Raw genomic sequence first — 56,255 nt, 5'->3', positions numbered from 1 at the left:
CGACAGGCCCGGCTCGTACTCGTCCGGCAGGCCGGTCTGGTGCAGGCCGATCACGCCCTGGCTCTCCTCGCCGGTGCGCATCAGCAGGATCGAGCTGGTCCGCGTCTCGCTGACGCCCAGTTTGTTGCACGGGAAGATCGGGACGCCGCGCCACGCGGGCAGGCGGTGGCCGCCGACGTCCACGGCGTCCGGGTAGATGCCGGCCCTGGTGCATTCGCGGCCGAACGCGGCGATCGTGCGCGGGTGCGCGAGGAAGAAGGCCGGCTCCTTCCAGACCAGGCTGAGCAGCTCGTCCAGGTCGCCGGGCGTGGGCGGGCCGCTGCGGGTCGGGATCCGCATACTCAGATCGGCGTTGTGCAGCAGGCCGAACTCGCGGTTGTTGATCATCTCGTGCTCCTGGCGTTCGCGCAGGGCCTGGATGGTGAGCCGCAACTGCTGTTCGGTCTGGTCCATCGGGTGGTTGTAGAGGTCCGCGACCCGGCTGTGCACCCGGAGCACGGTCTGCGCGACGCTGAGCTCGTACTCGCGCGGGCTCGTCTCGTAGTCGACGTACGTCCCGGGCAGGTCGGACTCGCCGGCGTGCCCGGCGGCCAGCTCGATCGCGGCCTCGCCGAACTCGTTCTTGGCGGCCTCGGGGCTGTTCCGGAAGTTCTCGATATGCGCGCGGAGGCTGTCGGACTGGCCGATCAGCTCCTCGAAGGCCTGCTGGGACAGGGAGAGCAGCGTGCCCGGGGTGAGCGCCTTGACGGTGAAGTCCCAGGTGTCGTCGGACTCCAGGATCGCCTTGTAGGTGAAGTGGTCGCCGTCGACGAGGGTCTCCAGGACGGTCTCGTCGCCGTACTTGCCGACGCCGATCTTGTTCAGCTTGCCGTGGGCGATCAGGCAGACCTGGTCGGCCGCGTGGCCGCGTTCCACGATCACGTCACCGGGCTGGAACTCGCGCTGCACGAACCGGTCGGCGAGTGCGCTCAGCACCTCGACGTCGTCGTAACTGCGCAACATGCCCAGCTCGCAGAGCTCCTGCGGGATGACCCGGACCTCCGCGCCGGAGGTGGTGAACGTGACCCGGCCGTCCCCGACGGCGTAGCTGAGCCGCCGGTTCACCCGGTAGGCGCCGCCCTTGGCCTCCACCCAGGGCAGCAGCTTGAGCAGCCACCGCGAGGTGATGCCCTGCATCTGCGGCTCGGACTTCGTGGTCGTGGCCAGGTTCCGGGCCGCGGCCGTCCCCAGGCTGAGCTGGGACTGGCCGTTCGCGCTCACATCAGGTTCGGTCAGGGTCATCGAGCACCACCGTTCGAGTCGAAATGCGGGCATGCGTCAGCACCACGCGGACGTGGTCTGCGCAGCTGGGAGCCACACACCGCGCCAAGGCATGACAAAGCCGCGGCACAGCGCGTATTCAGCTGTCGAATGGAAGAAATGCGCCGCAGCGGGTGGCATACGGGCACTTCGCGGTCCCCAGATCCGCAGTCCCCGACCCCGTCGGCTTACTCACTAACAGTAATCAGGTGCTGACCACCAACGTCAAGACGTAACCGTCGGCAACTTCTTACAGACCTTTCCGAACCCCGAGACAATCCCCACCCCACCCCGACGAAATTCCCACCCACCCCGACCGAACCCACTCTGCAGGCGTGGGAGCATTTGGGTGTGTATTTGTACTCCGGGGCGGTTGGGCAGGGTGATGAGGCGCTGGAGTTGGCGGCGGCGCATGCGTTGGTTCGGCGGGTTTCGGAGGGTGGGGCGGGGGAGGCGTTGCGGGTTTATCGGCCGGCGGCGCCGGTGGTGGTGTTCGGACGGCGGGACACGAGGCTGCGGGGGTTCCCGGACGCCGTTCGGGCGGCTCGGGCGGCTGGGTTCGTGCCGTTGATCCGGGCGGTCGGCGGGCGGCCGGTGGCTTATACGCCGGCGGCGCTGGTGGTTGATCACGTGCGGTACGAGGAGCTGGCGCCGGAGAGGATGCAGGCGCGGTTCGAGTATTACGGTGAGTTGTACGCCGGGGTGCTGCGCGGGGCGGGTATCGACGCGCGGGTCGGCGAGGTGCCGGGGGAGTACTGCCCGGGGCCGCACAGCATCAACGCCCGGGGCGCGGTGAAGCTGGTCGGGACGGGGCAGCGGGTGATCCGGAACGGGTGGCTGTTCAGTGCGCTCGTCGTCCTGGGGGACGACGACGTGTTACGGCCGTTGCTCACGGAGATCTACCGGCTGCTGGAGTTGCCCTTCGATCCGGCGACGGTGGGTTCGGTGACGACCGAGGGCGGGACGGCGGACGGCGTCGAGAAGCGGCTGCTCGCGGCGTACGCGCGATCCGCGGTGCTGGAGCCCGCCGTCCTGGACGACGCGACGCTCACGATCGCTCGGGAGCTGGCGCCTGACCACCGCGCATGACCGCGACGTGCAGGGCGAGCGTGAGCGCGAGGACGACGGCGGCCACGGCGAGCAGCGCGTGCGGTGAGCCGCCGGCCGCCAGCGTGATGCCGCCGAGCCCGCCGCCCAGGGCCGCGCCGAGCGAGATCGCGCTCCCGTTCAGCGCCATCACGATCGCCGCCGACTCGGGCGCGAGCGCGCCGAGCCGAGCCTGCTGCGGGACGGCGGCGCCGCCGTTGCCCACACCCGCGGCGAAGAACCAGAGCACCCCGCCGACCGCGGCCAGCGCGAACGGCGCCCATTCGAGCGCGATCCCGCCGAGGATCGAGTTGAGCAGCAGCCCGGCCAGCACGACGGTCAGCACCCGCAGCGGCGTGAAGCGGTCGGTCAGGCGCCCGGTCACGGCGTTCCCGAGCATGCTGGCCAGCCCGTAGCCGAAGAGCAGCAGGATCATCGCCCACTCGGCCGGGAACAGCGGCCCGAAGATCAGCGTCGCGTAGGTGAAGCAGGTGTAGCTGCTGCACAGGATGCCGACCGTGATCAGCAGCCCGGCGAGCAGCCGCGGCTGCTTGAGCGGCCGCAGCCGATCGGCCAGCGTGCCCGCCGGCAGCTGCAGATGCGGAAGCCGGAGCAGAATCCCCACCAACGCGATCGTGCCGACGACCGCGACCAGGAGCATCGGGAGGCGCCAGCTCGACTGCCCGATCACCAGCCCCACCGGGACGCCGAGCGCCGTCGCCGTCATCCACCCGCCGAGGACGAACGACAGCGCCTTCCCCCGATGCCGGATCGGCGTCAAAGCGATCACGTACCCGGTGACGGCCGCGTTCAGCAGGCACCCGCCCAGCGCCGCCACCACCCGGCCGCCGATCGCGGTCGCGTAGTTCGGCGCGAAGCCGACGATCAGATTGCCGACGACGAAGACGGCCAGCGAGACGGCGATCGTCCGGCGCCGCTCCCAGCGGCTGGTCGCCGTCCCGAGCACGGGCGCGGCAACCGCCGCGGTCAGCGCGAACACCGACATCAACTGCCCGGCCGCGGCCTCGCTGACCCGCAGGTCACCCGCGATCGCCGGCAACAACCCCGCCAGCACGTACCCGTCGATCCCGGTCGAGAACAGTGCCACCGCCAGCCAGACGAAGGTCCGGTACGAGACGCCGTCCTGCTCCTCGGTTTGCTTCACAAGCGCCCATCGAACCCCCGCCGGGTCAACTCGGCAAGCGCTGATCCGGCAAGTGAGCAAGAACCCGCGCCGCCGCCGCAACGCTCACTTCCGCGCGTACGCGCTCCGTGAGCACACCTTCACGCAGAAATGCCGCGAACCCATGGGCGGTCGCGGCAATCGTGTGGATCAGCTCGAGCGCCGCCGCCGGATCGTCCCGCAGCCGCTCCGCAGGCTCCCGCAGGACGTCGAGCACCCGCTGACCCGCCTCTTCCAAGCCCGCATGCTCCCGCTTCACCAACCCCGCGCCAAAGGTGACGTCGAACAACGCCTGCCGCTCGACCGCGAACCCGACGTACGCCGAAGCGAACCTCGCCAACTGCTCAGTCGGATCAGCCGCCCCGCTCACCGCCCGCGCGAACCGCTCCCGCTGCTCCTCGTACGACCGCAGAGCCAGCGCCGCCAGCAACGCCTCCTTGTTCGCGAAGTGCCGGAACGGCGCCGCGGCGCTCACACCCGCTCGCCGGCTCGCCTCCGCCAGGCTGAACCCCTGCGGCCCCCGCTCCGCCACCAGCTCCAGCGCGGCCTGCTCGAGAGCGTTCCGCAGATCGCCGTGGTGGTACCCGGCCCGAGGAGTCATGGCGACGATGTTAACAACACTAACTTCACCGTGTACGATCGGTAGATGTGAATACCATTAACATGACTTTCGACCACGTCGGCCTCTCCGTCGCCGACCTCGACAACCAGCGGGATTTCTACGCCCGGGCCCTCGGGCTGACCGAGGTCGAGGAGGAGCTCGACCTGCCCGAAGCGCAGGTGCGGACCGCGATTCTGCGCAGTCCCGGCGGGCTGAAGCTCGAGCTCATCGAGCGCGGCGGCTCGGCCCCGCAGGAGTTCGCCGACCCGTACGACGGCGCCGCCGTCCAGGGCTACTTCCACTGGGCCCTCGCCGTCCCCGACCTGGACGCCGCACACGCCCACCTGCGCGCCGCCGGCGCCACCGAGGTCTCGCCGCCGGCGCCGGCGGCCCGTCCTGGGGCCCGCTTCGCCTATCTCAAGGATCCGGAGGGGAATCTGCTGGAGCTGATCGAGCCGGCTGCGGGCAGCTAGCATGGAAGCGCCCCGGCTCAGACAAGTGGTCGGTTCGTTGCGGTGTGTGGTGGGGGTTGTGCGTGGAATCCCTGAAGTTCGAGAGCCGGGATCTGGAGTCGACCGAGGCGTTCCTGAACCAGGCCTACACAAAGATGCGGATCGGTAGTCCTGGCGAGGAGATCAGGGCGCGGATCGAGCGTGAGGCGGCCGGGTCGATCACGGTCGACCGGCTCGAGATCGGGTTCGAGATGCGCTACGACGCGAACCCGCTGGGCAAGATCTGCCTGTGCGTGGTCGAGGACGGCGCCGTCCGCGATCATGTGACCGACGGCTGGCAGGACGCGTTCGGGCCGGGCGACGTGGTGTCGTTCGCGCCGCCGGATCGTCCGTATGCCGGGCGGATCGACAACTCGCGGTACAGCATCACGATGTTCGATCCGGCGTTGCTGACCCGGGCGGCGAGCGTGGTGGCGCCGGTTCGGTTGCTCGACCATCGGCCGCGGTCGGTGGCGGCCGGTCAGCAGCTGGCGCGGACGATCAGCTACCTGGGCGACGACGTCCTGCCGAACCCGACGTTGCAGACGTCGCGGCTGCTGCTGGCATCGGTCGAGCAGCTGCTCGCGTCGAGCGTGCTGGCGGCCTTCCCCAACACGGCCCTGGACGCCGATGGTCGGCAGGTCGCGCAGTCGCGGACCGTACGGCGAGCCATCGCCTTCCTGGAGTCGAACGTCGACTCCCCGATCGGCGTCGGCGACATCGCCGAGGCCGCCGGCGTGACGGTGCGGGCCGTGCAGAGCGCGTTCCAGCGGCATCTCGGGATCAGCCCGCTCGGCTACCTGCGACAGCTGCGGCTGGCCGAGGCGCGGGCGATGCTGCAGGCCGGTGATCCGGCCGAGCTGACGGTCTCGGCGGTCGCGGCGCACTGGGGTTTCCACCATCTCGGCCGGTTCGCCGCCGCGTACCGGCAGGCGTACGGCGAGACGCCGAGCGAGACGTTGCACAACTGAGGAGAGCCGCGCCATTTCCCCTGTCGGCGGCGCGGCTCCACTCAGGGCCTCGGACCGCCGTGGGGTAGCCGCCGAGTGTCGATGAGCTGCTGGGCGACGTCCCGCAGCTTGGTGTTGGTGTCCTGCGAGTAGCGCCGCAGGACGGCGAACGCCCGGTCGCCGTCGATGTCGAACCGCTCCATCAGGATGCCCATCGCCTGGCCGACCAGCTTGCGGGCGTCGACGGCCTGCGCGAGGTTCGCCTCGTGCCGGGTGGTGGCGATCGCGACCGTCGCGTGCCGGGCGAGGATGTGCGCGACCGCCTCGTCGTCCTCGCCGAAAGCATCCGGCTGCGGGCTGTACAGGCCGAGGACGCCGGTGGTCGTCGCGTGCCGGGCGCCGAACAGCAGCGGTACGTCGAGCACGCTGCGCACCCCGAGCGCGGACACCTTCGCCGTCCACTCCGGCCAGCGACCATCGGTCCGGGTGTCGCGGATCAGCACCGTCTCCCGGTCCTGCAAGGTGCTGATCAGCGGGCCGATCGAGCTCCCGATCTGCAGCTCGAACACGTCGGCGACCACCGGGTCGGTGACCGCGGCGATCTCGGGGCGGGACCCGCTCGACCAGACAGTCAAACCCGCGTACGAGCAGTTCAGCGCCTGCAGCGCGAACCCGACGACGGCCTCGACGGTCTCCTCGAGACCGGTCAGGTTGTGCAACTCGACCGCGAGATGCGCGAAGCGCGACGCCGAGTTGTCGGCCGGCGAGCTGATCACGGACACGTCATACTCCAAAGGTGGGATCGAACTGCCGGACACCCACCCTGCAGGAGTGTCTTGTCTCGAGTATCCCTTGTAGACAAGGGAATCCGAAGTAATCGGCGGAAGTCTGCGGTTCCCGGACAGTGCATTGCGTTCAGCGGCTTCCGGTCGGGTCGGGAAGCTTGCGGGTGCTGACCAGCTCGGCCGCGACGTCGCGGAGTTTTCGGTGTTGCTCCTGTGAGTACCGCCGCAGGAAGCCGATCGACTGCTCCGCGGTCAGGTCGTAGCGTTCCATCAGGATGCCGACTGCCTGCCCGACCGCTTCCTGGGCGTTCTGGGCGACCAGCAGCGTCTGCCGGATCCGGGCCGCGTCGAGTGCGACGGCGACGTGGAAGGCCAGGGCGTGAGCCCGTTCGACGCGCGTCGGGTCGACTTCGTCCGGCGTCCGTCCGGCGACCTCCAAGAGGCCGAGGCACCACTGGTCGCGGCTCATCAGCGGCAGGCTCAGCCAGCTGTGCCAGCCGAGGGCACGCGCGCCCGGCGTCCATCGGGGCCACAACGGCGTGCCGGCGAGATCGGCGCAGAAGACCGCGGCCGAGCCGCGAGCGGCGTCCAGCGCCGGACCTTCCGCGACCGCGAGCTGGCGGTCGATCGCGTCGGCCAGGACGGCGTCGTCCGCGCCGGCGATCCGGAAGCGGCGCTGCTCGTAGAGGACGAGACCGGTCGCCCCGCCGCCGATCAGGCCGGCGGCCTCCGACCAGACGGTCTCGGCGACCTCGGCGAGCGACTCCAGATCGGCGAGGCGGCCGACGAGCTCGGCAAATGCGCGCGCGGACGTGAGGCCGATGGTGGGCAAGGGTGAACGCTCCCGCAAGACTGAACGGTCGCCGCCCATTGCCCGAGCTGACGCAGAGTGTCAGTTTTTCACAAGGCTCCGCCGCGCCGTCACGCGGGGTGGCGGCGCGGCGGGCGCGCGCTCAGAAGCGGGGGAGCTGCTCGTTCGGGTCCTCGTCGGGATCCGCCGGGATCGGCTCCGGATTCGGGTTCAGATCCGGATCCCGCTCCTCCGGCCGGCCCTGGCCCGGGAACGGGCGATCCGGGTCGGTCGGATCGGGCAGCGGCGGGACGGGCGGTATCGGCTGCTGGGTCATGGTTCCTCCTAGGGGTGCCTGCGTCGGAGTTCGGGAAGTACTTCCGTGCGGTAGAGGTTCATCAGGTCGACGGTGTGCGGACCCATGTTCGCGACGTACACCTCGTCGAAGCCGGCCTCGACGTACGGCGTGAACGCCTCGACGTGGTCGTCGGCCTTGGGCCCGGCGGTCACCGACTCGGCGGTGGCCTCCTTGGTTACCAGCTGGCTGGCCTGTTCGAAGTGCCGCGGCGAGGGCAGCACCTGGGCGAGCTCACCGGGCAGCCCGGCGTTCGCCCAGATCCGGTGCGCCTGCTCGACACCCTCCTCGACCGTCGGCGCGTAGCTGACCTTGAACCCGCCCTGCGCCGGTTTGGCACCGCCGCCGTTGTCCCGGAAACGCTGCAGGAGCTTGCGATCCGGGCTGGTGGTGATGTACCCGTCCGCGATCCGGGCCGCGACATCGGTTGCCTCAGGCCCGAATCCGGACATGTAGATCGGCAGCGGGGCTTCCGGGCGGGTGTAGATCCGGGCGGTGTCCACGGTGTAGTGCTTGCCGTGGTGGGAGACGAACCCCTCCTCCGTCCAGAGCCGCCGCATGATCTCCACCGCCTCTTCGAGCATCTCCAGCCGGACGTCGACCGTCGGCCAGACCGATCCGAGGATGTGCTCGTTGAGCGCCTCCCCGCTGCCGATCCCGAGCCGGAACCGCCCGTTCAGCAGGACGGCGCTCGTCGCCGCCGCCTGCGCGATCACCGCCGGGTGGATCCGCACCGTCGGGCACGTGACCGCCGTCGTCACCGGCAACTCACACACCCGCGAGATCGCCCCGATCACCGACCAGACGAACGCGCTCTGCCCCTGCTCGTCGTTCCACGGATGAAAGTGGTCACTGATCCACAACCCGTCGAACCCGGCCTCCTCGGCCATCCGCGCCTGCTCGATCAGCTCCGCCGGCGTGTACTCCTCACTCGACAGGAAGTACCCGATCTTCACGTCGTCCTCCACTCACCATCGGGCCCCCTCCGGTGCCCGCGTTCCCCCGATCCATGCGCATACGACGCCGGGGAGCGGGCACCGGCCGGGTCCGGGCTCGTTGAGAGGAGTGTTGTGCAGCAGATCGAGACGCGGCCGTTGGCGGACGAGGAGCTGATCGACCTTGGCGCGTACTGGCGAGCGGCCAACTACTTGTCGGTTGGGCAGATCTATCTGATGGGTAACCCGTTGTTGCGGGAGCCGTTGCGGGTGGAGGATCTCAAGCCGCGGTTGTTGGGGCATTGGGGGACGACGCCTGGGTTGAACCTGATTTATGCGCACTTGAATCGGGTGATTCGGCGGCGGGAGCGGTCGATGTTGTATGTGACCGGGCCGGGGCATGGCGGGCCGGCGTTGGTGGCGAATACGTGGTTGGAGGGGAGCTGGACGGCGGCGTACCCGACGACGACTCGGGACGCGGCGGGGATGGCGCGGTTGTTCAAGCAGTTCTCGTTCCCGGGTGGGATTCCGAGCCATGTGGCGGCTGATGTGCCGGGGTCGATCAACGAGGGCGGTGAGCTCGGGTATTCGCTGAGTCACGCGTACGGCGCGGCCGCGGACAATCCGGAGCTCGTGGTGGCGTGTGTGGTGGGGGACGGCGAAGCCGAAACGGGGCCGTTGGCAACTTCTTGGCATGCGAACAAGTTCCTGAACCCGGCGCAGGACGGCGCGGTGCTGCCGATCCTGCATCTGAACGGCTACAAGATCGCGAACCCGACGTTGCTCGCGCGGATCGGCGACGAGGAGCTGACCGCGCTCTTCCGCGGGTATGGCTACGAGCCTTACCTGGTTGAAGGTTCGGAGCCGGCCGAGGTGCATCAGGCGCTGGCGGGGGCACTCGACCACTGTCTGGATCGGATCGACGAGATCCAGCGCGAGGCGCGCTCGGTCGCGACGGCGCCGACGCGCCCGGACTGGCCGATGATCGTGTTGCGGACGCCGAAGGGCTGGACCGGTCCGCGGACGGTCGACGGCGACCAGATCGAGGACACCTGGCGGTCGCATCAGGTGCCGCTGTCCGGCGTCCGGACGGACGACGACCACCGCCGGCAGCTGGAGTCGTGGCTGCGCAGCTATCGGCCTGAAGAGCTGTTCGACGCAGCCGGGCGGCCGGTGGAGCGGCTGCTTGCGCAGGTTCCGCGGGATGACCTGCGGATGGGATCGTCACCGCATGCGAACGGCGGGTTGCTGACCCGCGATCTGGTCCTGCCCGCGGCGGCGGACTACGCCGTCCCGGTGAAGTCGCCGGGGGCCGAGGACGGGGAGCCGACGAAGGCGTTCGGGGCGTATCTGCGGGATGCGTTCGAGCTGAACGCGCCATACCGGAACTTGCGATTGTTCGGGCCGGACGAGACGGAGTCGAACCGGTTGAACGCGGTGTACGCCGAGACTGGGAAAGCCTGGCTGGCCGACCGGAAGCCGACCGACGAGCACCTCGCGCCGGACGGTCGGGTGCTGGAGGTGCTCAGCGAGCATCTGTGCCAAGGGTGGCTGGAGGGTTATCTGCTAACTGGGCGGCACGGGGTGTTCTCGTCGTACGAGGCCTTCGTGCACATCGTGGACTCGATGGTGAATCAGCACGCGAAGTGGCTGAAGACGATCAATCGGCTGGACTGGCGGCGTCCGATCCCGTCGTTGAACTACCTGCTCACGTCACATGTCTGGCGACAGGACCACAACGGGTTCTCGCACCAGGATCCCGGTTTCATCGATCATGTGGTGAACAAGAAGGCCGAGGTCGTCCGGGTCTACCTGCCGCCGGACACGAACACGTTGCTGTCCACGATGGATCATTGCCTGCGGACCCGGAACCAGATCAATGTCGTTGTCGCCGGCAAGCAACCGCAGCCGAGCTGGCTGAGCTGGGAAGCGGCCGCGCTGCACTGCGCGCGCGGGATCGGCGTTTGGGACTTCGCCTCGAACGACGACGGCGATCCGGACGTCGTGCTGGCGTGCGCGGGCGACGTCCCGACGATGGAGACGCTGGCCGCGGTCAGCCTGCTCCGCGAACACCTGCCGGAGCTGCGGATCCGGGTTGTCAACGTCGTCGACCTGATGCGGCTGCAGGGTGCGTCCGAGCATCCGCACGGCCTGCCGGACCCCGAGTTCGACGCGCTGTTCACCACCGACAAGCCGATCATCTTCGCCTACCACGGCTACCCCTGGCTGATCCATCGCCTGACCTACCGCCGCAACGGCCACGACAACCTCCACGTCCGCGGCTACATCGAGGAGGGCACGACCACCACCCCGTTCGACATGGTCGTCCAGAACAACCTCGACCGCTACCACTTGGCCATCGACGTCATCGACCGCGTCCCCACCCTCCGAACCCGCGCCATCACCACCCGGCAGTACTTCACCGACCAGCGGACGCGGCATCACGCGTACGTCCGCGAACACGGCGAAGACCTGCCGGAGGTCCGCGACTGGCGCTGGTCAGACGACCTCGGCCAGTGAGGTGGTCAGGTCGTCGAGGACGGCCATCGTGCTCAGGATCGTGCCGAACGCGAGGCCGTCGGCAACCTTCTTGGGCAGCCAGATCAGGTCGCCACGGCGGACGGCGGGGATGGCCTGGAAGACCTTGTTGCGTTTCGCGGCGGCGGCCTCGTCGCTGTAGGACTGGCCGATGATGACATCGGCCTCGTAGTCGGCGAGGCGTTCGCTGCCGATCGAGGCGTAGAAGTCGTTCGGGTGCTCCTTGGCCAGCTTCTCGGCGATCGGGGTGAGCCGGAAGCCGAGCTCGAGCAGGGCCTGCACGCGCGGGTCGACCGCGAAGTACAGGTAGAAGTCGGGCGCGGCCGGCCAGATGTAGCTGAGCGACTTCCCCGCGAACGACGGGTGCTTCGCGCGGGCTTCGGCGTACCGGCGTTCGGCCTGCGCGATCAGCTCGGCGGCGCGCTGCTCGCGACCGAGAATCATGCCCATCCGCCGGGTGTGATCGCGCCACGGCGTCCCGTAGGCGCCGTCCGCCCGCGCCGGCCCGACGGTCGGCGCCACCGCGGCCAGCTTCTCGTAATCCGGCTGCTTGAGCGCGTCGGTCGCGATGATCAGATCCGGCTCGAGCGACAGGATCCGCTCGACCGGCATCCCGTCCGTCAACTCGAACCCCACCGGCTGCGCCGTCCCCGCCAACGGCTGGGCCCAGGCGTTCAGCCCGGTACCGAAGAAGTCCGTGAAGCCCACCGGCACGACACCGAGCGCCAGCGCCACCTCCACATCCGTGTAGCCCAGCACCACCACCCGCCTCGGCTCTGCCGGCACCGACGTCCGCCCGAACGCATGCTCCACGATCCGCCCAGCCGCCGGCTCATCCGCCACCGGCTTCGAACAAGCAGCCAGCCCCAGCGCCAAGCCGCCGGCCAGCACCCCGCGCCGCGGAATCCCGCCGCCCAGTTCCAGCGTCTGCAAGTACGGCATCGCACCCCCTCTGTTAGGTAACCCTAACTTACTGCGCGAGGGGTCAGTCGAGGAGTTCCAAGGCTTCGGTGAGCGAGGTGGTGACCGGGTGGCCGGTTGCTTCGAGGGCGGTGCGGGGCATGGCGCCGGTGGTGACGAGGATGCAGCGGGTGCCGGCGGCGGTGGCGGCGTGGGCGTCGTCCACGACGTCGCCGATCAGGACGACGCCTGCCGGGTCGAGCTGCTGGGCTTCGAGATGAGCTTGGAGACTCTCAGCCTTGGAACCGCCGCCGACGGTGGCGACCAGGCCGTCGACGCGGCGGAAGTGCGGAGTCAGGCCGAAGGCTTCGACGGTGGGCGTGAGGCGGTCGTGGAACCACATGGAGAGCAGCGACTGGGTGCGGCCGGATTCCGCGACCGCGCGGAGGGCGCCGGGTGCATCGGCGGCCAGGCCGCAGGTTGACAACAGAGCGTCGTACCGCTCGTGGTACAGCTTGTCGACGCGCGCCCACTCAGCCTCGTCCAGCGAACGGCCGATGATGCTCTCGTACGAGACCTGCATCGGGCGCGTGTACGCCGCCTGCCACTCCGGCCAGGTCAGCGCAGCGCGACCGAAATCGCTGAACACCTGATTAACGGCAGCCAACACGACCTCGTTGTCGTTCAGCAGCGTCCCGTTCCAGTCCCAAACGACATGAGAGATCTTCACCGCCACAAGCTTAGGTGAGCAGTCCGTCGACCAGGGCCCGCAGCCCGATCGGGTAGGTGTCGCGGGCGGCGTACGTCGGCCAGTCCGCACCGATCGCGGCCAGCGATGGGCTCTGCCCGGCGTCGAACACGAACGCAGGCGACGAGCCGTACGGCGACCGCGCACGGACCAGGATCTCGCCGACCGTGTAATACCAAACGCTGCGGAACAGGACGACGGCCTCTTCGGGCGTACAGCCGTGGTCGATGGCGCCGGCGACGATCGACTCGACCGGCCACAGCGCCGCGTCGTCGAGCAGGCCGACGAAACCGTCGGCGGTGAGCACCTCGGCCGCCCACGGCCAGGCGGCGAACGCGTCGTGCAGGAAGAGCGCGGCCGCGACGATCCGCTCCCGCGGGTCGGCCGGCAACTCGGGCCGTTCGAGGCGACCGGCGTACTCGTTCAGCACGAGCAGCAGCAGGTCCTCCTTGTTCCGGACGTGGTGGTACAGCGTCGTGGTCCCGATCCCGAGCTCGGTCGCCAGCCGGCGGACGGTCAGCTTCTCCCAGCCGTCACGGTCGATCAGCCGCCGCGCGGCACCGAGGATCTCGGTGCGCGAGGTGACCGGCGGAACATGTTCCTAAAGTCCGCCAAGTCAGTCCATCCCGGCCGGACGCTCGCCGCGGTGGCCGTCGTGCAATTCATGGTGTCGCTGGATCTGTCCGTGGTGAACGTCGGTCTCCCGCGGATCGCCGCCGGTCTCGGCTTCAGCGCCGTCAACCTGACCTGGGTGATCCACGCCTACGCCCTCACCTTCGGTGGTCTGCTGCTGCTCGGCGGCAAAGCGGCCGACCGGTACGGACGCCGAACCGTCCTGCTCCTCGGCCTCAGCTTCTTCGGTCTCGCCTCTCTCCTCGGCGGCTTCGCCCAGGATCCGGGCCAACTGATCGCGGCCCGCGCCGCCCAGGGCATCGGCGCCGCGGCCCTCGCCCCGGCCGCACTCGCGCTGCTGACCGCGACTTTCCCGACCGGGAAGGAGCGGATCCGCGCCTTCGGGATCTGGAGCGCGATGAACGCCGCCGGCGGCGCGCTCGGCGTCTTGCTGGGCGGTCTGCTCACCGAGTACCTCGGCTGGCGCTGGGTCATGCTGGTGAGCGTGCCGATGGCTGCCGTGGCGTATCTGCTCGCCACTCACGTCCCCGCTGACCGACCCGCCACGCTGCGGGGCCGGCCGGACGCTCTCGGCGCCGTCCTCGCGACGGCCGGTATGACGACGCTCGTCTTCGGCGTCGTCCGGACCGAACACGTCGGCTGGGCCTCGTCCGCGACGGCGGCCACGCTCGCGATCGCCGTCGTCCTGCTCGGGGCCTTCCTGGCCGTCGAGCGGACGACGACCCGCGAGCCGCTCATCCGCCTGGGCTTGTTCGCGCACCGCTCGGTCAGCGGCGCCAATGCGTTCAACCTGCTGGTCGGCGCGGCAATGGCTTCGTCGTTCTACTTCATGTCGCTCTACCTGCAGCGCGTGCTCGGCCATGGTCCGGCGGCGACGGGCGTCATGTTCCTCCCGTTCGCGCTCGGCGTCGCGGTCGGCGCGTTCCTCGCCATCCGGCTCGGCTACCGCGTCCCGGCGTACCGGCTGATGGCGAGCGGCGCCCTGCTCACCGCGATCGGCTTCGGCTGGTTCGGCCTGATCTCGGTCGACGGCTCGTTCCTGGCCGACGTCCTCGGCCCGTCGATCATCGCGAGTGTCGGCTTCGGGCTGTGTCTCGGCCCGGTCGTCGCGACCGCGACCCACGGCGTCGCTCCCGAGGAAGCCGGTACGGCGTCCGCGCTGCTCAACAGCACCCGCCAACTCGGCGCTGCGCTCGGCCTGGCCGCTCTCGGAACCGTGGCCCATCACGAGTCCGGCGCGAGCAGCAGCCCGGCGGCGCTCAACAGCGGCTACGCGATCGGTCTCCGGTTGTGCGCGGCCCTGCTCTTGGTTGCGGTCGGCATCGTTCTCGTCGTCCTCCGTCGCGTGCCGGCCGGCCGTTGATTGCGAACGGGGTGACGCTGTTCAGGCTGCTGGCGACGGTTTGGATCCTGACGCTTGCGATGCGGGGTGAGCACCTTGGATGGTTTTCGCTGGTGGCGGCTGGATGTCTGATTTTGGACGGCGTGGACGGGCGGATCGCTCGGTATCGCGGCGAGACGAGTCGTTTCGGTGCGATCTTCGACAATGAGAGTGACGCCGCGCTCACGCTTGTCCTTGCTGTGAGCCTGCCGTTGTACGGCGTCACCGGCTGGTGGACGGTCGCGATCGGGGCGCTTCGCTACGGCTATCTGCTTGCGGCGCTCGTGCTGCCTGACCTCCGGCGGCCGCTGCCGTTCTCGCAAGCGCGGCGAGTGATCGGGATGGGGCAGGCGATCCTGCTGGTGGTCGCCCTGTTGGTGGCGTCTGCGGCTCCGCGGCTGGCCGTCGTACTGCCGGTTGTCGGCTTGGTGAGCCTGGTGTGGTCGTTCGGGCGGGATGTTTGCGGTCAATTGACCCGGGGAGGGGGTGAAATCGGGGGCGGGGTGGCGACATAGGACGGGTATGACCTCAGTGGCGGAAGAGATGGGTGGCGGCGCCGTGGTGCACGATCCACCGGCGAGCGGGCAGCTCATGCGGTTCGAAGAGCTGTTCGCGGCACACCATGAGCGGGTGCTCGGGTACCTGCTGCGGCGGGTGGCCAACTCCGGTGATGCGGACGACCTGGTTGCGGAGACGTTCTTGACTGCGTGGCGGCGGCTGGGGGAGGTGCCGGACGACGAGGGCGCGCTGCCGTGGCTGTACGCCGTGGCGCGGCGGGTCCTGGCCAACCATCGGCGGCGCGAGGAGACTCGGATCGCGCTGGTCGACAAGCTGCGGACGGCGCCCGTCCGCGCCGGACACCCGGATCCGGAGGGGGCCGCGCTGACCGCGGCCGCCTGGCAGGAGCTCCCGGAGCGGGACCGCGAAGTACTGGCGCTGATCGCCTGGGAGGGCCTCGACGCCGAGCAGGTCGCGGTCGTCCTCGGCTGCTCGCGGAACGCCGTCCGGATTCGCCTGCATCGTGCGAAACGCCGCTTCGAGAAGTTGCTCCGATCCACTCCGGCCCTGCCTGAAGGAGGTGCGGTATGACGCGTTCGACCGTCGACAAGATCCGTGACCTGAACCCGGTCTCCGACGACGAGGCCCGGGCCGCGGCCCGGGCCAACGGCACCGCTTGGCTCGATGTCCTGGCCGAAGCGCGGCAGACCGGGCAGGAGGTTCCGCATCGGCGGACGAGGCGCCCGGTGGTTCGCCGGCTCGTGCCGATCCTGGCCGTGGCCGCCGTCGTCGGCGCGGTCGGTCTGACCGTGATCGACCGGTCGGGCAGCGATCGGCAGGAGGCGCTCGGCCCGGCGCTCGCGTTCAGCGACGAGGGGCGCTACGTCCAGATCAAGATCGTCGATCTGGAGGCCGACACCGCGCGGTTCACCAAGGAGCTGAAGAAGCACGACCTGAACTTCACGATCAAGCTGCTCGCGTCGACGCCATCGTCGGTCGGCAGGCTGATCTGGGAAGGGGGGACGAGCGGTAAGACCGGCGGTGACTTCAAGATCGGCGTGCAGCCGGAGGGCTGTGCGGTCGGCGGTCCGACGCCCTGTTTCATCGAGATCAAGGTGCCGCGGGACTACACCGGAACCGGTGAGCTGGCGATCGGCCGGCCGATGCGGCCGGGTGAGTCCGCGGAGACCGGCGGCACGATCGAAGAGCCGGGGGAGCCGCTGGCCGGTGTGAAGTTCTACGGGATGCGGGTCGACAAGGTGCGTGAGTTGCTCGCGCAGCGCGGGTTCGTCGTCCGCTCGTACGTCGAGCGGAAGAACGACAACAACGTCCGGCACCAGAGCGTGCCGGACGGCTGGTTCGTCACCAACGGCCAGCTGGTGGTCGACAACCAGGTCACGTTGCGGGTGTCCCCGAAGTTGCGGTGAGCAACTGATTCGGCCTCCGTCACGCGCGCCGTGACGGAGGTCGCACACCCGCCCGTGGACGACAATTGACTAAGGGTAGCCTTACCGAAGAGGATCGAGAGTGTTCCGGTCCGGCACTCTTCAGGAGGAATCGTTCGGTATGCGGCTGTTCGTGCTCGCGCTCAACCCGACCGATTCCGTCACCGAAGGATTCCTCCCGGCAGCTGCCCGGCTCGGCCTCGAGGTGACCCTGCTGACCGACTCGGTCGACGCGCATCTGACGGCGTACCGGCGGCTGCCGAACCCGCCGGAGGTGCGCGCCTGCGACGTCCGGGACTTCCGGGCCGTCATCGGCGAGATCGCCAATCACCACAGGCCGGACGCGATCTTCAGCAACAGTGACCACCTGCAGGCGCAGACCGCGCTCGCCGCGCAGTACTTCGGCCTCCCCGGCAAGGACTGGCAGGCCGCGTTCCGCACCAAGAACAAGGCGGAGGCCCGCCGCATCCTGAACGACTCCGGTCTGGACGCCGTCTGGACGGCGGAGCTCGCGCCGGATCAGGGCCCGGAGACACTCACCGGCGTCCCGTTCCCGGTGGTGGTGAAACCGCGCGAAGGCGTGGCCAGCGAGGACGTCGCGCTCGTCGCGGACCACGCTGAGCTCATCGAGTTCACCCGCGCGGTCCAGCAGCGCCGGCCGGGCGCGGTCCTGCTGCTCGAAGAGTTCCTGGCCGGCGAATTGCACACGCTCGAGACCCTCGGCGACGCGACCTCCCGGCAGGTGCTCGGTGGTTTCCGGACGGCGATCTCACCGCCGCCGGCCTTCATCGAGGAGTCGCTGGAGTTCGTCGGCGCGCACCCGGCCGCGGTGACCGGCCAGGTGCTCGCGCAGCTCGACGCGCTCGGGGTCGGCTTCGGCGCCTGCCACACCGAGTTCGTCGTCCAGGCCGATGGCCGGGCCCGGCTGATCGAGGTCAACTACCGGTCGATCGGCGACCGGCTCGACCTCGCGCTCGTCCAGCTGCTCGGCATTCCGTACTTCGAACAGGTCCTGCGGATCCACCTCGGCGAGCCGCTCCCGGCCGACCTCGGCGCCCGCACCGACCTGACGTCGTACAGCTACTACCTCTGCGCGGACCGCTCCGGCACTCTGACCGCCGCCCCGGAGCCGTTCGACCGGACCGTCGACGGCATCGCGCTCTCCTACCGGACCTTCCGCGACCTGGGCGCGACCCACCCGCTCTACACGACCAACCGGGACTACCTCGGCGTCGTCCAGGCGATCGGGCCGGACCGGGACGCCGTCCACCGGATCGTCGCGGAGTTCGTCCGCGACCACGTCTGGGAGATCACGCCGTGAGTGCGGCGACAACGCTGACCCTACGGGTGCTCTCGACGCTGCTCCGCGAGGACGTGCTCGGCCTGCGCACGCTCGGCGCCGTCGTCGAGCGGGCCGACGGCCGTTGGGTCCAGGTCAGCCTCGGCGGCCGCGCGCTCGCGCTACCGGTTGCCGAGGACAACTTCCAGTGCGAGTACGCCGCACGCCGCCCGGTGCTCGAGGTCGACGGATCCGAGTTCACCCGGCTCGACGACATCCTCGGCGTCCTGCAGGAGCTCGCCGACCCTGAGGACCAGGGCGGTTACGACACCTTCGCCGACGAGTGCCGGCAGACCCTCGCGACGATGCAGCTGCACGACGAGATCCAGGACGACGTCCGCGCCACGCTGGTCGACCGCTACGGCAGCGACCCGACGCAGTGGACCGGACTGCGAGCCTCGCTCGCCTTCGACACGCTCGCCGCCTTCCTCGATCACCCGGTTTACCCGACGGCGCGAGGTCGGCTCGGCCTGACGACGGCTCAGGTCCGCGCCTACACGCCCGAGCTGCACCCGACCTTCCAGCTCCGCTGGGTCGCCGTCCCCGGGGCGGTCGACGTCGCGTGGCCGTCCTGGTGGCCGACGGCGAGCGACGTCGGCCTGCCCGAGCTGACCGGGCGCCACCTGATCCCGGTCCACCCGCTCACCGATGTCACCGACCTGGACTGCGTCCCCGCGCCCCGCCCGTACCTGGACGTCGTCCCGACCTTGTCGACGCGCACGGTCGCCGTCGTCCAGGACCCGCGCCGGCACTTAAAGTTGCCGATGGCAACAGCAACGCTCGGTGCGCGCAACCGGCGGACGATCAAGGCCGGCGTGCTCGTCGACGGCGCCGGCGGTCAGCGGCTGATGGAGGCCGTGATCGCCCGCGAGCCGCGGTTCGCGACCACGATCCTGAACGCCGACGAGCAGACCTACTTCGAGAGTGGTCACGAGCTGCTCGCCGTCCTGCTCCGGCAGTATCCCGAGGGCCTGGACGACGTCCTCACCGTCCCGCTCGCGGCCTTCGCGGCCCCCGCGCCCGACGGTCGGCTCGTCGTCGAACACCTGGCCGACCGCTTCTACGGCGGCGACCTGCTCGGTCTGTACGACGCCTTCGTCACGCTGCTGCTCGACTGGCAGACGACGTTGTTCGGTTACGGGATCGCGATCGAGTCCCACCAGCAGAACACCTCGGTCGTCTTCGGCGGCGCCGGTCTTCGCCTGCTCTACAAGGACAACGACGGACTCCGGATCAACCGGCGCCGGTCCGAGCTCGGAGCGGCCGCCGAGGCCCGCGGTGACTTCACCGACGCGCGGATGTTCGGCGACGACGACCGGGCGCTCACCGATCTGTTCACCACGATCACGGGCCACCTCTGTACGGCGTCCCTCGCCTTCGCGCTCGAGGTGCCGTTGGCGCAGACCCTCGGCGTACTGCGGACGCGACTGACCGAGGCCGTCGATCGGCTTGGCGCAGCGGGCGCGGCCCTGCGCACCGACCTACTCGATGCGGACCGGCTGCCGGTGAAAGCGATGGTCACCGCGGGCACCCTGCTCAGCAAGCAGCGCTCCGGCGCGGCCGATATCAACAAGCACTACACCACCGGACCCAACTACCTGCACCTGGCGGCGACCGGCCGATGAGCGTCGCATCCCTCGTCGCATTGGGCCTGGCGGCCGACGCGGCCGGAGGACGCGCGCCCGGCCGGATGTTCGGTACCGTCGAATTCTTCGGTCAGAGGTTCTCTGAGGGCGGTCGCCGCCGCCTTGGTCACAGTCGTTTCCGCCACGTTGCTCATTTCGTCCCCGTACGACCTCGGAGATACATATGTCAGTAGTGCAGTTCCTTCCCCCGACTGCAACCACACTGCCCAGCGGTAACCACGTCGTGGCCCACACCCTGCTCAACTGCCTCCTGCGGGAGGTGTCCGGTCCGGAGCACCAGAGCGCGGTTGACGGGGGCTGGCTGCTGCTCCAGCTGCCGCGGGCCGGCGTCGTACTGCGCGTCGCGCTGCGGCGGACGGCGCTAATCGGCGCCCACCGATTCACCGGCCCGGTCTACGCGGAGAGCGGCGCCGACTGGGATGAGCTGACCTGGCACGAGCTGGCCGACCATGTCGGCCGAGAGCTCGCGCTGCGCAGCGGCATCGAGAACGACGAGTTCCTGGCCCAGATCGAGTCCAGCCACGAGGGCGTCACCCGGGCGCTCGGGCGGACCCGTGACGCCGGTCCGGACCGGTTCCTGGAGTCAGAGCAAGCCATGCTGTTCGGCCACCGGTTCCACCCGGCTCCGAAGGCCCGGACCGAGGACCGCGACGAATGGACGGCGTACGCACCGGAGGCGCGCGCTGCGTTCCAGCTGCGGCACCTTGCGGTCCGCGACGGGCTGCTCGCTGAGGAGAGCCTCGACCCGGAGGTGACGGCGCTGCTCGACGGCTTGCGCGAGGTCCCGGCCGGCTACCGGTTGCTGCCCGCGCACCCGTGGCAGTACTCGATGCTGCGCGACAACCCGCTGTTCCAGGCCGCGCTGGAGCGCGGTGACGTGCTGGACCTCGGTGTCAGCGGTACGCCGTTCACCCCGACCTCCTCGGTGCGGACGCTCGCTGGCGCGGATGCGTTCCTCAAGTTCAGTCTGAACATCCGGATCACCAACTGCCTGCGGAAGAACGCCGCGTACGAGATGACCGGCGCGGTCGCGCTCACTCGGCTGCTGGCGCCGGTGCTCGACGACCTGTCGGCGCGCTTCCCGGGCACCGTCGTCCTGCGCGAGCCGGCGTACCGGACGCTGGCGTTGCCGGGAGCAGACGGGTCCACCGACCTCGCCGTGTACGAAGGGTTTGGTCTGATCGTCCGCACTGGGCTCAGCGACGTACTGCGGCCCGGTGTGACGCCGTTGATGGCCGCTGCGGTTGCGGACGAGTATCCGACCAGCTCAGCGCACATCTCGACGCTCCTGGCGGACGCCGACGACACCCGGATCCTGGAGTGGTGGACGGCGTACCTGCGGCTGCTCGTTCCGCCCGTGCTGGCGGCGTACCTCGACCACGGCGTCGTGCTGGAGCCGCATCTGCAGAACGTGCTGATCGGCGTCGACGGCGCGGACAACCCGGTTCAGGTGCTGTTCCGCGACCTGGAGGGTACGAAGCTTGTCGACGAGCGGCACGCTGCGACTCTGGCGAGTCTGCCGGCCGATGTCGCCGGGCCGATGACGTACGACGCGCAGCGCGGCTGGGACCGGGTTGTGTACTGCCTGTTCGTCAACCACATCTCCGATCTGCTTGCTGCGGTCGCCGACCTGAGCCCGGAGCTCGAAGTCCGGCTGTGGGCTGAGGTGCGGGCGGTGGTGACGGAGTACGCCGAGCAGCACGGGGAGCCGCCGTTGCTGAGCGCGCTGCTGGCCGGTGTGCCGCTGCCGGCCAAGGCGAACATGCTGACCCGCTGGGGCCGGCTGCCGGACCGAAGTGCCGGCTACGTCCGGTTGCCGTCACCGATTGCCGAGTCTGTGCTGGCTGCGGCCGCGGTCCAGCAGTGACGGTCGAAGAGTTCGCTGCTGCGCTAGCGGCGGACCAGCTACCGGCGTACGTGTACGACCTGGCGGCGCTGCGCACGCACGCGGCGGCGGTGCGGGCAGCCCTGCCGGACGGTGTCGAGCTGTACTACGCAGCCAAGGCGAACCCGGACAGCGCCGTCCTGGAAACGCTGCAGGATGCAGTTGACGGTTATGAGGTGTCGAGCGCGGGGGAGCTGGCCCACGTGCGCGAGGTGGTCCCGGACGCGCGCCTGGCGTTCGGGGGCCCTGGAAAGACCCCTGCTGAGGTCAGAGCCGGTGTAGCGGCCGGTGTGCATCGCTGGCACGTCGAAAGCGTGCAAGAGCTCTACCACTTGAACAACGAGCTGGCTGCGGCACGTCGACAGCAGGACGTGCTGCTGCGCGTCAACGTGCCAGTCAGTCAGGGCTCGCTCGACTCGGTCGCGCTGGCGATGGGCGGTCGGCCAAGCCCGTTCGGAGTAGACCCGGCAGATCTCGAGCGCTGTCTGATGCTGCTGGCCGGACCGGTCGGCTGGGAGATGCGCTTCCGCGGCATCCATGCTCACCTCGGCAGCGGCCTGAGTGTGGCCGCGCAGCTCGCGGTGTGCGAGCAGATCGTCGAGTGGTCCGTTGCGCACGCGAATCGGTACGGGCTGCAGGTCAGCGAAGTGAACGTGGGCGGCGGGATGGCGGTCGACTACTCCGACCCGGCCAACCTGTTCGACTGGGTCGAGTTCGGCGCTGGGCTCGGAAAGCTGCTAGAGCGGCATCCGGGGCTGCGGTTGCGGATCGAGCCCGGACGCGCGCTGACGGCGTACTGCGGGTACTACGTGACCGACGTCCTCGACGTGAAGACCAGCCAAGGGGAGGCGTTCGCCGTCGTCCGCGGTGGGACGCATCACCTGCGGACACCGGCGACGAAGGGCCACAGCCAGCCGTTCACCGTCGTACCAGTGGAGTACTGGCCGTACACCTGGGAGCTGCCGCGGTCGGTCGCGCACGGCCGAATTTCGGTGACAGGGCAACTATGTACGCCGAAGGACGTGCTGGCCGCCGACGTACCGGTGGAGCGGTTGCGGGTCGGGGACCGGCTCGCTTTCGCGATGGCCGGGGCGTATGCGTGGAACATCTCGCATCACGACTTCCTGATGCATCCGCGGCCGTCATTCCACTACCTGTAAGGTGCGCACGGCGTATTCGGAGTCGAGTAAGGGATGGCAAGATGGCGGCAGCCGCGTGGCGGCGGCTCGGCTGGCCGGTGGTGGCGGCGCTCGCCGCGGCGGCCAGCTATCTGGTTGGCGGGATGCTGCGGGGGAGCTACCCGTTCGGGCCGCACGCTCGCAGCGTGCTCGATCTCGGTCAGCAGTTCGTCCCGATGCACGCGCACCTGCGCGATGTGCTCACCGGGCAAGGGCCGAGCGACTTCCTGTTCAACTGGAACAGCGGGTACGGCGTCCCGTATCTCGGCGACTTCATGGCGTACAACGGCGCCCTGTTGTCGTGGATGGTCGTGCTGTTCCCCCGCGACCAGATCGACCTTGCGCTGTACGTGATCTCGGCCACCGCGATCGCGGCCGGGGCGGCTGCGATGACGGCGTACCTGCGGCTGTTGCGGCCAACCGGCGCGGCCTGGCAGGCGGCGCTGGCCGGCGTCGCCTACGCGACCTGCGGCTGGGCGCTCGACGACGGCGGCTACATGACCACCTGGCTCTACGGCATGGTCGCGTTCCCGGTGATCCTGTTGCTGTGCGAGTGGATCTGGCAGCGGCGCTCGCTCGTGGCGATGGCCGTCACGCCGTTCGTCATCGCCCTGTTCTGGTACTCGCACTTCTACACGGTCTACATGGCCACCCTCGGCGCCGCGATCGTCGTCATCACCAGGGTGTTCGCCGATCCGGATGCTGGTGGCTGGTTGCGCCGGCTCGGTGGCGCGGTGCGCTGCCTGGCGGTGGTTGCGATCGGCATCGGTCTGTCCGCGCCCCTGCTGATCCCGACCTTCCAGTCGGTCGGGTACGCCCGGCCGAGCCCGGATGAGACGTTCCATCCGATCGGCTGGTTGTACTTCTTCGGCCGGTTGCTGGCCGGATCCGAGGGCGTCGGGAAGACGCCCGGGCTCGCGGTCGGCACGGTGTTGTTGCTGCTGGCACTGAGTTTTCCGTTCAACCGCAGGATCGCCCTGCGGGAGCGGATCGGCTGGTCGGTCGCGATCCTGATCACGATGGCGAGTCTGCAGATCCGCGTCACCCATGAGATCTGGCACGGATTCGACGCCCCGAACGGCAACCCGTTCCGGCAGGCGTTCGTCCTGGCCGGGATGTTCGTGATCGCCGGCTGGATGTCGCTGGCCGCGGGTGTGCGCAGTGTGGTGACGGTCGCGATTCCCGTCGTCCTGGTCGGCGCTTTGTACGGCGTGGCCAACGACACCTGGATGGCGACGACGGTGACGCGGATCGCCGTCCCGATCGTGCTGCTGGTGGCGGTCCTGGTGTGGGCGGTTTGGCGCTGGGTGCCGGCGCGGCTGGCAGTCCGGATCGCGGCCGGGGTGCTGATCGCGGTGATGCTGGCCGAGACGGCGTTCTCGGCGTACGCGATCGACCAGCAGCGCGGCGAGCGGTACAGCGCGAGCCCGCCGTGGGGGCCGAAGCAGGAGCAGACGCGGGAGCTGGTCGAGTCGGCTGCGGGCTGGCCGAAGCAGCGGGTGTCGCCGGGCGCGTTCAGCACGGTCAACGACCCGATGCTGATCGGGGGCGAGGGGCCGGAGTACTACAGCTCGACCATCCCGGACGAGTTGTCGCAGGAGCTGATCAACCTCGGCTTCGGGTACTGGGCGTTCGGACGCGCGATCGTCGACCCGGGGAACCCGGTGGTCGATGCGGTCTTCTCCGTCGGTGCCCGCGTCGTACCGGACGGGCGTGGCGGGTACCGGCTGGTGCGGAGCGCGGCGGCGCCGCTGGTGACCGTACGGCCGATGCGACCGGTGTCGTCGACGACGTCCGGTCCGTTCGGGTTCCAGGAGAACGCGCTCGGTGCGAGTGTCTACTCGATACCCGAGCTGCGCGCGCGGGTCGACGTCCCCGGTTCGGTGTTCGTGAGCGACCGGCGTCCGGGGCTGCTGACCATCAAACTGACGGACGGCGCGCCGTCGCCGTCGCAGTTCCGGCTGATCGCGCGGTGCAAGCCGGGGGACGAGGTCTACCTTTACGGGCCCGAGTTCAGTGGTGCCGCGATGGTCGACGGGACGCGTTGGAAAGCCTTCCTGTCCGGGGTGGCCAAGCGGCCGGGCGTCTACACCGGCGGCACGATCCGCCGCGTCGGCAAGGCCGACCGGGCCGGTCTGGTCGACGTCAGGCTGCGGGTGAACGAGTCGACCCAGCTGCCGGCCGAGGCGCTCGCCTGTCTCGACCGCCCCCAGCTACGAGCTGCCGTGGCCGCGCTAAAGGCGACCGAGCCTCCGATCGTCCACGTCGGCGGCCACTCGATCGACGTCGAACTCAAACCCGGCACGCGCGGCCAGGTGGTGATGGGCGTCGTCCGGACGCCGGGCTGGCGCTGCCAGGTCGACGACCAGCCGCCGCGCAAACCCACGCAGCTAGCCGGTCTGCTCGCAGTCGGCATCAACCGCACCGACTCAAAGGTCTCCTGCACCTACCGACCCGCAGGCCTTCCCCTGGGCCTGGCTGTCGGCGCCGGATCCCTAGGCCTCCTCCTGACCCTGCTGGCTGCGCTAGCCGTCGCCCGCCGCTGGCGGAAGTCAGCGAGCAGCGGCTGACTCAGGTGGGGCGGACGCGGATGCTGAGGACGACGAAGCCGACGATGGCCAGGGCGGTGAGGGCGGCGGGGACGAAGAAGACCTGGGGGAGGCCGATCGCGGCGACGCCGAGGCCGCCGATGGCGCCGCCGATCGCGGAGCCGATGGGGATGGCGCCGAGGAAGACGCCGGAGGCGGTGCCGACGCCTTCGGGGTAGAGGTCCTGGGCGATCGAGACGCCGATGGCGCCGACGCAGGCCCACAGGCCGGCGGTCAGGATCTGGCCGAGGAAGAGCATGCCGACGCCGGTGCTGGTGGCGTACGCGAGGTTGCCGGCCAGGCCGAGGACGGCGCCGCCGGTCATCACGGGCAGGCCGCCGTACCGGTCGGCGAGGCGGGCGACGGCGGGGAGCATCAGTAGCTCGATCAGGGGCTGGATGCCGATCACGGCGCCGCGGACGGAGTCCGAGATGTGCAGGTCGTCGGCCATGTAGATCGGCAGGTAGCCGAACTTGATCGTGTCGCCGGTCATGGCCAGGACACAGACCGCGGTGAAGGCGAGCAGCGGGAGCATGCGGGTCAGCTCGCGGCGGTCGTGTGGGCGCAGGTCGTGGGCCGGGTTCTGGTAGCGCTCGATGCGCATCCGGCCGAACGGGATGATCTGCGCGAACACGCAGACGGCGGTGGCGACCAGGAGCGCGCGGAGGCCGAAGACGCCGCCGAACCAGGCGCCGAGGACCGGGCCGAGCATCCAGCCGACCGTGAACGCCATCCGGACGGCGGCGACCACGCGATTGTCGACCTTGGTCGGATGGCGGCTGAGCTCGTCGCGGCACGCCGCGAACAGCTGGGCCATCGCCCCGCCGCCGATACTCAGCACGACCGTGCTGATCACGAACGGCTGCCAGACGGCGTTCGACGCGGCCATCCCGAGCCACCCGAGCGTGCCGACCACCGCGCAGATCCGGAGCCACAGCAACCGGTCAGCCCCGCGATCGGACAACCGCCCAAGCAAATACCCCGCAACCGGCGACGCCAAGTTCGTCACGTAGTAAAGCCCAGCCACCGGCAGCGGCGTCCCAAGCTCGCGAACCATGTAAAGCGTCAGCTGCGGCGTAGCCGCCGACATCCCGATCCCAGCGATCAGCAACGAGACGAACGCCGCCCGGTAGAACGGCGACCGGACGACGACCTGCAGCGCGGACTCGGGCCGGTCGAACACTTGGCAAACGATATCCGCCCGCAGACAGGACTGCCCGGTCGTCTCAAACCCGGACGAGCCGGCCGCGGGAAGGCGGCCGGCTCGTCCAGGAGGGGGTTCAGAAAGGATCAGTTGTCGTCGTGGTCGTCACCACGGTCGTCGTCGTGGTCGTCGGTACGGTCGGTCCGGCTGTCGTCGGAGTGCGTGTCCGCGCGGTTGCTGAGCAGCTTGCCGTTCGGGTCGTAGCTCAGCTCGCGCCAGCCGCCGTTCGCGTGGACGTCGAGCTCCCACTTGTTGTCGTCCCAGTCGACGTCGGTGACGACGCCGCCGGGGACGTCCTTGAGCGCCTGCTCGACGGCCTTGGCGGCGGTCAGGGAGCCGGTCGGGACGGCGTTGGCCGCGGTGGCGGTGGTCCCGGTGGCCGGACGGTCGTCGTCGGAGTGGACGGCGTACGCCGTGGCGACACCCCCGGCGGTGAGAGCGGCGGCGGCGGTGAGAGTCAGAACCAGGCGTTTCATCGAACTGCCTTTCGGTCGGGGATCAACTGCAACGACCACCACCCTGCCGACCCACCCTGAAGCGGTCCTGAAGCAACCTGAAGCGGGCTTCAGGTGGGTCTGGCAGGCTGGGGGCATGCGGTTGCTGATCGTCGAGGACGAGAAACGGCTGGCCACCTCGCTGGCGAAGGGGCTGGCCGCCGAGGGTTTCGTGGTGGACGTCGCGTACGACGGCCTGACCGGGCTCGACCGCGCGCTCGGCGGCGGTTACGACCTGATCCTGCTCGACATCATGCTCCCCGGCCGGAACGGCTACCGCGTCTGCGCCGACCTGCGCGCCGCCGGTGACGAGACCCCGATCCTGATGCTGACCGCGAAGGACGGCGAGTTCGACGAGGCCGAAGGCCTGGACACCGGCGCCGACGACTACCTGACCAAACCGTTCTCGTACGTCGTCCTGCTGGCCCGGATCCGCGCGCTGCTCCGCCGCCGTACCCGCGGCGCCGCGCCCGCCATCGAGCTCGGCGACCTGCGCGTCGACCCGGCCGCGCGCCGGGTCTTCCGCGGCGACGACGAGATCGAGCTGACCGCGAAGGAGTACGCCGTCCTCGAGCACCTGGCGACCAACGCCGGTCAGGTGGTCTCCAAACTGCAGATCCTCGACCAGGTCTGGGACGCCGCCTACGACGGCGACCCGAACATCATCGAGGTCTACGTGAGCGCCCTGCGCCGCAAACTCGACACGCCCTTCGGCCGGAAGGCGATCACCACCGTTCGCGGCGCCGGCTACCGCCTCGCCCGGGACGGCGGCTGACATGCGCGGATCCGTCCGGACCAGGACGACGGTCGCCGCGACGGCCGTGGTTGCGATCGCGCTGGTGATCGCGGGCCTGGCCGTCGTCCTCCTGCTCCGCTCGAACCTGGCCAGCCAGGCCCAGCTCCAGGCCGAGCTGACCGCGCGGCAGCTCGCGTCCCAGCTGGCCGCCGGGGCCGCGCCCGCCGCTCTCGACCTGGACGACGAACAGCGCCCGGTTCGGATCACCGATGCCAACGGCAACGTTCTCGCCGCCACCGACGGGCTGTCCGCGGTCGACGGCGCGGCCGTGCCGAAACCGACCGTCAAACCGACGCCGAAACCCACGCCGACCCCGACCGCGACGCCCGACGATGACGACTCCGACGACGACCGCGACGGGGACGACAACGACGGCCGGGGCGACGACGTCCCCACACCGCCGCCCGGCCGGGTGGCCGACGGCGACGCGTCGTACTCGACCGGCCACGCGACCGTCGACGGCCGCACCGCCGAGTTCCGCTTCGCCGCGGTCAAGGTGACCCGGCCGAACAACGGCGGCGAGGCAACGGTCCAGGCCGGCGCCGAGCTGGCCACCGCGCGGGACGCGGTCGACACCGTCAGCCGCGCGTTACTGATCGGCCTCCCACTGCTGCTCGTGGTCGTTGCCGCGGTCACCTATTTCGTCACCCGCCGCGCGCTCGCACCGGTCGAGGCGATCCGCGCCGAGCTGGCCGGGATCACCGCGGCCCGTGACCTGAGTCGTCGCGTCCCGGTGCCGGAGTCGCGGGACGAGGTCGCCCGCCTGGCCCGGACGACGAACGACACGCTCACGGCCCTGGAGACGTCGGTGGCCCGCCAGCGCGGTTTCGTCGCCGACGCCTCGCACGAGCTTCGCAGCCCGATCGCCTCCCTGCGCACGCAGCTCGAGGTGGCCGCCGCCCACCCCGAGCTGCTCGAGCTCGACGAGCTGATCGCCGACACCGTCCGCCTGCAGCACCTCGCGGCCGACTTGTTGCTCTTGGCCCGTTTGGACGCCGGCGATCATCCCGAGCCGCAGCGGATCGCCCTCGCCGATCTCGTCCGGGAGCAGGCCGCCGGGCGCGACGTCCGCCTCGACGTCCAGGACGAACCTGTTGTGCTGGGCAACAAAGCACGGCTGTCCCGGGTCTTCGGCAACCTACTCGACAACGCGCAGCGGCATGCCCGGCAGGAGATTCGGGTCGTCGTCCGAAGCATTGGCGGGCGGGCCATGGTCAGTGTGCAGGACGACGGGCCGGGTGTGCCCGAGCCGGATCGGGAGCGGATCTTCGAGCGGTTCGTCCGGCTCGACGACGCGCGCAGTCGCGACGAGGGCGGCGCCGGCCTCGGCCTGGCGATCGCGCGCGACCTGGCGCAGTCCCATGACGGCACGCTGACCGTGTCGACCGCGCCGGCCGGGGGCGCGTCCTTCGATCTGGAGCTGCCGATGGCGCCCGGACAGGGTTGAATACCTGCATGGCAATCACCCGGCGTACCTTGCTGACCGGTGCAGCGGCGGCGGTGCCGCTCGCAGCCTCCGCCCCCACTGCCTCAGGAGTTGGCCCGCACACCATGAGCAACGTCAAGGACCTGATCGAGGAGCTCGTCGAGAAGTACGCCGGGGACGGCGTCGCGCCGATCGTCTCCCTCGGTGACCCGGTGCTCCGGCAGGACGCCGAGCCGTTCGACGGCCAGGTGGACGACGCAGTCCTCGCCGAGTTCGTCGCGCTGATGCGGCGGACGATGGCGAAGGCGCCGGGTGTCGGCGTGGCCGCGCCGCAGATCGGCGTCCCGGTGCGGATCGCCGTCCTGGAGGACCAGTTCCCGGTGCCGCCGGAGATCGTCGAGGCGCGGCACCGCTACCCGCTGGAGTTCTTCGCGGCGATCAACCCGGTCTACCGGGCGGCGAGCGGCAAGCGGCGCGGGTTCTACGAGGGCTGTCTCAGCATGCCCGGCTACACCGGTGTCGTGAACCGCTACTTCAGCGTGCACGCGACCTACCTCGACCCGGCCGGCCGCAAGCACCGCAAGACCTTCGACGGCTGGCAGGCCCGGATCGTCCAGCACGAGACCGACCACCTGAGCGGCATCGTCTACGTCGACAAACTCGAGACCCGTTCGCTCTGCACGAGTGCGAACTACTCGGCCAACTGGGCCGACCCGGTCCCGACCCGGGCCGCCAAGGCGCTGCGGTTCAAGCTGGACTGACCGAGAGCGCGTCGAGCACGGTCGCGAGGATCTCCTCCGACAGCGGGGTGCCGCTGGTCGCCCGGGCCAGCGTCACCGCGCCGACGAGCGTCGCCAGATCGGCGATCGCCCGCCGACGGGTGTCCGTCCCCGGTTCGAAGGCGCGGAACGCTTCGACCGTCTTGTCGACGCCCTCGACGTACGCCGTCCGGATCGGGCTGTCGGGCCCGGCGTGGATCGAGTCGTCGGCCAGCGACGTACAGGCACAGCCCTGGCCGGGGTCGTCGCGATGCTCGGCTGACAGGTACTCCTGCAGCACCTGGGCGCGCCCGTCCGGCGCGGCGATCGCGTCGGCCAACCGGACCAGCACCTCGTCGAACGCCTCCGTCGCCGCGATCCCGAGCAACTCGTCCTTCGACCCGAAGTGTTTGTAGAAGCCGCCGTGCGTCAGCCCGACCTCGGACATCACGTCCTGCACGCTGATCCCGGCGCCGCCGCGCTCCCGCAGCAGCCGCGAGGTCGCGTGGACGACGTCCGCCCGGTGCTGCGCCATCTCGGCCTTCGACGCCCGGCCCATACCTGCCTCCTACTTGAAGATGCTGTCGCGGATGCCGCGGGTGAAGTCGTCGACGACGATCTCGGCGTCACCGGCGGCGATCCCGTCGAGAGCGTACTTGGCGACGGCGGCCGGATCGGTCTTCTGGTCGGCGGGGACGTAGTCGGCCATGTCGGTGTCCATGTAGCCGACGTGCAGCGAGCTGACCTCGATCCCGCGCGGCTTGAGCTCGGCGTGGACGCCGCGGGTCATCGCCCACTCGGCCGCCTTGGCGACGCTGTAGGCGGCGTACGACTCCAGGTTGTGCACCCAGGACAGGACCGACGCGACGTTGTGGATCGCGCCGCCGCCGTTGGCCTCGATGACCGGGGCGAACGCGCGGGTGAGCAGCAGCGGGCCGACCAGGTGGGTGTCGAGCTCCAGCTTGATGGCGTCCCAGTCGCCCGCGACCAGCGCGGTGTGGGTGGAGACGCCGGCGTTGTTGATCAGCAGGGTCGCGTCGCTCGCCGTCCGGGCCGCCTGCTCGATGGACGCCGGGTCGGTGACGTCGAGTCGCAGCGGGACGACGCCGGGCAGGTCGACGCTGTCGGGACGGCGGGCGCCGGCGTACACCTTGGCGCCGCGCTCGACCAGCTGGCGGGCCAGCTCACGACCCAGGCCTCGGTTACTCCCTGTCACGACCGCGATCGCTCCGTTGAACTCCATCGGGTACTCCTTCGTCGAAAAGATGATGCTCATAATCTAACACGCCTGAACGAGAGATCACTCACGTCCATTCCGTGGTCTTCGGCGGGGGAGGGGTGATTGCGCTCGGTAAAGTAAGGGTTACCTAAGCATTGGAGCGTTTGTTGTGAAGGATCTGCATGTTGCGGTGGTCGGCGCCGGCCCGGCCGGGATGTACGCCGCGGACATTCTGACCAAGGAGCACCCCACGGTGCGGGTCGATCTGATCGAGCGGCTGCCGGCGCCGTTCGGGCTGGTGCGGTACGGCGTCGCGCCGGACCACCCGCGGATCAAGGAGATCATCAAGGCGCTGCACCGGGTGCTCGCCCACGAGCGGATCCGGTTCGTCGGGAACGTCTCGTACGGCGAGGACCTGAAACTCGACGACCTGCGCCGGCACTACGACGCGGTGATCTTCGCGACCGGCGCGATCACCGACCGGGCGCTCGACATCCCCGGGGTCGACCTGCCGGGTAACCACGGCGCCGCGGACTTCGTCAGCTGGTACGCCGGGCATCCCGACGTCCCGCGGGAGTGGCCGCTGGAGGCGAAGTCGGTGGCGGTGATCGGCGCCGGGAACGTCGCGCTGGACGTCGCGCGGATGCTGGCCAAGCCGGCCGACGAGCAGCTGACGACCGAGATCGCCGACAACGTCTACCAGGGCCTGAAACTCAACCAGGCCACGGATATCCACGTCTTCGCGCGGCGCGGGCCGGCGCAGATCAAGTTCACCCCGATGGAGTTGCGCGAGCTGTCGCACTCGCCGTCGGTCGACGTGATCGTGCACCCCGAGGGGTTCGAGATCGACGAGGCGAGTCAGGCCGCGATCACGAAGTCCAAGAGCACGCGGCTGGTCGTCGACACGCTGCTCAAGCACCTCGAGGCCGAGCCGACCGGCGCGCCGCACCGGATCCACATCCACCTCTGCCAGGCGCCGGTCGAGGTCCTCGGCACGGACCGCGTCGAGGGGCTGCGCACCGAGCGCACCCAGCTCCAGGGCGACGGGAACGCGAAGGGCACCGGCGAGTACGTCGACACGCCCGTCCAGGCCGTCTACCGGGCCGTCGGCTACCTGTCGACGCACCTGCCCGGCCTGCCGTTCGACCACCAGGCCGGCGTCATCACCAACGACCGCGGCCGCGTCCTCGACCTGGACGGCGTCCCCCTCGAAGGGATGTACGTCACCGGCTGGATCAAGCGCGGCCCGATCGGCCTCATCGGTCACACCAAGTCCGACGCCGCCGAGACCATCGCCAGCCTGCTGGCCGACCTCGACACCCTCCCGCGCCCCGAGGTCACCGACCCCGACGCCATCCTCAACCACCTCACCGCCAACGGCGCCGTCGTCGTCGACGCCGAAGCCTGGTCCCGCCTCGACGCCCACGAGATCGCCCTCGGCGCCACCCAGAACCGCGAGCGCATCAAGGTCGTCCCGCGCGAAGACATGCTCCGCGCCGCCACCCCCTGACCACCCCGCAGTGGCCGACCCGGGGCGGGTCGGCCAGCCGGTCGCGCAGGGGCGACCAGCAGGCGCCGGGCGCAGCAGGACAGGCCGGGGGCGGCCCATCCCGCCCGCCCGGCGCCACCCCCACCCCACCCACCCACCGCCCCGGCCCCAGCCGCGCCGCACGCCTCGCCCGACCACCCAACCCTCGCCCGGTGCGAGGCCTCCGAACACTCCATCTCCGGCGCCGGCCAGGTGAGCAGCGCCGGAGCGTCCGCCGGTTGTGGGCGAGGTGGGCAAGCCCGGGCGCGAGGTTGGCCGGGTGAGCTGGCCGGTCGGTGCGCTCGGTGGCAGCTGTGTCGTACGGCATGCTGGACCACTCGAAGCCTCACCCAGTGACAGGCCTCCGTGCACTTCATCTCCGGCGCTGGATGGGTGAGTTGTGCCGGAGTGTTCGCCGGTTGTGGGTAGGTGGCGCCCGGGGGAGGGGTTATTCGGGGAGGGGGTGGCCGGATTGTTCGGCGGTCATGTAGGTGGCGTACCAGGTGGGCCAGGCGTCGTCGTACAGGCCGCCGTGGCGTTTCTCGTGTTCGCCGTGGGCGGTGGCGGCGCGTTGGAGGGCGGCGCGGAGGTCTTCGGGGGAGGTGTAGGTGAGGGTGGGGGTGGTTCGGTTGGGGAGTCGGGTGGTGACTTCTTGGAGGAGCCAGGTGTTGTGGTCGGGGTCGGTGAAGGCGGCGAAGGAGCCGTAGCTGCCGCCGTCGGGGTCGCGGCCGGGGGCGCGATCGGCCTTACCTGGTTGGAATTGGGCGCCGGGCGCGGCCGGGTGGAAGACGTCGCCGACCTGGACGCCGAGTGCCGTCAGCTCCTTGACGGCCGCGTCGATATCGGGGACGACGAGGTACAGACCTTGGCCGCTGCCGGGCTCGGCCGTCGTGATGCGGGTGCCGAACTGGACGGACGCCGGTGATCCCGGCGGCGTGAACTGGACGACGCGGAACCCGTTCTCGAACGCGAAGTCGGCGTCCAGCCGCCAACCCAGTCCGGTGTAGAACTCCTTCGACCGATCGACGTCGGCGACGGGAATGACGACAGCCTCGAGTTTGAGGTCGGTACTCATGTTTCCTCCACTGGTCGTACCGATTGGAACGAGGCGGCGCGCTCGAGATATTCCATCCCGAGCAGCTCGCCGTCCACCGCCCCGAACGCCGCCAGCGCCGCCGCGTGCACTCCCGCGGTCACCTCCGCCATCTCCGCCGGTACGCCGTGCGCTCGCGCGAACGCGGTCAGCGAATCCAGCTCCTCGACGATCCGGTCGAGCCCGAACGTCGCCATCCGATCCCCAGCCAGATAAGCCGGGACGACGTCCCGCACGAACTCGGACGACGCCGGACTCGCGCCCAGCAACCGCTGCAACTCGGCCGCCGGTAACCCACCGGCCCGCCCCAGCGCCAAAACCTCGCCCAAGGCAACAACCTGGTTGAACCACAACAAGTTGATCAGCAGTTTCGCCAGATACCCGGTCCCATGCCCGCCCGTGTGCTCGACCCGCTCCGCAAGCACCGCCAGCACCGGCCGAGCCCGCTCCAAGCCCGCGGCCGAACCTCCGGCGTACACGGTCAGCCTCCCGTCCGCGGCCGCCTCCGGCCCACCCCCGATCGGCGTCTCCAAGTACTCCACCCCGGACGCCGAAGCCGCCTCAGCCAACTCGGCCCCCAGTTCCGGCGCCGCACTCGTCAGATCCAGCCAAAGCCCGCCACGCCGAACCCCATCCAGCAACCCGCCCGCGACCGCCGCCCGCAACTCCGGACTCCCCGGCAACACCGTCACCAGGACGTCGACCTCCGCCGGCCGCCCCCACTCGGCCCCCAACCCCCGAGCCGCGAGCTCAAGCTCCGCCCGCACATCAAACGCCGTCACCGCGAATCCAGCACCCACCAACCGCTGCACCACCGGCATCCCGATCCGGCCGACCCCAACCACGCCGATCTCCATCCGGCAATTATTCAACCGCCCAGCAGTCGGCTCACCGACCGCTCGAGCGTGATCCGCACAGCCGCGTCGTCCAGATCGTCACCGACCCGCCCGACGGCCGACGCGACCGTCCGTCCCTGCTCGTACTGCGCGATCACCCGCGGATCGACGTACGACGTCCGCGCCACCGCCGGGGTGTTCCCCAGATGATCCGAAACCTCGTCCAGCATCGCTTTGACTGCCGCGTTCAGCTCCTGCTTCGTCCGCGGCGGCTCGGCCTCGGCAAGGTTGACCGCGGCAACGACCGTCGCCGTCCAGGTGCGCAGATCCTTGACCGTGTAGTCCCCGCCGACCAGCTCCTGGAACCGCTCGTTCACCAGCTCCGCGTCGATCTCGTGATACCCGTCTCGATCCCGGTACACGAGCAGCCGCGGCCCGCCGTGCCGGCCGCGTTTCAGGGACCGGACGGCGGCCGCCAGCCGATCGTCGTCGAGCTCGATCGTCCGGTCCTGCCCGCCCTTCGCGACGAAGTCGAAGACCACCCGCCCACGGCTGACGCGGACGTCGTCCCGTAGCAAGGTCGCCGCACCCCGGCTGCCGTTCTCCTCGGCATACCGCGTGTTCCCGCTCCGGAAGACGCCGTAGTCGAGCATCCGCAATGCGACCGCCAACACCCGCCGCTGATCAAGCCCGCGCCGCCGCAGATCAGCGTCGACCGCCTCCCGAAACGCCGGCAGCTTCCGCGCCAACTGCCGGACCCGGTCGTGCTTGTCCGCATCCTGCGTCGTCCGCCAGTCGTCGTGGTACAGGTACTGCCGCCGCCCGGCCTCATCCGTCCCCAGCGCCTGAATATGCCCGTTCGGCCACGGGCAGATCCACACGTCCTGCCAAGCCGGCGGAATCGCCAGTGTCTTGATCCGCTCGACCGTGCCGGCGTCCTTGATCGCCTTGCCGTCGGCGTCCAGATAGCTGAACCCCCTGCCGTGCCCCCGCCGGGTGTACCCGGGTCGGTCGGGGTGGCTCTGCCGAAGTCGCATGCCACCCCGGTACCCCTACCGATGCCGGTGTCGGACCCAGGCCGGCAGGACGACCCAGAACAGCAGGAACCAGGCGAAGACGATCGCCACGATCGTGATCGCGAGCGGACGCCGCAGGACGACGTCCAGCGCGATCAGGACGCCGCCGCAGACGGCCAGCACCAGGAACGCCAGCCCGGCGCGGGCGAGGCGGTCGGCGAAGGTGACCAGATGGTCGCGCAGGCCTTGTTTGTAGAGCATTCGGTGGAAGGCGACCGGCGCCAGGAAGAGCGCGACGGCGAGGCTGCTGGCGATCAGCGTCCCGGCGTACACGTCGTGGGTGAATTCGTCGGCCTCGTGGAACTTGCTCTGGAACGCGATCCCGAGCAGGAACGCGAAGAGGATCTGCGTTCCGGTCTGCGCCAGCCGCAGCTCCTGCAGCAGCTCGTTCCAATGCCGGTCCAGCTGTTCGCCGCGGTCCTCAGCGCGGCTGTACGGCTCATCCATCAGGGCCCCTCCCATGGCGGTCTGCCGACAGAGTACCCAGCTGCACGCCTGTGATGGGACCAAGTCCCGTCAAGTGTTACTGTGATGGGACTGAGTCTCATCACTGGAGGATGACATGCGAGTTCTGGTCACCGGTGCCGGTGGGCACCTGGGGTCGGCGATCGTGCCGGAGTTGCTGGCGAACGGGCATGACGTCGTCGGCCTGGTCCGCTCCGAGCGGTCGGCGGCGGTGGTGCGCGCGACGGGCGCCGTGGTACGCCGAGGCGACGTCAATCAGCTCGATCCGGCCGTGGTGGCTGAGGTGGACGCCGTCATCCACCTCGCCTATGACCACGAGGCCATGCTGGCCGGCGAGTACGCCGCCGCGGCGACGGCCGATCTGGCCGTGGTCCGGGCCTTCGGCGACGCCCTGGCCGGCAGCGGCAAGACGTTCATCGGTATCGGGCTCGGGGCGGTGGCGCAGCATCCGCGAGCCGCCGTCGCCGACGAGATCCTGACCTTCGCCGACCGCGGCATCCGGCCGCTGCTGATCGCCGTCCCCCAGGTCGTGCACAGCGAACTCGATCGCGGCGGTTTCGTCCCGACCCTGATCAGCATCGCCCGCGCGACCGGCATCTCCGGATACGTCGGCGAGACCCGCTGGCCCGCGGTCCACACCCTGGACGTCGCCCGCCTCTACCGGCTCGCCTTGGAGAAGGCGCCGAGCGGCGCGCAACTCTCCGCCGCGGCCGACGAGGGGGTCGCCGTCCGCGATATCGCGGCGGTGATCGGACGCCGCCTCGGCGTACCGACCGTCTCGATCCCGCCCGCCGACGCCGCCCGGCACTTCGGCGCTTTCGCGCCCCTGCTCAGCTTCGACAACCCGACCTCGAGTACGGCGACGCAGGAGCTGCTCGGCTGGAAACCCGAACATCCCGACCTGTTGACCGACCTCGAATCAGACCACTACTTCGGCAGCGGCCGGGACGGCGACGACGTCGGGTAGTACACAAGCGCGTCGTACGCCGTCGCCAGTCGCGTGATGTTGAAACTGAGGATCGGCCAGCGAGGTGAGTCTGCTCCGAAGCCGCCGACCCATCGCTGCTCACCCAGCCAGCGCGCCGCGTCTGGGGGAGCGTTCCGCAGGTCGAGAAGGTGCGATGTGCGGAGCGCTCGGCCCAGTGCGGCTTCGGCTGACCAGGGAACCGGTCGGCCGCGGTGGATGACGTCAGGCTCGCCGATCAAGGTCGGCTCGCTCCGGAACGCTCGCAGTGAGCCGCGGCCGAACAGTAGGCCGACGGCGTAGTAGGTCGTGCCGAGCTTCTCGCGCAGGACCTGCCCGGTTGTCGGTGCGCCGGGCAGGAACGGCTCCATGCCGACGTGGCCGTTGTGCGCCCAGATGACGACCTTGTCGTTCGCGGCTGCCTCGAGAGCCGCCTCCGCCATCCATCGATCCCGAACCGCCCAGAACGAATCGGCGGCCGCCTCCTCGGTCCGCGGGGTGTCTGGCAGTTCGCCCATCGCCTCGGCGCCCTGCGGATCAATGCCGACGAATCGGACCCGCTCGCCCGCCGGGCAGCTCTGGTTGTACGAGCGCATCCATTCGACCAGTGCGAGTACCTCCTCGGTTCGCCACGGCCAGGATGCCAATCCGGTCAGCGCGGCGACGGGGTCGACCGCCTCACCCTGGACGTATGCGTCCACCGCCGGTGCGGCCACGGACGGCGCTTCGAGTGCGAAGACGCGGAAGCCCGCTCGCTCGACCAGGTAGCGGACCGCCAGCGCCTTGAACTGGAAGAACTCCCGGGTCCCGTGGGTCGCCTCGCCGAGGCCGACGACGCGGACGTCGGTCAGCGCCGCCGCCCAGCGGTCGAGCGCCGGCTCCCAGCCGGTGTAGCCGCCGAGATCGGGGAGCTCGATCGCCGTGGCCCGCATCCAGTCCCGCACTGTCCGCTTCATGACAAGATAATACACTCGTGTCAAATACGCGGACGAAGTACGGACCGCAGGCGGACAAGTTCCTGACAAGTCGTCGTCACGATGACCGCATGCTTGCTCGCAGATTGTTGCTTCTGACCACCTCCGGAGCCCTGCTGATCGGCGCTCCGCTGACCGCGGGCGCGACCGGACCGACGTCCCCCGCGCTCCGGGCGGACGCGTCCCACGGACTCTTCCTGGCCAATATCGACGACGACGCCGGCGTCTGCCGCGCGCCGGCCCGGAAGCTCGCTGCGGCTGCCGTCGATCGGGAGGCCGCCAACGACACCGCGTTCTACAAGCGCAAGAAGGAGCTCGACCAGCTCCCCGACAAGGAGGAGGCCGAGCGGCTGTACCAAGAGCTCGTCCGCTCGCATCAGAAGGACCAGAACAAGGCCGACCGGCAGCTCGCCGCCTGTAACGACGCCGCCGACACCGTCGTGAACGGCGACCGGGACGCACTCGACCTGGCCCGGATCCGCACGCTGCCATGGCCGACCGCGCCGAAGTCGGCGTCCGGCTCGCTCAGCGTCTCGCAGCCGGATCGCGTGCACCTGTTCGTCAAACGCGCCAAGTGGGAGCTCGTCACGCCGAAGACCCGGCTGTCGGCCGACGAGCTCCGCAAGGGGATCGAGCTGGGGATCGAGGGCCGTGACATCATCCGGGACGCCGCCGTCTGGGACGGGTCGGTCGACGTGACGCTGAAGATCGGCGGCGCGACGAGCAAGGTGACCATGCGCGAGGCGCCGGTGCTGACCCAGCTGAACACGCAGCGCCTGCAGCAGGTGATCACCGGGCAGCCTGGCGACACCGATGCCGAAGGCAAGCAATGGCGCGCCGACGCGGCGGCGACGATCAAGAAGGCCGGCGTCCCCGGCGGTCTGCGGCAGCTCGACCTCAGCGGCGACCAGTGGGCGCAGGACATCTTCGAACCGGCGTACACCTCGATTCCCGGCCCGGGCGGTCAGCCGCAAGGGCTGCAGGTCCTGATCGGGTCGGCGAACGACGATCGCCGGGTCGCGTCGCGGGTCATGTTCACCGAGCTGGCCGGTCCGGACGTCGCCGGCGTCCACGTCGGGCATGTCCCGGTGCCGACCGAGAACAACAGCTACGACTCGATGGGCAACCTGGAGACGATTCCGTCGACGCCGCAGTACCCGAACGGCCGGATCGTGATCGGCGGCGACGGGTTCGCGCCCGGGAAGACCGGGCCGGCGCCGGAGATGCTGACGCTGCTGAAGTCGCAGGGCAAACAGGACCCGATCTCGCTCGACACCTCGTGGCTGACCATCGGGCATGTCGACGAGTTCATCCACTTCGTCCCGGCGCCGGGGAGCCGGCTCGGCTGGCGCGCGGTGGTCGCTGATCCGACGGCCGGTCTCAAGATCCTCGACAAGGTCAGCAAGGGTGGGCACGGCGGTCAGAAGCTGCACGGCAATCTGCCGCCGCTGGAGTGGCCGTACGACGAGCGCATCGACCAGCGCACCACGAACGAGTTCCTCGCCGACAAGCAGTTCGTGAAGACCAACGAGCGGGCCGCGGCCAGCATCAAGGCGAACCTGGACGTACTGCGCCAGAAGGCCGGGGTGACCGAGGCCGACCTGGTCCGCATCCCCGCGCTCTACACCTATCGTTCGCTGGACTGGGGGATGGCCGAGACCGCGATCCGCAACATGCCCGACGGCCCCGAGAAGGAGCAGAAGATCGTCGAGCTGAACGCGATGACGGACGCCGTCGCCGAGGTTCCGGGGACCGTGAACGGCCTGGTCCTGAACGCCGGGGACTACATCGCGCCGAAGCCTTTCGGACCCGTTGTCAACGGCAAGGATCTGTTCGCCGAGGCGATCGACAAAGCCTTTGCCAAGATCAACTATCAGGTCACCTACGTCAACGACCTGACCAGCACCCACGTCTCCGAGGGTGAGATCCACTGCGCCACCAACACCTTGCGCGATTCCCTCGCCAACCGCTGGTGGACCAAGTAGGACTCGGGCCGTGCTGCCGGTGATGGGCCGGCAGCACGGCGTCCAGGTGGCTTACGTGCCGGGCTTGGGGTAGAGCCGGTTGAGGACCTGGAAGTCGTCGTTGGAGGGATGCGTGTTCCAGCCCGGGCCGACGGTTCCACTCTTCAGGCAGCTGTTGGTGGACGAGTTGTGGTCGAGGCCGAGCGCGTGACCCAGCTCGTGACAGGTGGTCTTGGCGCGCTGTGTCGCGTTGGTGAGCAGGCGCGTGTTGAGCTCGACCTTTGCCGGGCCGGACGGCGCGTTCGGGGCCCAGGTGGTCAGGCCGTACCAGGAGGCGGAGCTGTTCACCGCGTAGACGTGGACGCAGTGCCGGCCGCCGCCAGGACAACCCTGGGTGTGCCAGCGGTAGTACGAGTCGATACCCGGCGACTGGTACCAGTCACCGACTGCGGCTTGCACCGGGTAACCAGCGGGCGTGTGGTCCAGGAAGTAGACCTGCGGATCGTTGAACTGGTTGTACGCCCAGGCGTGGCTGCACCACGCGGCCGCCGTACCGACGAACGGCGCGCAGGCCAAGATCTGCGCCGGCGCCAGCTGCTGACCAGCCGGCACGATGCCCTGCACTCCCTGGGCGCGTAGCTCGGCGCGCAACTTCTCCGCCGGGCCGGCCGGCTCGTAACGGGTGACACTTTGGACGGCGCCCAGCGCGTTCCGCTCGATGACGACGACCTCGTCGTCCACCACAGTCGGCGCCGGAGCCTTGTCGGCCACCGGGGCGGCGCCGGCGGCGACGCCCCACGGTGATATCCCGGCGGCGACGGCGAACAGGGCTGCCGCCGCGGTCACCACGACCTTTCGTCTGACAGTACTCACGTGCGTTCCTCTCTCGGGGCGGAAACCGGTCCGGAGACCGGCGAGTGACCCCATGACAGCGCACGCGCGGCGTCCCGCCTAGGCGGTAACACCGGCAGCTCGCGAAGCTGCCGGTGTCCCCTTGTTCACCACGAAGAATTGACCGGAACGACGGTTATTTACTGAACAGAATCAAGTTGGGCGTCCCGACGTTGTCGGCGGCCAGCCGGCCGCTGGTCGCGGTGTCCCGCAGCTCCTGCTGAACCAGGGCCGGTCGCGCGGTCGGCGTCTGCTCGAGGATCTTGGCGGCAGCGCCGGCCGTCGGGCCGACCTGGCCGCCGTTGGCGATCCCCCACGGGTTCTCGTCGCTACCGCCGCCGATGGCGGTGGTGCCGTCCGGCGCGGCGAGGTCGACGCAGGTGCCGCGATGCGAACCGAAGGCCAGCTGCTCCTTGCCGCCGCTGAACCTGGTCAGGTCGAGCCGGGTCACGGTGATTGCCTCGGAGACGCGACCGGGCGAGAAGTTGCACGCGTTCCCACCGAGATCGCTGGCGTCGCCACCGGCGTCGACGACCCAGCTGATACCTGCCTGGGACGACTCCCGCAGTGCGTTGTCGAGCGCGGCGTCCGCGGGCAGTTCGTAGGGCAGGACGCCGACGGCCGGCTTCACCGCGTTGGCGGTGACCCACTTGATCGCGGCCGTGGCCTGTGCCGCGGTCGGCGCCTGGTTACACGCGAACGCCCGCACCGACACGATGTTCGCGCCCTTGGCGACGCCGTACTTGTTGCCGGCCACCAGCCCGGCAACCCCGGTCCCGATCGTCGTGCAGCCACTCGTCGAGGGGCCGCCGACCAGGTCGGCGCCCAGGCTCGCCCGGCCGCCGAAGTCCGTGTGCGTGACGCTCACGCCCGGGCTGACGACGTACGCGCGGACGCCGGCGCCGGTCAGCGTCCAGCTGTAGCTCTTGTCCAGCGGACGATCCCGCTGGTCGATCCGATCGAGCCCGCCGCTCGGGTTCGGCTGCGTGCCGCCGGCCGCCTGGGCCGGAAGCTGGCCGCCCACCACCAGCGCCGCGCCGGCCAGTACGGCGCCCCAACGGGTCAATGATCTCGTCATGTGATCGACTCCGATCCTCAGGTCCCGGACGGTGTGCCCGGGGCCCCAGATCGTGGCGCAGCCCGGTCCGGGCCGACAATCGTTTGAACCAGCGTCAAACCGCTGAACCGAACGCCGCCCTGTTACGTTTCCCGTGCCGCTTCGAGCAGTTCGACGATGTCGTCCCGGCGCGACAGGCCGACGAAAGCGCGGTAACAGGGGGCGTGCGCCACGCTGACAGAATGAAACGTTTCCTTCTGGCAACAGTCATCGGCCTCGCGCTGATCGCCGGTACCCAACCGGCCTCCGCGCAGCCGACCGCCCCGGCTGGCCAGGCCGCCCCGACCGCTACAGGCACGTTGTTGCAGCCGGCCGGCGCCAGTCTCTATCCGCGCGCGATCCGCCTGCAGCACAACGGCGCGGCCAACGGCCGGATCCTCGCGAGTGTCGTGTCGTTCCGCGGCGCCGCCAACGGCGTCGGCGTGATCCACGAGAGTACGAACGACGGCGCGAGTTTCGCCGAGGTCGGCGCGGTCGCCGATCCGGAGGCCGCGAACAACCAGGGCCTCTGCTGCGGCACGCTGTTCGAACTGCCCCGGCAGATCGGCGCGCTGCCGGCCGGCACGCTGCTGTGGTCCGCTTCGGTTGGCGCCAACGACCGTCCGATGGCGCTGCGGATCTGGCGCAGTAACGACCTCGGTCGCAGCTGGAGCTACCTGTCGAACTGCGCGGTCGCGCCGAACACGAAAGGGCTGTGGGAGCCCGAGTTCTCGGTAGCGGCCGACGGTCGGCTGGTCTGCCACTACGCCGACGAGACGGACGGCGTCCACAGTCAGAAGCTGATGGAGGTCCGCAGTAGCGACGGCGTGAGCTGGACAGACCGGGTGCCGACCGTCCAGAGCACGAACGGCGGCCATCGGCCCGGGATGCCCGTCGTCCGCCAGCTCAGCCCGAGCCTTTACGTGATGGTCTACGAGATCTGCGGGCTCGGCGGCCAGTACGACTGCGTCGTCCACAAACGGACGTCGGGCGACGGCTGGAACTGGGGACCGCCGAGCGATCTCGGGACGCGCCCGCAAACCATCGACGGCAAGTACTTCGCCCACGCACCCACCGTCGCCGTGGCCGGCGGGAAACTGTTGCTGATCGGCCAGATCCTGCGCAACAGCAACGGATCAGTTGCCGTCGACAACGGTCGGACCATCTTGGCCAACACCGAGAGCTCGTTCGGCCCCTGGTACGAGCTGGAGTCGCCCGTCCACGTCCCAAACCCCTACAACCACTACTGCCCGAACTACAGCTCCTCCCTCGTCCCCTCCGCCGACGCGACCCGCGTCCTCCAACTGGCCACCGACTTCAGCAACAACGACTGCCAAACCTTCTTCGCCACCGGCTCCGCGATCGGGACCGGGACGGACGCCGGGGTCGTCGGCGGAGCGACGTACCGGCTGCTCAGCGCGCAGAGCACGCACTGCATGGACGTCGCCGCCGACTCGCGCGAGTACGGCGGGCGGATCCAGCAGTGGTACTGCAACGGGTTGGGGCCGCAGAACTTCCAGTTCACCGCGGAGGGCAACGGCTTCTACCGGCTGAAAGGCCAGAACAGCCAGTTGTGCGTCGAAGTCACGAAGAACTCGTTCGAGCCGGGCGCCAAGATCCAGCAGTACGCCTGTCAGGACGGCGGCTGGCAACGGTGGCGGTTCGTCAACGTCGGCCGCAACCACTACAAGATCGTCGGCCAGAACTCCGGGCTGTGCCTCGACGTGGCCGGCGGCTCCACGGCCGCCGGCGCCGACCTGCAGATCTGGCACTGCAACAACCTCCAGCCGCAGGTCTGGAAACTGGAGCGGCGGTGACCTGACGGACGGGTTCGGGGTGCCCGAGCGGGTCGTTCGGGCACCCCTTTGTTCGGGGCGTGAAGGAAGAGGCACATACTGCTGGAGGTGACCGGATGAGGCCGGTCATCGGTGTTACTTCCGCCTAGCGTTCGGAGTACTTGCATGTCCGGTTTGACCCGGCGTTCCGTCCTGCTCGCAGTGCCTGCCGCTGCTGCCGCCCTCGCTGCCCCGTCGGTCATGACGAGGGCGACCGCGGCCGTCGCGCACCAGAGTCCGATCAACATCCACCGGGGGAGCGCTGTGCTCAGCCCGGGGTTGCCGGCGCTGCACGTGCACTACCCGCGGTCCATCGATCTGGAGATTCGCTACGAGAGCAAGGACGGCGGCCAGCCCGGTGGGTGCGAGACCCGCACCGCCGAGGAGACGGTGCTCGCCGAGATCCCGAAGGGCGCGGCCTGGGTGACGCTCGGCGGCGTCCGGTACGACCTCGCCAACTTCCATTTCCACACCCGGTCCGAGCACCGGTTCGACGGGCACCAGTTCCCGCTCGAGCAGCACTTCGTTCACCTCGGCCCGAACGGCGAGCGGCTGGTGATCGGCCTGTTCATCACCACCGGCGGCCACGGCGGCACGCTGCAGGACCAGGCGCTGGCCACCGTCCCGGACGAGTGCGGCGAGGACATCGCGCTGCACGGCGCCAACCTGGCCGGTGCGCTCCCGGCCGACCTGTCCACCTATCGGTACGACGGCTCGCTCACGACGACGCCGTTCTCCGAGCCGGTCTCCTGGCTGATGCTCAGCCACATCCGCGAGATCACGACCAGCTCACTGGCGCACTTCCAGGCCCGCTTCCCGAACGGCGACAGCCGCGCGCTGCAGCCGCTGAACGGCCGGACCGTCCGCTACCGCCCGCAGCACTGACGTGATCCTAGGCTCCGGCGCGGAACCGTGTCGGAGCCTAGGAGCGGGCGAATCCGGTCAGCAACGTGTTCACTCCGAGCCGGAACCGGCGGGTTTCAGCCTGCCGCGAGCCGCCCAACCGCTGCGCGACCTCAGCCCTGGCGAGCCCCTCGACCAGCGTGCAGAACAACAGCGCGATGTCGGCCGGATCGCCGCGCAACTGCCCGGCGTCCACAGCTACGCGAGCCTGCCGCACGAAGATCGCTCGGACCTCCGCCGCGGCCGGCTCCTCGTCCCGCGCCGGATCGAAGTCCGCGAACGGGCGGGCGAACATCACCTCGGCCAGCGCCGGATTGCCCACGATGAACTGCCGAAAGCCCTCCGCCAGGCCGCGCAGCCCCGCCAGCTCATCCGCGGCCGGCGGTAACGCCGCCAACTCCGCGCCCAACTGCCGGAAGCCCGCGAAGAAGACGTCCCGGACGATCCCGGCCTTGTCCCCGAACACCTCGTAGACGGCCGGTACCGAAGCGCCCGCCCGGCCCGCCACCGCCCGCGTGGTCAGCCCGGCCACACCCTCCGCCGCCAGGATCGCCAGCGCACCCGACAACGCCCGCTCACGCAGTGCCGCAGTCCGCTGTTTCACCCTGGGCATCCGCGTAACCCTCTCGAATCTCGAAGAAAGCCGTTACGTAACGACGATACGGTATGACGGAGCGCGGGTCGCGGGCCATCCAGGTCGAAACGGTGGGCAGAGCTCGGGGTCGGCTCCTACCTTTCGGGCATGGCGACGAACTGGTCCAGACGAACTTTCCTTGCAACCGGCAGCGGGGCTCTGGCCGCTGCCGCCGTCCCGAGCTCTCCGGCGGCCGCTGCGCCCGCCGAAGCCGGTGCAATGGCACCCGCGGTGGCCGGCTTGGCCGGTGTCGAGCCCGATGTGGAGCTCGCGAAACTGTGGTGGCCGAACCCGCGGAACGTGTGGACGCCGATCGGCTGGAAGGACCACCTGTTCCGCTTCAACGTGACCTACAACGGGAGCGTGGTCGGCGCGCCGCAGCCGCTCGCGCGAGTGATCAAGCACTTCGAGGGCGACCCCGGGGACACCCGTGGGTACCGCCGCGACCGGCTGCAGCTGGACTTCACGCCGTGGGGCGGCCCGGCCTTCACGAAGGAAACGGGGAAGCCGCGCCCGATGCGGCCGTTGTACAACGGCCACTTCTACGTCTACCGCGAGGACGACGGCCTCTACGGTCGCGGCATGCAGCGCTGGGCCGACTCGCCGACGCCCGTCCTGCAGACCGATTGGACGCTGTCCGAGGCCGGTCTCGTCCTGCGGCAGTCGGTGTTCGCGCACATGCTGAACACGGCCGACGTGGTGACCGGCGAGGAGCAGCTGTTCGCCTGGATCCGGCTCTCCGTGATCGCCGCCGACCAACGGTTGGTGAAGTCCAACCACGACTACGGATTCGCGATCCGCGTCGCGCGGGCCTACTACTCACAGGAGTTGCCGTACAACTTCCAGGACGGCATCGTGCTGACCGGCTTCCCGGAGCTGGCGCCGTTCCTCGACGGCCGGGACCGCCGGCCGCTGACGGTCGGCGGGAAGACGGGGTTCGCGATGTGGGGACAGCGCGGCCCGCAGCTGGCCGTGCTGGCGGCGAACGGCACCCCGACGCCGGTCTTCAGCCAGCCTGATCCGACCAAGTTCATCTTCGACATCGAGGCGCGACTCAAACCCGAGGTCGGCTCGCATATCGACATCCTGCAGTGCATGCAGCCGGTCAACGACGACGGCGCCTTCAAGCCGGAGCTCGCGCTCGGGTACGACGGCGCGCTCGCGAAGTCGAACGAGTACTGGTCGCGTAAGGCGAGCACCGCCGCGACGATCCGGACGCCGGAGAAGTACGTCAACGACTTCGTCACCCGCAACGTGCAGTTCTCCGAGGTCGTCGCCTGCAAGGTGCCCGGGACGAATTACTCCACGTTCCTCACCGGCTCGATGGGGTACGACGTCCTCTGGACGACGCCGACGTCGATGACCAGCCACATGTTCCTGTCCCTGCTCGGCCACCACGACACCGTCGCCAAACACCTCGAGCTCTACAAAACCACCCAGGGCACGGTGAAACCGCCGGGAACCGCCTACGCCCAGCACCCCGGGTACTACGCGACGCCGAGCACCGTCACGGCCATCGACTGGCTGCCCGACCACGGCGCGGTGATGGCGGCGGTCGCGACGCATGCGCTGATGACCGGTGACCAGACGTTCATCAACTCCTGGATGCCGTCGTTGCTCAAGGCCTGTGCCTGGATCAGGGACGTCTGCAAGCAGACCAACCACGCCGGCATCAAGAACCTGCCGCCGCCCGGGAAGGCCAGTGACGAGGAGGTCGAGGTCCAGAGCATTTGGGCGGTCGCCTGGATCTACAAGGGCCTGATCACGACGGTCCGATTGCTGCAGCGGACCGGGCACGAAAAGGCCAAGGAGTGGGCCGATTTCGCCGCCGAGTATCGGGCCGCGGCCAGTGCGGCGCTGGACACGGCCGGTGCGAGTGCGCCGAAGTGGCGGCATCCGGACGGCGTCGAGTACCCGATCTACTCCCACAACTTCGTCGGCCCGGCGGGCGCCTTCGGTGAGGCGATGCGGCTGGACGGCGGCGCGATGGTGATGGTGTGGGCCGGGCTGCTGCCGGCCTCGGACCCGCGGATGGTCAAGTACTGCGACTACTTCCGGGTCGGGCCGAACGTCAAGCTCTGGAACGGCGGCTCCCGCAAGCACCCGCTGGACGCCCCGATCCTGGAGCACGAGATCTCCAGTTTCGAGCCGATCTACAGCTGGAACCTCTTCCACTCCTGGCAGCTCGGCGACCGCGCCCGCTTCCTCGAAGGGATGTACTCGCTGGCCGTCGGCGGCGTCTCACCGCAGACCTACATCCCGTTCGAGCACCGCGGCGGGATGTCGGCCTCACTCGGCACGCACGCCACCATCTTCAGCCTGATGCGGCTCGCCGTCGTCGACGACCAGCTCCATGACGCCGACCTCAACCTGCTCCGCCTCTGTCCGATGGCGTGGCTCTCGACGACCGAGGACACCGTCTTCGAGAAGATGCCGACCGTCTACGGTCCGATCTCGCTCAAGTTCCGCCGGACCGGCGCGACACAGCTGACGCTGACCTGGAGCGCCACCTGGCGGTCCAAGCCGGCCCGCCTGGTCGTCCACGCCCCGCCCGGATTCACCACCCTGGTGATCAACGGCACGAGCCACCAGGTACCGGCCGCGGGGTACGTCGTCGTACCGGTCTGATTCTTGGGCTGCGGTGGCCCGCGACCTAGTTGTCGCGGGCTGCCGCCTCCGCCGGGCAGAAGGCGTCCCGGGCCGGACGGCGGCCGGTGACCAGGAAGTCGGTGACGGCAGCGTTGCCGCAGGCATTCATCGCCGGGTTATAGGCGCCGTGCCCGCCCTGGTCGACGACGACCATCCGGGCCTTGGCTCCCAGCGCGTTTCGCAGTTTCCGCGCGCCGCGCAGGGGAGTGGCCGGGTCGCGCTCGTTCTGCAGGATGAGGACGGACGACGGGCCGCGGTCGGTGATCCGGACCTTGGCCGCGGCCGGCGCCGGCCAGTACGCGCACGGCCGGATGTTCGCGGACCAAGCGCCGTACAAGGGGTAGCGGATCCGGTCGATCGCGACATTGGTCTGGTAGCTGCGGACGGACGTCGGCCAGCGGGAGTCGCCGCAGATCACCGCGAGGTGGCCGACCGGGAAGCTGCCGCGATCGTCGAAGGCGGCGGCGTTGCGGGCCGTGGGCAACGGCTGGTTCGTGTCGAGCGCGTGCATCAGCTCGGCGAGGTCCTTGAGGTAGAACTCCGCGCGCAGGTAGAAAGCGGCGATCGTCCGGAAGAGCGTCCCGTCGTACCCCTGGATCGGCGCCCGGTCGAGGCGCTTGGTGAGCTGGAACCACTTGGCGGTCACCGCGGCCGGCGTCGCGCCGAGCCCGTAACGCTCGGGATGGGCGGCGGCGAACCGTGCGAAGTCCGGGAAACGTTGCTGGAAGCCCAGACCCTGGTCGCGCAGCGCGTCGACGTCGTAGCCGTCCGGCGGGAGCGCGCTGTCGAGGACGATCCGGTCGCTGCGCTCCGGGAACAGCGTCGTGTAGACCGCGCCGAGGTAGGTCCCGTATGAGTCGCCGTAGTAGGAGAGCTTGCTCTCGCCGAGCGCCGCGCGGATGCGGTCCATGTCCCGGGCGGTGTTGGCCGTGGTGATGTGCGGCAGCAGGTCAGCCGTCGCGGACGTCGTGCACTGGCGAGCCACGGTCTTCGCGGTCTCAGCCGCCTTCGCGACGTCTGCGGCATTCAGCGGGTACGGCGGCGCCGCCGCGACCGCGCTCTGTGCCTCGGTGAGGTTGCAGGTCAGCGGGGCACTGCGCCCGACCCCGCGCGGGTCGAATCCGATCACGTCGTAGCTGTCCCGCACCGCCTGCGGCAGCTCGAGCACGACCGGTACGGCGGCGCCCGGAAGCCCCGGCCCGCCCGGATTGACCAGCAGAACCCCGCGCCGCTTCGCAGGCGCCTTGCTCGGCAGCCGAGTGATCGCCACCTCGATCTGGCGCCCGTCCGGACGTCGGTAGTCGAGCGGCACCTGCACCGTCGAGCACTCCAGCCCGGCCGGATAGTTCGCCGGACACGCGCCCCACGCGACGCCTGCCTGGGCGACCGCGGGGACCAAGGATGCCCCGACCACGACGACAGCAACTCCCACCGACAGCACTCGGCGCATACCAACTCCCCGTGAGCGAACCGAAACGTCTGCGGTCAGTAACCGTACTCCACGCTCCGTAAACCTCGGGGACGCCGAAGAGCTGGTATCGTGCGTCGCAAGGTACCTGGTCACGAACGTGAGGGAGTGTCGACGTGATGAAGCAGGCGAGCGCCGAGGTCCGGCGGTATCTCGAGGAACTCACCCACCTGCTGAGCGAGGTTCCGGCCGATCTGCGGGCCGAGATCGTCGGCGGGATCCGTGAGCACCTGGCGCAGGTCGAGTCCGATGGGGACGACGCCGCCGTCCGGGATGCCCTGGTCCGGCTGGGCTCGCCGGAGTCGGTGGCGGCCGCGGCCCGCGCCGACCAGCCGCCCGCGCCGCGTCCGTCGCTCGCGGACCGCTGGACGACGATCGCCGCGGGCCTGGCGGCGCTCTGCGCGGCGGACGGCCTGCTGGCGCTCGGCGTCGGGATGGCCGTGACGTCGCACTTCGACGAGAACGCCGATTGGAACCTGCACCCGGCCGCCGTCCTCCTCGGCACCGGCCTGTGCTTCCTGGCGGGTCTGTTCGCGACCATCCTGGTGTGGACCAGCCGTAGCTGGCGCCGGGAGCACAAGCTCGGTGTGACGGCGGTCTGGCCGGTCGCGCTGGTCGTGGCCTTCGCTGCCGGTGAGGTGTCGTTGTGGTTGCCGGTCGGCGCCGGCTTCGCGGTCGGCGCCGTCGTCCTGCTGCTCGGAGCGCTGGTGACAGTCGTGATCGGCCGCTGGACGCTCGAGTCTTTGTCAGCTCAGGCGGCTCGGTAGGCGTTTCCGGAGGTGTTCGGCGTCGCGCCGTTGCAGAGGCCGGTCGGGGCGACCTGGGTGGAGAGCGTGAACCAGGAGAAGCGCTCGACGTAGGACTTCGACTTGAGCATCGCGGTCGACCTGTTGATGAAGTCGACCTGCTGGGCCTGGGTGGGGTAGCGGGCGGTGCCGGTCGACCAGTCGGTCAGGGCGTACTCGGTCAGCCAGATCGGCTTGCGGTAGCGGTTGTAGACGGCGTTCAGATAGCTCTCGAGGTGACCGGTCGCGGCGGCGGAGAAGTCGGAGCCGTACCAGTGGATCGGGATGAAGTCGACGCGGTAGCCGCGCTGGGCCGCGCCCGCCATGAAGCGGTCGAGCCAGCCGCCAGGCGTGTCGCCGCCGAAGGCGACGGCCGGGGCGCCGAGGCGCATCCCGGTCGACTGCAGCTGTGGCCACAGATCGAGAGCCTGCTGGACGGTCATGTTCGCCTGACCGGCCATGTCCGGCTCGTTGAAACCGAGCAGGGTGGTGCCGTTGGCCTTCGCCTCGGCGAGCGCGCCCGGGGTGACGGAGCCGCGGCCCCAGATCATCGGGACGAACTCGACGCCGGGCGGGGTGGCGATGCCTTGGGGGTTGACAGCCCACGTGTAGTACCAGCTCGCGCCGACGGCGGTCAGCGCTTGGGATGCGCCGGCGACGCCGTTCGCGCTGACCCCCTTCCGGGCGGCCAGGGTCTGTGCGGACGCCGGGGCGGCGAGCGTCAGCGTGAGCAGGACGGACAGGGCAAGGAGCAGCAACTTTCGCATCGGCGGACTCCGATCGAAGTACTGGGGGCGGTTCGATCCATCGTGCCGGATCGGGCCGCCCCCGGCCACCCTCAGATCCGGGCGGCGGCGCGCATCGCCTCGAAGACCTCGGTGTTGTCGAGCACCCGGCCGAGACGTTCCGAGCCCGGGCCGCTCGCGGTCAGCGGCGTGTCGGTGCCGCTGTGGCTGTTCGTCGTCCAGTCGACCGCGAACCGCAGGTTCGAGCCCGGGATCGCGAACGGGCCGTCCTGCCGCGGATCGGTCTTCTCCTCATCGGTGTCGTAGTCCTGGATGCTCAGGCCGCCGGTCTCGTGGTCGCCGTTGATGATCACGAGCGTGTCCGGGTGCGTCTTCACGAACCGCATCACCTCGGCGACGATCGCCTCCAGTGACTTACCGGCCTGGATGACCTCACCGGCGTTGTTGTCGTGGGACAGCCCGTCGATCCCTTCCTCCTCGAGGAAGAGGAAGAACCCCTTCGGGTTCTGCGACAGGACGTCGAGAGCCTTGCGGGCCATGTTCACCAACGGGACGCGCGGCGCGTACTTACCGACGCCTTCGGGGCCGTAGTCGACCATGTCCTCGTTCGCGAACAGCCCGAGCAGCCGGGTCGCGCGGGTATCGCGCAGCTCGTTCCCGTTGCGCACGTAGGTGTAGCCCGTGCGCTGCGCCTGCTTCACCAGATTGCCGTACGGACTGCGGCTCTCCTCGCCCGGCTTGTCCGGCCACAGACCCGGATCGCCCTTCGGGTACCACCAGTCCTCACCGCCGCCGAGCAGGACGTCGGGCCGGATCTTCTCGACGTACTGCTTGGCGATATCGCTCTGCAGATCCCGGCTCGGCACGTGCGCCGCGAAGGACGCCGGCGACGCCCCGGTCACCTGCGCGGTCGTCACCAGCCCGGTCGACTTGCCCGCCTTCTTCGCCCGCTCCAGGATCGTCTCGATCGGCCGACCCGCGGCGTCCATCCCGATCCGCCCGTTGATCGTCTTCTGGCCGGTGGCGAGCGCGGTCGCCGAGGCGCCGGAGTCCGTCACGACCTCGTGCGGGTCGATGGACGTCGTCCGCACCATGCCCGCGACCGGGAGTTTGTCCAGCTCTAGCTCGCCGTACCGGCCCTTGGTCGCCAGCCGGATCAGGTTCCGCTGTCCCAGCCCCAGACCGTCGCCCTGGATGTAGATGATGTTCTTCGCGACCCGCGGCCGCTTGTCCTCCTCCGGCTTCTTGGCCGTCTGCGCGACCGCCACCGCCGTACTCCCGCCGAGAACCGTCAGAGCCACTGCCAACGCCAGAGCACGCATTTATTGGTCTCCCCAGGTAGAAGTGCGTCAGAACTTGCCGATGCGGACGGCGCCGCCCGCGGCTTCGTCGTCCGTGCCGTAGAGGATCCGGTCGCAGGACCGGGACAGGCAGCTCAGCGCTTCGATCTTGTGACCGGGATAGCGCGCGAACTCGCGGGTCGCGAGTGTGATCCCGCCGTCCTGGCCGAGCGTTCCGGCGACGTACGCCGCGGAGTCGAACGGCCCGTCGTCGCCCGGGTCCGAGGCGGCGGTGACCAGGATCTGGTTCGTCGCGGTGATCTCGAGGTCCGAGATGTGCCGGACGTCGGTCGCCGGGTAGGGCACCCGGAACGTCACCGTGCTCACCTTCCCGAAGGCCGACTTGGCGACGTCGAGCCGAGCCGCGGAGATCGTCGAGGAGCGGGCGTCCTGACCGCGGTCCGCCCAGACGGCGTACAGGCGGTCGCGGACGGTCTTCAGCGCGAAGCTCTCGTAGTTGTCACCGGTCAGCCCGGCCGGGACCTGGAAGGTCGCGAGCACCTTGAGTTTCAGACCCTTCAGCTGGAACCGGAAACCCTTACCCGCGCTGGCGAGCGCGATGTACTCGCCGGCCCGCCCCGGCACCGGCTCGACCGCCTCCAGGTCGACCGGCAGCTCACCCGGCCACTCGATCGACTCGACCTTGCGGACGTCGCCGTCCTCGATCCGGACGCGGACCGCGCGATTCTCGCCGGCCTTCTTGTTGTCCCGGACGACGAGCGCGTCGACGTCGTCGTCATCGCGGTCCAGGACGGCGATGCCGCTCACGCCGGACAGCATTCCGTCGCCGATCTTCTGCCAGCCGTCGTCCGCGGGCGTGCTGAGCGCGGTGGCGGTGCAGTTCAGGGTACCGGCGCGGAGCGCGTGGTTGTCGGTGTTGTCGTCGTCGGCCCAGACGACCTGTTTGCGGCCGGAGCTACACGCGGGGGCGATCGCGAATCCCTCGGTGTTGAGGTTCGGCAGCTGCGACGGCCGGTTGTAGGTGGCGTTGACGGAGAACTTGCCGGCAGCAACGGTCAGGGTCGTACTGCGGCCGTCGCAATGGTTGTCGCAGCTGGACCAGAGCAGGCCGGACGCCGGGTCGAACTCGAGGTCCATGATCGTGCCGAGCCCGCTGGCGAAGGTTGCGACGCGGGTGAACGTGCCGCCGGACTGATTCAGCGCGTAGGCGTAGATCGTGCCGTTGTCCTCCAGGCCGGCGAGGTACAGGCCGGTGCCATGGTTGGCGTACGACGCGGGGTTGTAGAGGGCCTTCGTCCGCTCGTCCCGAAAGCCCTGCGCGGTCAGGAACGAGTCCGGAACCCAGGAGATGGCTTCGAGGCCGCTGTTGTCGTCCACGCTGGGCAGGTCACTTGTCAGATCCCACTCGGCGGTCGCGTTCTGCGTCTTCGCGGTGGACTTCGGGTCGTACCGCAACACCTTCAGGCTCGACCCGCTGCCGTCGCCGTCGCGTTCGGTTGCCACGAGCAACCCGTCCGGCGTCCGGACCACCGCTTCGGCGTCCGGCTCGCCCTTGCCGTTGCGGTAGTTGAGCGACCGCGGGCCAACCGAGTCCGGCCGCCACTTGGCGCCGTCCCGGACGAGCCGATACAACGTGCTCGGCCCGTTTCGCACCGCCCACAACACGTCGGGACCATCGAACGAGAGCCCACTCAGGTTCGTCCCGAACACATTGCTGCCATCGGCAACAGTGACCGCAGAACCGCCTGGCCACGCCACCGGCGCCGCGCCGGCCGGACTCGTGGCCAGCGGAGTGATCAGAACAGCCGCGACCGCGGCGAACAGGGCAGGACGGCGAAACCCGGGCATGCGTGCTCCTTCGGGCCGGATGGGGCGGGGCTCGGTGAACAGCAGGCAAACTATTAGGAAACCTTGTTTACCGATTAGTGACTGTAGTCACCTGACCTGCTACCCCGCAACCATCCGTCCGGGCCCGGCCGGCCGCTCAGCCGGCCTTTTCCCCGGGGCTCAGCAGAATTTTCACCGCCCCGTCGCGCTTGGCCTGGAACATCTCGTAGGCGCCAGGTCCGTCGCCGAGCGGCAGGCGATGCGTGGCGAAGGTGTCCACGCCGAGCGGGTCGTCGTCGCCGAGGAGCGGGAGGATCTGGTCGCTCCAGCGGCGGACGTTGGCCTGGCCCATCCGGAGCTGGATCTGCTTGTCGAAGATCGTGAGCATCGGGAGCGGGTCGGCCATCCCGCCGTAGACGCCGACCAGGGAGATGGTCCCGCCGCGACGGACGGCGTCCACGGCGAGAAGGAGAGCCGCCAGCCGATCGACGCCGGCCTTCTGCATGACGGCGCCCTGGACGGCGTCGGGCAGCAGACCCGCGGCTTGCTGGGCGAACTTGGCGGCGGGGGAGCCGTGGGCTTCCATGCCGACTGCGTCGATCACGGCGTCCGGACCGCGGCCGTCGGTGAGGTTGCGGATCGCGTCCGCGACGTCGTCGGCGTACTCGAGGGTCTCGACGCCGTTGCGGCGGGCGCGTTCGAGGCGTTCGGGGACGATGTCGACGCCGATGACGCGGTGGCCGCGGTGGAGCGCGATCCGGCAGGCCATGTCGCCGATCGGACCGAGACCGAGGACGGCGACCGTGCCGCCTTTGGGGACGGCGGCGTACTCGACGGCCTGCCAAGCGGTGGGCAGGACGTCGGACAGGTAGACGAACCGGTCGTCGGGCGGGCCGTGCGGGACCTTGATCGGCCCGTAGTGGGCCTGCGGGACGCGAAGGTACTCCGCCTGACCGCCCGGGATCTGCCCGTAGAGCTTGGTGTAACCGAACAGCGCCGCGCCCATCCCCTGGTCGCGGACCTGCGTGGTCTCACATTGCGTCTGCAGCTCCTGGTCGCACATGAAGCAGGAACCGCAGGCGATCTGGAACGGTACGACGACGCGGTCGCCGGCGCTCAGCCCCGGGACGGCCGCACCGGTCTCCTCGACGATCCCGATCACCTCGTGACCGAGCACGTCACCGGAGTCCAGGAACGGGCTCATCACCTCGTACAAGTGCAGGTCCGAACCGCAGATACCGCTCGAGGTGACCTTGATGATCGCGTCGGTCGGCTCCTCGATCCGCGGATCCGGGACGTCGCCGTACTCGATCTTCCGCTTGCCCTGCCAGGTCAGTGCCTTCATCAGCTCGCTCCTAGTCCGGTGGTTCGCAGCGCCATCCGGTCGAACAGCCGATCGGGGATCAGCCGGCGAACCTTGGGCAGCATGGTGGCGGTCAGGCCGTTCGCGTAACGCGTGTGCGGGCGATCGGCGTCCACTGCGTGCAGGATCAGCTCGACGGCCTCTTCCGGGCCGGGGCTCTCCTTACCGCGGCGCCGCAGTACCTTGCGGAGCGTCTCGAGCCGCTCGTCGTAGATCGCGCTCGGCGGTAGCGAGTCGAGCTTCTGCGCGGCCTTCGACCAGATCGGCGTGGCCAGCGGGCCGGGCTCGACGATCGCCACCTGGATCCCGTCCGGCAGCAGCTCCTGCCGCCACGCGTCGGCAATCGCTTCCAGGGCGTACTTCGAGGCGTGGTACGCGCCCGCGAACCCAGTAGCAACCCGCCCACCGATCGACCCGACCAGCACGATCCGCGAGCCTTCCGCTCGACGCAACAACGGCAGAATCCGTTGTGTCAAAGCAACCTGGCCAACAACATTCACCTCGAGCTGGTCCCGCAGACTCTCGATCGGCAGCGTCTCCAGCGGCCCGGCCGCCGCGGTCCCCGCATTGTCCACCAACGCATGCAACCCGCCCCCGCCAAGCGCGAGATCAACCTGCGCCGCCACCGTCTTGATCGAGTTCGCCTCAGTCACATCCAGATGCAGAACAGTCACATTCGCCGAAGTCTGCTGATCAAGCACCTCAG

51 protein-coding genes (2 of these 51 only partly in view) are annotated in these 56,255 nt (G+C 69.7%); 23 read left to right on the top strand and 28 right to left on the bottom strand.

All coding sequences use genetic code 11. The features are described from left to right. Nucleotides 1-1,281, bottom strand: partial view of a family 2B encapsulin nanocompartment shell protein gene (locus tag ACZ6ZD_RS23460; protein ID WP_465675454.1) — the 5' portion only. 129 nt of this gene lie to the left of the window's left edge; 1,281 of the gene's 1,410 nt are visible here — the first part of the coding sequence; its start codon is at nucleotides 1,279-1,281; its stop codon lies off the left edge, out of view. A gap of 369 nt (nucleotides 1,282-1,650) precedes the next feature. On the opposite strand from ACZ6ZD_RS23460, the gene ACZ6ZD_RS23455 reads away from it, so the two are divergent. Continuing rightward, nucleotides 1,651-2,388, top strand: coding sequence for a lipoate--protein ligase family protein (locus ACZ6ZD_RS23455; RefSeq protein WP_465675452.1), 738 nt, complete (start codon nucleotides 1,651-1,653; stop codon nucleotides 2,386-2,388). Here ACZ6ZD_RS23455 and ACZ6ZD_RS23450 read toward each other — a convergent pair. Further along, nucleotides 2,348-3,550: an MFS transporter gene (locus tag ACZ6ZD_RS23450; protein ID WP_465675450.1), complete on the bottom strand. Its 1,203-nt coding sequence runs from the start codon at nucleotides 3,548-3,550 to the stop codon at nucleotides 2,348-2,350. The genes ACZ6ZD_RS23455 and ACZ6ZD_RS23450 overlap by 41 nt on opposite strands. Nucleotides 3,551-3,575: 25 nt before the next feature. Beyond that, nucleotides 3,576-4,169 carry a TetR/AcrR family transcriptional regulator gene (locus tag ACZ6ZD_RS23445; RefSeq protein ID WP_465675448.1) on the bottom strand — a complete coding sequence of 198 codons (594 nt, stop codon included), beginning with the start codon at nucleotides 4,167-4,169 and terminating at the stop codon, nucleotides 3,576-3,578. Nucleotides 4,170-4,231: 62 nt separating this feature from the next. On the opposite strand from ACZ6ZD_RS23445, the gene ACZ6ZD_RS23440 reads away from it, so the two are divergent. Together ACZ6ZD_RS23440 and ACZ6ZD_RS23435 are read left to right on the top strand one after the other, a co-directional pair. Continuing rightward, a complete protein-coding gene (locus tag ACZ6ZD_RS23440) occupies nucleotides 4,232-4,642 on the top strand; it encodes a VOC family protein (RefSeq protein ID WP_465675446.1) in 411 nt (136 codons plus the stop codon). Between the two features lie 62 nt (nucleotides 4,643-4,704). Then, entirely contained in the window at nucleotides 4,705-5,631 is a 927-nt protein-coding gene (locus tag ACZ6ZD_RS23435; RefSeq protein ID WP_465675444.1) for a helix-turn-helix transcriptional regulator, read from the top strand. Nucleotides 5,632-5,672: 41 nt separating this feature from the next. Here the strand turns inward: ACZ6ZD_RS23435 and ACZ6ZD_RS23430 are convergent, their stop codons facing one another. From ACZ6ZD_RS23430 to ACZ6ZD_RS23415, 4 genes are all read right to left on the bottom strand, one after another. After that, nucleotides 5,673-6,392 (bottom strand): GAF and ANTAR domain-containing protein, encoded by a 720-nt coding sequence (locus tag ACZ6ZD_RS23430; RefSeq protein WP_465675442.1) that lies wholly within the window; start codon nucleotides 6,390-6,392, stop codon nucleotides 5,673-5,675. A gap of 133 nt (nucleotides 6,393-6,525) precedes the next feature. Then, nucleotides 6,526-7,227 carry a GAF and ANTAR domain-containing protein gene (locus ACZ6ZD_RS23425; RefSeq protein ID WP_465675440.1) on the bottom strand — a complete coding sequence of 234 codons (702 nt, stop codon included), beginning with the start codon at nucleotides 7,225-7,227 and terminating at the stop codon, nucleotides 6,526-6,528. Between the two features lie 121 nt (nucleotides 7,228-7,348). Continuing rightward, on the bottom strand, nucleotides 7,349-7,522 hold the full coding sequence (locus ACZ6ZD_RS23420; protein ID WP_465675438.1) for a hypothetical protein: 174 nt from the start codon (nucleotides 7,520-7,522) through the stop codon (nucleotides 7,349-7,351). An 8-nt stretch (nucleotides 7,523-7,530) separates the two neighbouring features. Then, nucleotides 7,531-8,496, bottom strand: coding sequence for a TIGR03557 family F420-dependent LLM class oxidoreductase (locus tag ACZ6ZD_RS23415; RefSeq protein ID WP_465675436.1), 966 nt, complete (start codon nucleotides 8,494-8,496; stop codon nucleotides 7,531-7,533). 114 nt (nucleotides 8,497-8,610) lie between these two features. Here ACZ6ZD_RS23415 and ACZ6ZD_RS23410 point away from each other — a divergent pair, with 114 nt between their 5' ends. Continuing rightward, on the top strand, nucleotides 8,611-10,995 hold the full coding sequence (locus ACZ6ZD_RS23410; RefSeq protein WP_465675434.1) for a phosphoketolase family protein: 2,385 nt from the start codon (nucleotides 8,611-8,613) through the stop codon (nucleotides 10,993-10,995). On the opposite strand, the gene ACZ6ZD_RS23405 is transcribed toward ACZ6ZD_RS23410, so the two are convergent. Genes ACZ6ZD_RS23405 through ACZ6ZD_RS23395 form a run of 3 tightly spaced genes read right to left on the bottom strand, consistent with a single transcriptional unit; the run spans nucleotide 10,975 to nucleotide 13,091 of the window. After that, entirely contained in the window at nucleotides 10,975-11,955 is a 981-nt protein-coding gene (locus ACZ6ZD_RS23405; protein ID WP_465675432.1) for an iron-siderophore ABC transporter substrate-binding protein, read from the bottom strand. The genes ACZ6ZD_RS23410 and ACZ6ZD_RS23405 overlap by 21 nt on opposite strands. A 43-nt stretch (nucleotides 11,956-11,998) precedes the next feature. After that, complete coding sequence (locus tag ACZ6ZD_RS23400; protein WP_465675430.1) at nucleotides 11,999-12,643, bottom strand: HAD family hydrolase; 645 nt, start codon at nucleotides 12,641-12,643, stop codon at nucleotides 11,999-12,001. Nucleotides 12,644-12,653: 10 nt separating this feature from the next. Next, nucleotides 12,654-13,091, bottom strand: coding sequence for a hypothetical protein (locus tag ACZ6ZD_RS23395; protein WP_465675428.1), 438 nt, complete (start codon nucleotides 13,089-13,091; stop codon nucleotides 12,654-12,656). A gap of 165 nt (nucleotides 13,092-13,256) precedes the next feature. Between ACZ6ZD_RS23395 and ACZ6ZD_RS23390 the strand changes: the two genes are divergently transcribed. The 9 genes from ACZ6ZD_RS23390 (at nucleotide 13,257) to ACZ6ZD_RS23350 (ending at nucleotide 25,236) form a co-directional block, all read left to right on the top strand. After that, complete coding sequence (locus ACZ6ZD_RS23390; RefSeq protein WP_465676087.1) at nucleotides 13,257-14,657, top strand: MFS transporter; 1,401 nt, start codon at nucleotides 13,257-13,259, stop codon at nucleotides 14,655-14,657. An 11-nt stretch (nucleotides 14,658-14,668) separates the two neighbouring features. Next, a complete protein-coding gene (locus ACZ6ZD_RS23385; protein ID WP_465675426.1) occupies nucleotides 14,669-15,190 on the top strand; it encodes a CDP-alcohol phosphatidyltransferase family protein in 522 nt (173 codons plus the stop codon). Between the two features lie 7 nt (nucleotides 15,191-15,197). Further along, nucleotides 15,198-15,764, top strand: a complete 567-nt coding sequence (locus ACZ6ZD_RS23380) for an RNA polymerase sigma factor (RefSeq protein WP_465675424.1) — start codon at nucleotides 15,198-15,200, stop codon at nucleotides 15,762-15,764. After that, entirely contained in the window at nucleotides 15,761-16,600 is an 840-nt protein-coding gene (locus tag ACZ6ZD_RS23375; RefSeq protein ID WP_465675422.1) for a hypothetical protein, read from the top strand. The genes ACZ6ZD_RS23380 and ACZ6ZD_RS23375 overlap by 4 nt, the downstream gene beginning before the upstream one ends. A gap of 139 nt (nucleotides 16,601-16,739) precedes the next feature. After that, nucleotides 16,740-17,939, top strand: coding sequence for an ATP-grasp domain-containing protein (locus ACZ6ZD_RS23370; RefSeq protein WP_465675420.1), 1,200 nt, complete (start codon nucleotides 16,740-16,742; stop codon nucleotides 17,937-17,939). Beyond that, the gene (locus ACZ6ZD_RS23365; protein WP_465675418.1) at nucleotides 17,936-19,582 is read left to right on the top strand and encodes an IucA/IucC family protein; all 1,647 of its coding nucleotides are present in this window, start codon (nucleotides 17,936-17,938) and stop codon (nucleotides 19,580-19,582) included. The genes ACZ6ZD_RS23370 and ACZ6ZD_RS23365 overlap by 4 nt, the downstream gene beginning before the upstream one ends. A gap of 184 nt (nucleotides 19,583-19,766) precedes the next feature. Beyond that, on the top strand, nucleotides 19,767-21,470 hold the full coding sequence (locus ACZ6ZD_RS23360; protein ID WP_465675416.1) for an IucA/IucC family protein: 1,704 nt from the start codon (nucleotides 19,767-19,769) through the stop codon (nucleotides 21,468-21,470). Further along, the gene (locus ACZ6ZD_RS23355; RefSeq protein ID WP_465675414.1) at nucleotides 21,467-22,648 is read left to right on the top strand and encodes a type III PLP-dependent enzyme; all 1,182 of its coding nucleotides are present in this window, start codon (nucleotides 21,467-21,469) and stop codon (nucleotides 22,646-22,648) included. Before ACZ6ZD_RS23360 ends, ACZ6ZD_RS23355 begins: the two co-directional genes overlap by 4 nt. Nucleotides 22,649-22,689: 41 nt before the next feature. Further along, entirely contained in the window at nucleotides 22,690-25,236 is a 2,547-nt protein-coding gene (locus tag ACZ6ZD_RS23350) for a YfhO family protein (protein ID WP_465675412.1), read from the top strand. Between the two features lies 1 nt (nucleotide 25,237). Here ACZ6ZD_RS23350 and ACZ6ZD_RS23345 read toward each other — a convergent pair whose 3' ends face one another. Together ACZ6ZD_RS23345 and ACZ6ZD_RS23340 are read right to left on the bottom strand one after the other, a co-directional pair. Further along, entirely contained in the window at nucleotides 25,238-26,437 is a 1,200-nt protein-coding gene (locus tag ACZ6ZD_RS23345; protein ID WP_465675410.1) for an MFS transporter, read from the bottom strand. 107 nt (nucleotides 26,438-26,544) lie between these two features. After that, the gene (locus ACZ6ZD_RS23340; protein ID WP_465675408.1) at nucleotides 26,545-26,934 is read right to left on the bottom strand and encodes a PepSY domain-containing protein; all 390 of its coding nucleotides are present in this window, start codon (nucleotides 26,932-26,934) and stop codon (nucleotides 26,545-26,547) included. A gap of 115 nt (nucleotides 26,935-27,049) precedes the next feature. Between ACZ6ZD_RS23340 and ACZ6ZD_RS23335 the strand changes: the two genes are divergently transcribed. The 3 genes from ACZ6ZD_RS23335 to ACZ6ZD_RS23325 all read left to right on the top strand — a co-directional run bounded on the left by ACZ6ZD_RS23335 (nucleotide 27,050) and on the right by ACZ6ZD_RS23325 (nucleotide 29,935). Next, nucleotides 27,050-27,727, top strand: coding sequence for a response regulator (locus ACZ6ZD_RS23335; RefSeq protein WP_465675406.1), 678 nt, complete (start codon nucleotides 27,050-27,052; stop codon nucleotides 27,725-27,727). A gap of 1 nt (nucleotide 27,728) precedes the next feature. Then, on the top strand, nucleotides 27,729-29,195 hold the full coding sequence (locus tag ACZ6ZD_RS23330) for a sensor histidine kinase (RefSeq protein ID WP_465675404.1): 1,467 nt from the start codon (nucleotides 27,729-27,731) through the stop codon (nucleotides 29,193-29,195). A 104-nt stretch (nucleotides 29,196-29,299) separates the two neighbouring features. After that, the gene (locus ACZ6ZD_RS23325) at nucleotides 29,300-29,935 is read left to right on the top strand and encodes a peptide deformylase (protein ID WP_465675402.1); all 636 of its coding nucleotides are present in this window, start codon (nucleotides 29,300-29,302) and stop codon (nucleotides 29,933-29,935) included. Here the strand turns inward: ACZ6ZD_RS23325 and ACZ6ZD_RS23320 are convergent. Then, entirely contained in the window at nucleotides 29,922-30,491 is a 570-nt protein-coding gene (locus ACZ6ZD_RS23320; protein ID WP_465675400.1) for a TetR/AcrR family transcriptional regulator, read from the bottom strand. The genes ACZ6ZD_RS23325 and ACZ6ZD_RS23320 overlap by 14 nt on opposite strands. A gap of 9 nt (nucleotides 30,492-30,500) precedes the next feature. Further along, nucleotides 30,501-31,175 (bottom strand): SDR family oxidoreductase, encoded by a 675-nt coding sequence (locus ACZ6ZD_RS23315; protein ID WP_465675395.1) that lies wholly within the window; start codon nucleotides 31,173-31,175, stop codon nucleotides 30,501-30,503. A gap of 145 nt (nucleotides 31,176-31,320) precedes the next feature. Here ACZ6ZD_RS23315 and ACZ6ZD_RS23310 point away from each other — a divergent pair, with 145 nt between their 5' ends. Then, the gene (locus ACZ6ZD_RS23310) at nucleotides 31,321-32,661 is read left to right on the top strand and encodes an FAD-dependent oxidoreductase (RefSeq protein ID WP_465675393.1); all 1,341 of its coding nucleotides are present in this window, start codon (nucleotides 31,321-31,323) and stop codon (nucleotides 32,659-32,661) included. Between the two features lie 466 nt (nucleotides 32,662-33,127). On the opposite strand, the gene ACZ6ZD_RS23305 is transcribed toward ACZ6ZD_RS23310, so the two are convergent. The 4 genes from ACZ6ZD_RS23305 to ACZ6ZD_RS23290 are packed head-to-tail and all read right to left on the bottom strand — an operon-like array spanning nucleotide 33,128 to nucleotide 36,131. Further along, the gene (locus ACZ6ZD_RS23305) at nucleotides 33,128-33,754 is read right to left on the bottom strand and encodes a VOC family protein (RefSeq protein ID WP_465675391.1); all 627 of its coding nucleotides are present in this window, start codon (nucleotides 33,752-33,754) and stop codon (nucleotides 33,128-33,130) included. After that, entirely contained in the window at nucleotides 33,751-34,629 is an 879-nt protein-coding gene (locus ACZ6ZD_RS23300) for an NAD(P)-dependent oxidoreductase (RefSeq protein WP_465675390.1), read from the bottom strand. Before ACZ6ZD_RS23300 ends, ACZ6ZD_RS23305 begins: the two co-directional genes overlap by 4 nt. Nucleotides 34,630-34,640: 11 nt before the next feature. Next, nucleotides 34,641-35,645, bottom strand: a complete 1,005-nt coding sequence (locus ACZ6ZD_RS23295; RefSeq protein ID WP_465675388.1) for a DNA topoisomerase IB — start codon at nucleotides 35,643-35,645, stop codon at nucleotides 34,641-34,643. Nucleotides 35,646-35,660: 15 nt separating this feature from the next. Next, nucleotides 35,661-36,131, bottom strand: coding sequence for a DUF6328 family protein (locus tag ACZ6ZD_RS23290; protein WP_465675386.1), 471 nt, complete (start codon nucleotides 36,129-36,131; stop codon nucleotides 35,661-35,663). Between the two features lie 115 nt (nucleotides 36,132-36,246). Between ACZ6ZD_RS23290 and ACZ6ZD_RS23285 the strand changes: the two genes are divergently transcribed. Next, on the top strand, nucleotides 36,247-37,116 hold the full coding sequence (locus ACZ6ZD_RS23285; protein ID WP_465675384.1) for an NAD-dependent epimerase/dehydratase family protein: 870 nt from the start codon (nucleotides 36,247-36,249) through the stop codon (nucleotides 37,114-37,116). Here the strand turns inward: ACZ6ZD_RS23285 and ACZ6ZD_RS23280 are convergent. Then, a complete protein-coding gene (locus tag ACZ6ZD_RS23280) occupies nucleotides 37,077-38,069 on the bottom strand; it encodes an erythromycin esterase family protein (RefSeq protein ID WP_465675382.1) in 993 nt (330 codons plus the stop codon). The two genes, ACZ6ZD_RS23285 and ACZ6ZD_RS23280, sit on opposite strands and share 40 nt — an antisense overlap. 89 nt (nucleotides 38,070-38,158) lie before the next feature. On the opposite strand from ACZ6ZD_RS23280, the gene ACZ6ZD_RS23275 reads away from it, so the two are divergent. Next, on the top strand, nucleotides 38,159-40,072 hold the full coding sequence (locus ACZ6ZD_RS23275) for a protein-arginine deiminase family protein (protein ID WP_465675380.1): 1,914 nt from the start codon (nucleotides 38,159-38,161) through the stop codon (nucleotides 40,070-40,072). Nucleotides 40,073-40,123: 51 nt separating this feature from the next. On the opposite strand, the gene ACZ6ZD_RS23270 is transcribed toward ACZ6ZD_RS23275, so the two are convergent. Both ACZ6ZD_RS23270 and ACZ6ZD_RS23265 read right to left on the bottom strand, forming a co-directional pair. After that, nucleotides 40,124-40,924, bottom strand: coding sequence for a matrixin family metalloprotease (locus ACZ6ZD_RS23270; RefSeq protein WP_465675378.1), 801 nt, complete (start codon nucleotides 40,922-40,924; stop codon nucleotides 40,124-40,126). A gap of 154 nt (nucleotides 40,925-41,078) precedes the next feature. Further along, nucleotides 41,079-42,020, bottom strand: a complete 942-nt coding sequence (locus ACZ6ZD_RS23265) for a S8/S53 family peptidase (RefSeq protein ID WP_465675376.1) — start codon at nucleotides 42,018-42,020, stop codon at nucleotides 41,079-41,081. Between the two features lie 221 nt (nucleotides 42,021-42,241). Here ACZ6ZD_RS23265 and ACZ6ZD_RS23260 point away from each other — a divergent pair, with 221 nt between their 5' ends. Together ACZ6ZD_RS23260 and ACZ6ZD_RS23255 are read left to right on the top strand one after the other, a co-directional pair. Then, nucleotides 42,242-43,855 (top strand): RICIN domain-containing protein, encoded by a 1,614-nt coding sequence (locus ACZ6ZD_RS23260; RefSeq protein WP_465675374.1) that lies wholly within the window; start codon nucleotides 42,242-42,244, stop codon nucleotides 43,853-43,855. A gap of 144 nt (nucleotides 43,856-43,999) precedes the next feature. Continuing rightward, complete coding sequence (locus tag ACZ6ZD_RS23255) at nucleotides 44,000-44,758, top strand: carbonic anhydrase family protein (RefSeq protein ID WP_465675372.1); 759 nt, start codon at nucleotides 44,000-44,002, stop codon at nucleotides 44,756-44,758. 37 nt (nucleotides 44,759-44,795) lie between these two features. Here ACZ6ZD_RS23255 and ACZ6ZD_RS23250 read toward each other — a convergent pair whose 3' ends face one another. Beyond that, entirely contained in the window at nucleotides 44,796-45,389 is a 594-nt protein-coding gene (locus ACZ6ZD_RS23250; RefSeq protein WP_465675370.1) for a TetR/AcrR family transcriptional regulator, read from the bottom strand. A gap of 129 nt (nucleotides 45,390-45,518) precedes the next feature. On the opposite strand from ACZ6ZD_RS23250, the gene ACZ6ZD_RS23245 reads away from it, so the two are divergent. After that, nucleotides 45,519-48,038, top strand: a complete 2,520-nt coding sequence (locus tag ACZ6ZD_RS23245; protein ID WP_465675368.1) for a hypothetical protein — start codon at nucleotides 45,519-45,521, stop codon at nucleotides 48,036-48,038. A 25-nt stretch (nucleotides 48,039-48,063) separates the two neighbouring features. On the opposite strand, the gene ACZ6ZD_RS23240 is transcribed toward ACZ6ZD_RS23245, so the two are convergent. Further along, the gene (locus ACZ6ZD_RS23240) at nucleotides 48,064-49,509 is read right to left on the bottom strand and encodes an alpha/beta hydrolase (RefSeq protein WP_465675366.1); all 1,446 of its coding nucleotides are present in this window, start codon (nucleotides 49,507-49,509) and stop codon (nucleotides 48,064-48,066) included. Nucleotides 49,510-49,646: 137 nt separating this feature from the next. On the opposite strand from ACZ6ZD_RS23240, the gene ACZ6ZD_RS23235 reads away from it, so the two are divergent. After that, nucleotides 49,647-50,294: an HAAS signaling domain-containing protein gene (locus ACZ6ZD_RS23235; protein WP_465675364.1), complete on the top strand. Its 648-nt coding sequence runs from the start codon at nucleotides 49,647-49,649 to the stop codon at nucleotides 50,292-50,294. On the opposite strand, the gene ACZ6ZD_RS23230 is transcribed toward ACZ6ZD_RS23235, so the two are convergent. The 5 genes from ACZ6ZD_RS23230 to ACZ6ZD_RS23210 form a co-directional block, all read right to left on the bottom strand. Further along, nucleotides 50,279-51,079 (bottom strand): glycoside hydrolase family protein, encoded by an 801-nt coding sequence (locus tag ACZ6ZD_RS23230; RefSeq protein ID WP_465675362.1) that lies wholly within the window; start codon nucleotides 51,077-51,079, stop codon nucleotides 50,279-50,281. The genes ACZ6ZD_RS23235 and ACZ6ZD_RS23230 overlap by 16 nt on opposite strands. 71 nt (nucleotides 51,080-51,150) lie before the next feature. Further along, complete coding sequence (locus tag ACZ6ZD_RS23225) at nucleotides 51,151-52,380, bottom strand: alkaline phosphatase (protein WP_465675360.1); 1,230 nt, start codon at nucleotides 52,378-52,380, stop codon at nucleotides 51,151-51,153. A 27-nt stretch (nucleotides 52,381-52,407) separates the two neighbouring features. Further along, entirely contained in the window at nucleotides 52,408-54,207 is a 1,800-nt protein-coding gene (locus ACZ6ZD_RS23220; RefSeq protein ID WP_465675358.1) for a hypothetical protein, read from the bottom strand. Between the two features lie 136 nt (nucleotides 54,208-54,343). After that, nucleotides 54,344-55,531 carry an alcohol dehydrogenase catalytic domain-containing protein gene (locus ACZ6ZD_RS23215; protein WP_465675356.1) on the bottom strand — a complete coding sequence of 396 codons (1,188 nt, stop codon included), beginning with the start codon at nucleotides 55,529-55,531 and terminating at the stop codon, nucleotides 54,344-54,346. Next, on the bottom strand, nucleotides 55,531-56,255 hold the 3' portion of the coding sequence (locus ACZ6ZD_RS23210) for an SDR family oxidoreductase (RefSeq protein ID WP_465675354.1). Its footprint extends 109 nt past the window's final position; 725 of the gene's 834 nt are visible here — the last part of the coding sequence; its start codon lies off the right edge, out of view; the stop codon is at nucleotides 55,531-55,533. The genes ACZ6ZD_RS23215 and ACZ6ZD_RS23210 overlap by 1 nt, the downstream gene beginning before the upstream one ends.

The sequence above is a fragment of the Kribbella sp. NPDC104218 genome (assembly GCF_055584105.1).
The sequence above is the reverse complement of the archived record's forward strand: the minus strand, read 5'-3'. Positions and strand labels throughout refer to the sequence as shown.

Bases quoted from the DNA above. Each gene is read 5' to 3' on its own strand.
- ACZ6ZD_RS23240 (WP_465675366.1), bottom strand. From the start codon at position 49,509: ATGCGCCGAGTGCTGTCGGTGGGAGTTGCTGTCGTCGTGGTCGGGGCA.
- ACZ6ZD_RS23390 (WP_465676087.1), top strand. From the start codon at position 13,257: ATGTTCCTAAAGTCCGCCAAGTCAGTCCATCCCGGCCGGACGCTCGCC.
- ACZ6ZD_RS23335 (WP_465675406.1), top strand. From the start codon at position 27,050: ATGCGGTTGCTGATCGTCGAGGACGAGAAACGGCTGGCCACCTCGCTG.
- ACZ6ZD_RS23295 (WP_465675388.1), bottom strand. From the start codon at position 35,645: ATGCGACTTCGGCAGAGCCACCCCGACCGACCCGGGTACACCCGGCGG.
- ACZ6ZD_RS23370 (WP_465675420.1), top strand. From the start codon at position 16,740: ATGCGGCTGTTCGTGCTCGCGCTCAACCCGACCGATTCCGTCACCGAA.
- ACZ6ZD_RS23315 (WP_465675395.1), bottom strand. From the start codon at position 31,175: ATGGAGTTCAACGGAGCGATCGCGGTCGTGACAGGGAGTAACCGAGGC.
- ACZ6ZD_RS23260 (WP_465675374.1), top strand. From the start codon at position 42,242: ATGAAACGTTTCCTTCTGGCAACAGTCATCGGCCTCGCGCTGATCGCC.
- ACZ6ZD_RS23235 (WP_465675364.1), top strand. From the start codon at position 49,647: ATGAAGCAGGCGAGCGCCGAGGTCCGGCGGTATCTCGAGGAACTCACC.
- ACZ6ZD_RS23340 (WP_465675408.1), bottom strand. From the start codon at position 26,934: ATGAAACGCCTGGTTCTGACTCTCACCGCCGCCGCCGCTCTCACCGCC.
- ACZ6ZD_RS23305 (WP_465675391.1), bottom strand. From the start codon at position 33,754: ATGAGTACCGACCTCAAACTCGAGGCTGTCGTCATTCCCGTCGCCGAC.
- ACZ6ZD_RS23215 (WP_465675356.1), bottom strand. From the start codon at position 55,531: ATGAAGGCACTGACCTGGCAGGGCAAGCGGAAGATCGAGTACGGCGAC.
- ACZ6ZD_RS23280 (WP_465675382.1), bottom strand. From the start codon at position 38,069: ATGAAGCGGACAGTGCGGGACTGGATGCGGGCCACGGCGATCGAGCTC.
- ACZ6ZD_RS23225 (WP_465675360.1), bottom strand. From the start codon at position 52,380: ATGCGTGCTCTGGCGTTGGCAGTGGCTCTGACGGTTCTCGGCGGGAGT.
- ACZ6ZD_RS23290 (WP_465675386.1), bottom strand. From the start codon at position 36,131: ATGGATGAGCCGTACAGCCGCGCTGAGGACCGCGGCGAACAGCTGGAC.
- ACZ6ZD_RS23265 (WP_465675376.1), bottom strand. From the start codon at position 42,020: ATGACGAGATCATTGACCCGTTGGGGCGCCGTACTGGCCGGCGCGGCG.
- ACZ6ZD_RS23375 (WP_465675422.1), top strand. From the start codon at position 15,761: ATGACGCGTTCGACCGTCGACAAGATCCGTGACCTGAACCCGGTCTCC.
- ACZ6ZD_RS23380 (WP_465675424.1), top strand. From the start codon at position 15,198: ATGACCTCAGTGGCGGAAGAGATGGGTGGCGGCGCCGTGGTGCACGAT.
- ACZ6ZD_RS23350 (WP_465675412.1), top strand. From the start codon at position 22,690: ATGGCGGCAGCCGCGTGGCGGCGGCTCGGCTGGCCGGTGGTGGCGGCG.
- ACZ6ZD_RS23420 (WP_465675438.1), bottom strand. From the start codon at position 7,522: ATGACCCAGCAGCCGATACCGCCCGTCCCGCCGCTGCCCGATCCGACC.
- ACZ6ZD_RS23360 (WP_465675416.1), top strand. From the start codon at position 19,767: ATGTCAGTAGTGCAGTTCCTTCCCCCGACTGCAACCACACTGCCCAGC.
- ACZ6ZD_RS23230 (WP_465675362.1), bottom strand. From the start codon at position 51,079: ATGCGAAAGTTGCTGCTCCTTGCCCTGTCCGTCCTGCTCACGCTGACG.
- ACZ6ZD_RS23250 (WP_465675370.1), bottom strand. From the start codon at position 45,389: ATGCCCAGGGTGAAACAGCGGACTGCGGCACTGCGTGAGCGGGCGTTG.
- ACZ6ZD_RS23275 (WP_465675380.1), top strand. From the start codon at position 38,159: ATGCTTGCTCGCAGATTGTTGCTTCTGACCACCTCCGGAGCCCTGCTG.
- ACZ6ZD_RS23445 (WP_465675448.1), bottom strand. From the start codon at position 4,169: ATGACTCCTCGGGCCGGGTACCACCACGGCGATCTGCGGAACGCTCTC.
- ACZ6ZD_RS23255 (WP_465675372.1), top strand. From the start codon at position 44,000: ATGTCCGGTTTGACCCGGCGTTCCGTCCTGCTCGCAGTGCCTGCCGCT.
- ACZ6ZD_RS23320 (WP_465675400.1), bottom strand. From the start codon at position 30,491: ATGGGCCGGGCGTCGAAGGCCGAGATGGCGCAGCACCGGGCGGACGTC.
- ACZ6ZD_RS23220 (WP_465675358.1), bottom strand. From the start codon at position 54,207: ATGCCCGGGTTTCGCCGTCCTGCCCTGTTCGCCGCGGTCGCGGCTGTT.
- ACZ6ZD_RS23405 (WP_465675432.1), bottom strand. From the start codon at position 11,955: ATGCCGTACTTGCAGACGCTGGAACTGGGCGGCGGGATTCCGCGGCGC.
- ACZ6ZD_RS23330 (WP_465675404.1), top strand. From the start codon at position 27,729: ATGCGCGGATCCGTCCGGACCAGGACGACGGTCGCCGCGACGGCCGTG.
- ACZ6ZD_RS23245 (WP_465675368.1), top strand. From the start codon at position 45,519: ATGGCGACGAACTGGTCCAGACGAACTTTCCTTGCAACCGGCAGCGGG.
- ACZ6ZD_RS23440 (WP_465675446.1), top strand. From the start codon at position 4,232: ATGACTTTCGACCACGTCGGCCTCTCCGTCGCCGACCTCGACAACCAG.
- ACZ6ZD_RS23325 (WP_465675402.1), top strand. From the start codon at position 29,300: ATGAGCAACGTCAAGGACCTGATCGAGGAGCTCGTCGAGAAGTACGCC.
- ACZ6ZD_RS23285 (WP_465675384.1), top strand. From the start codon at position 36,247: ATGCGAGTTCTGGTCACCGGTGCCGGTGGGCACCTGGGGTCGGCGATC.
- ACZ6ZD_RS23300 (WP_465675390.1), bottom strand. From the start codon at position 34,629: ATGGAGATCGGCGTGGTTGGGGTCGGCCGGATCGGGATGCCGGTGGTG.